The sequence below is a fragment of the Bacteroidota bacterium genome (assembly GCA_016720935.1).
In the GTDB taxonomy this organism is placed as follows: domain Bacteria; phylum Bacteroidota; class Bacteroidia; order AKYH767-A; family 2013-40CM-41-45; genus JADKJP01.
Genome location: JADKJP010000002.1, coordinates 288,358 through 346,028, shown reverse-complemented (window position 1 = coordinate 346,028; position 57,671 = coordinate 288,358). Strand labels below are relative to the sequence as shown.

Genomic DNA, 57,671 nt, shown 5'->3' with positions numbered 1-57,671 from the left:
TCCGATGCCTATGAAGGTCGTGAAGCCGGTAGCAAAGGAGAAACCAAAGCTTCGGATTATATCACTAAACAGTTTAAAAGCCTGGGCCTAAAAAGCAAAGGAACGGACGGCTATCTCCAGCCTTTTCAGTTTACCGATGGCGCGAAAATCGGAAGCAGTACTCAGCTGATTGTAAACAACCATATCTTCAAAGTAGACGAAGATTTTTATCCTCTTCCTTTTACCAGCAACGGTAGCATCACCGGATACATCGCGCGCGTAGGTTACGGCATCAACGATCCTGCGCTGAAACAAGATGACTATTACGGCAAAGCGAATATTGCAAAAAAGATTTTTGTGATGGAAAGCGGAACGCCGGATGGAAATACCCCTCATGGTAAATTCGGTGAATGGACTGATCTCCGTAAAAAACTGGACATCGCCATTCAGCGTGGAGCTACAGCGGTGATTTTTATCAATTCCGACACCGCGCAAAATGATCCGAAAGCGGATTGGAAAATGAGAACATCTCCGGTGAGCATCCCCGTTTTATTTGCAAAAGGTAAAGCCGCGGAAATTCTGAAAGACAGTATCATCACCAATTGTACTGTTGGCGCGGAAGTGGAAAAAATCGAAAAGACCGGACACAACATTCTCGGACTGATTGATAACGGCGCGGCAACAACAGTTGTCATCGGCGCGCACTACGATCACCTGGGTTATGGTGCCGAAGGTTCCTTGTATCGTGGAGAACCCGCGATTCACAATGGTGCCGACGACAATGCCAGCGGCACAGCAGCATTGATCGAGCTCGCGCGTTTTCTGAAAACATCCGATCTCAAAAAGAACAATTACCTCTTCATGGCCTATTCAGGTGAGGAAAAAGGTTTGTTAGGTTCGAATTACTATGTAAAACACCCGACCGTTGATCTGAACACGATCAATTACATGATCAACATGGATATGGTCGGACGATTGAAGCCGGATGAAAAAACTTTGTTGGTGAACGGAACAGGAACTTCTCCGCGCTGGAAAACACTTATGGATTCAATTTCTGTTGATGGAATTAAAATCAAACAAACAGAATCCGGTGTCGGACCGAGTGATCACACTTCTTTTTATTTGCAAAATTTACCGGTGTTGCATTTCTTCAGCGGCACGCATCAGGATTATCACAAACCAAGTGACGATGAAAATCTGATCAATTACGAGGGAGAATTGTCCATCATTCACATGATTGAAAATGTAATCCGTCTCACCAACAATTCCGGTAAACTCGCATTCACAAAAACAAAAGACGATCAAAACGAAGACGCGCCGAAATTCAAGGTGACCCTTGGTGTTGTTCCTGATTACGCTTTCGACGGAGAAGGCATGCGCATCGATGGTGTAACGGAAGGAAGACCGGCTGCCGCTGCAGGTCTCGAGCCGGGTGATGTGGTAATACAAATTGGCGAACACAAGGTTCTGGACATGATGAGCTACATGAAGGCGCTCAGCAAATTCAGCAAAGGCGAAACCACCAAAGTCAAAGTCCTCCGCCACAACCAGGAAATCATCAAAGACATCACCTTTTAAAAGATTGCTTTTTTGAGATTGCGGTTTTCTTTGCTTTAGCATTAGTTTGTTTCGCCCCATCGGGGTAAAGAACGCAAAGCAAAAAAAAGATGAATAAAATAACAAAGAAAAATTAGGATTACTGGTTAAATCAATGTAAGTCTCATGAAAGACGGGATCGTGCGTCTTGTAAATAATCTTTAAATCTTTGCGTCCTTTGCCCCGATGGGGCGAAATATTTCATTTCCTAATCAGAAAATAATGACATCCAAACCTACCATATCAGTAATCGGCGGCGGGAGCTGGGCGACGGCGATTGTGAAGATCTTGTCAAACAACGTCAACACCATTCACTGGTGGGTTCGCAGCAACGAGACAGCCGATTTCATCAACAAATACCAGCACAACCCACACTACCTCAGCGACGTCACCGTCGATCTCGAAAAAGTAAAAGTCAGCAGCAGCCTCCACCACGTTATTGCCTCTTCCGATATTATTATCCTTGCAGTTCCTTCGGCCTTTCTTAAACCATCCCTCGAAAAAATCAAACCGGAAGATTTCAAAAACAAAATGGTCTTCTCCGCCATCAAAGGAATCATTCCTGATGATTTGCTGATTGTCGGAGATTTTTTACACCATCATTATAAAATTTCAATCGACAAAATCGGTGTCATCACCGGACCATGCCATGCCGAAGAAGTCGCGATGGAACGACTCTCCTATCTCACCATCGCCTCACAGGATACCGCCAATGCCCAGGTTCTCGCGACACTGATGAACTGCCGCTACATCAAAACAACCGTCAGCGACGATATCTACGGAACAGAATATTCCGCGGTTTTAAAAAATGTCATCGCGATTGCCAGCGGTATTTGTCATGGTGTCGGATACGGCGACAATTTTCAGGCTGTACTCATCTCCAATGCCATCCAGGAAATCAAACGCTTTGTAGATACCGTTCATCCTGTCAACCGCGACATCAACGGCTCCGCTTACCTGGGCGATTTGCTGGTGACAGCTTATTCATCCTTCAGTCGCAACCGTATGTTCGGAACCATGATCGGCAAAGGCTACTCGGTAAAATTCGCGCAACTCGAAATGAACATGATCGCGGAAGGATATTACGCGACACGTTGTATTTATGAGATCAATAAAAAATACAATGTACACATGCCCATCATGAGCGCGGTGTATCATGTCCTCTACGAAAAAATCTCGCCACGTATCGAGATGAAACTCCTCTCCGACCAGTTAAATTAATTCTCTGCACCCTTTTCCCTACCAATTTGTATATTTTCCTAAAAGAAAAAATAATTATTGAGTTGCCATTATTGAAAACAAAATCATTCGTGCATTCGTGGCAATAAAAATAATTCTTCTGAATGAAAGATCATATCCATCCAAATCAAAAGGAACAAAAGTTTCGTTCCAAAAATCTTTGCGCGAAATATTTTTCCCCATTGGGACAAAGAGCGCAAAGCTATGAATTGTCTTTTCTAAAATGCACGAGTACTTTTTCAGCTCTTGATTTTCCGACAACCGCTTCCAGCTCCTCCGCTGTCGCCTCTTTAATTTTCTTCACGGATTTGAAATGAATCAGCAGCGCCTGCGCCGTTGCTTCACCGATACCTTTGATTTCAGAAAGCTCCGTTTTCACCGTTCCTTTTTCTCTTCTCTTCCGGTGATGCGTAATTCCAAAACGATGCACTTCATCACGCAGCTGCTGAATCACACGAAGTGTCTCGCTTTTTTTATCGATATACAAAGGAGCCGTATCACCGGGATAAAAGATTTCTTCGAGACGTTTGGCAATGCCAATTACGGCGACCTTTCCACGCAAACCAAGTTTGTCCAGACTCGTCATCGCCGAGCTGAGCTGTCCTTTACCACCGTCGATCACAATCAGCTGTGGCAATTCCTGTGCTTCATCAAGCATTCGTTTGTAACGCCGGAAAATCACTTCTTCCATCGATGCGAAATCATCAGGACCTTCAACAGTTTTGATATTGTAGTGACGGTATTCTTTCTTCGCCGGTTTACCATTTAGAAAAACACTCATCGCCGCGACAGGATAAGAGCCCTGGATATTTGAATTGTCAAAACATTCGATCCGTCTTGGCAATTCCGTTAATCGTAAATCTTTTTTCATCTGCTCAAGCAAACGCAAAACCTTGTTCTCCGGATTTTGTTTCTCCAGCTGCAGATTCTTTTCCCGTATATAATTTCTGACATTCGTTTCAGACAGCGTAAGCAAATGTTTCTTATCCCCAATCTTCGGAACCGTTATCGTTACTCCATCCATTTCGAGATTCAATGGAAAAGGAACCAGAATTTCTGATGCATCACTCAAAAATCGTGTGCGTAAATCCACGATGGCGATTTCGAGCAACTCTTCATCGCTTTCTTCCAGTTTCTTTTTAATCTCTATCGTATGACCCTGAATGATGGATCCGTTCATGATCCGCAGAAAATTCACATAAGCTGATTCTTCATCGGTCACCATGGAATACACATCCGTATTGTGGATCGCAGGATTCACCACCACCGATTTGGATTTGTAACGCTCCAGCAATTCAATTTTTTCCTTGATGCCCTGCGCTTCTTCAAATTCAAATTTCTCCGAAAACTGATTCATCAGATTTTTCAAATGCTGAATCACCGTATTGATGTTTCCTTTCAGGATCTGACGAATGTCTTTGATACTTTGATCATACTCCTCCTGCAATTGCAAAGCTTCACAGGGCCCTTTGCAATTTCCAAGATGATATTCCAGGCATACTTTGAATTTCTTCTTCGCGATATTTTCTTCTGAAAGAACAAGATTGCAATTGCGCAATTTGTAGAGCTGTGAAGTAAGATCCAGTAAAGTATGAATGATTTTCACCGGTGTGAACGGACCGAAATATTCCGAACCGTCCTTGATCATTTTTCGTGTGATGAAAACTCGCGGGAAACGTTCGTTCTTGATACAAATCCAAGGATAGGTTTTGTCGTCTTTCAGACTGACATTGTAACGCGGCTGGTGTTTTTTGATCAGACTGTTTTCCAGCAGCAAGGCATCCAGCTCGGTATCCACGACCAGGGTTTTGATATCCGCGATCTTTCTAACCAGGATGGTTGTCTTCCCGCTGTCGTGATGTTCTTTCTGAAAATAAGAACTGACCCTTTTTTTAAGCGATTTTGCCTTACCCACATAGAGCAATAACCCGTCCTTGTCATAGAACTGGTACACTCCGGGACGGTCTTCCAGTCCGGATAAGATATCCTGAATATGCTCTTTCAAATGAGAATTTCGCTTGCTGGTTAAAGCCCTGTAAAGTTCGTAAAGAAATCTTATTTTCGTCCACTCATCACCATTTCATGAAAAAAATACTTCTTTCCCTGGCTTGCCTGATGACCTTTCAGGTTTTTGCGCAAAAGAAAATTCTCTTTCTCGGTAACAGCTATACCGCTGTAAATAATCTCCCTGATCTGATCTACCGACTCGCCCTTGCCGATGGCGATACAATAGTTTTTGATTCCTCCACTCCCGGCGGTTACACATTTGAACAACACAGCACCGATCCCGTTGCCCTTGGAAAGATCAATGCGCAAGCCTGGGATTATGTGGTCTTGCAGGAACAAAGTCAGCGCCCTTCTTTTGATCCTCAGCAAGTAGCGGTGGAAGTTCTTCCTTTCGCGCGTAAACTCGACAGTCTGATCCATGTAAATAATCCCTGTACCCAAACTGTTTTCTACATGACCTGGGGACGGAAATACGGAGATGCGAGTAATTGCGCTTTCTATCCGCCGGTTTGTACCTATGCGGGAATGCAGCAACGTCTTCGCGAAAGTTATCTCCTGATGGGCGACGAAAATCACGCACGTGTGGCGCCGGTTGGAATTGCATTTCAAAATTCTATTGCAATAGACAGCGTATTTGAATTGTACAATGCCGATCAGAGTCATCCCAGTCTGGCCGGATCTTATCTTGCTGCCTGCACTTTTTACGCGACGATGTTCAAAAGAAATCCGGTTGGAAATACTTTCATCTCCGGACTCAGCGCCAACGTCGCCGCTTATCTGCAGGATGTAGCTGCTCATACGGTGCTGGACAGTCTGGCTACATGGAACATCGGAGAATACGAGCCGAATGCAACGTTCAGCTTTACGACCAATGGAACCACTGCATCATTTCTTTCCGAAAATATTTATTCAACGCAACATAGTTGGAGTTTTGGTGGAAACACTTTCAATCCAACACACGACTTCGGAACGGGTGGCGATTTCAACGTCACTCATATCGCCTGTGATTCCTGTCGCTGCGATACTTCTACGCAAACAGTTCACATTTCATCCATTGGTATTGAAGAAAATGTCTTGAATCAGTTTCTGAAAATTTATCCGAATCCTTCGAAAGATCGGGTGACGCTTTCTTTACAGGCAAATAATTTCTCTGATAAGCTGAACATAAAACTGATGACGATCCAGGGAAAATTAATTCAGGAATTTTCATTAACAGAAAATACAGTTCTTGATTTTGATACCAGAAAATTAGAAAGTGGAATTTATCTGCTTTCATTTACTGATAATTCCGGAAATACTTTTTCGAAAAAACTGATTCTGGAATAAAATGCTAAGGACCCCTTTGCCCTTAGTGAAAATATCCAGCGGAGTTTTTATTGCCACGAATGCACGAATGGTTTCTATTCAACAACCTTGAGAATTAATTTCCTTTTCTTTCAAAGGATTTGATCATTGAATATTTTTGACTTTTGATTTTTGACTTTCTAATTAAGCCTTGATGGGACATGTCTTTAAGGAAAGCACGTGCGCTAGCGGACTTGGACCAACGGAGTTTTTATTGCCACGAATGCACGAATATTAGTAAGGCAAATTATTAACGCGATGGGACGAAAATTTTAAAGTCCGTAAGTACTCAGCAAGTACGCCATCGAAGCCATCGCAGCGGCTCCCAGCAACAGTTCGCGTTTGTTCACTTTGTCAAATGTATCCGAAGCGGCGTGATGATAATCGAAATATCGCTGTGAATCCACCACCAGGCCGATCAGTGGCACTTTCAATTCGCGCTTCAATGGACCGATGTCGGAGCCACCATGCGTTTCATCAAAATTCCAGAGCAGATAGGGTCGGAATAAAGGAGTCCATTTTTTTACGATCGCGCGTTTTTCATCGCTCATATCAAAACCAAAACCATAAGGTGTAAAACCACCGGCATCACTTTCCATCGCCGCGATATGCTTTTCAGTATTCTTTCCGGCAAGCTCCGCATATTTTTTTCCTCCACGCAATCCATTTTCTTCATTCATAAAAGCAACAGCGCGGATGGTACGTTTTGGTTTTATTCCAAGTGCTTTCATCGCACGGATAATTTCTATCGCCTGCACCACTCCTGCTCCGTCATCGTGCGCGCCTTTTCCGGTGTCCCAGGAATCCAGATGTCCGCCGATTACAATAATTTCTTCAGGATGTTCGCTGCCGCGAATTTCACCAACAACATTGTGTGATAAAACGCTGTCGAGCATCTGGCTGTTGAGTTTCAGAAAAAATTTTGTCTCCGCGTTCGAACGCAAAATCCTGCTGAGCAGATCCGCGGCATTGGTACTGATCGCGGCGCAGGGAATTTTTGGTAATGAATCATTGTAACCCATCGCTCCGGTATGCGGAAAATCATCGCTTGCGTTTGTCATCGAACGACACACAGAAGCGATCGCTCCATAACGTGCCGCTTCACTCGGCCCCGACCAACGATACTCCGCCGCTTCACCATAAGCTTCGAATGTATTGATCAGTGTTTCATCAAAAGGATGATTGTAGAAAACTATTTTCCCCTGAATTTTTTCACGACCCAGTTTCTCCAGCTCATCAAATGTTTTTACTTCTATAATGTTTGCCGTAATTCCTTCCGCGGGAGTGGAAACAGAACCACCCAGTGCTGTAACCGGAACTTCCTGTTCGTGTTTGTTTGCTTCAATGATCTTCGCGCTTTCTTTCGCGCCTCTCACCCAATGCGGAACCATCACCGGCTGCAACCACACCGAATCCGCACCGGCATTTTTCATCATGATCTCCGTAACCTGCACAGCTTTTTCCGCTTCCTGTGAACCCGTAAGTCGGGCTCCGACATTCACCGATAAATCTCTTAGCCAGGAATGCGCCATTCCATTCAATAAAATTTCAGAATAGATTTTCCGGATCATGAGGCTGTCCGTGTTTTGTGCATGAACGAATGCGGAACAAAACAGGATACAGAATGCAAGCAGCAGTTTTTTCATAGAGATGTGTATGGAAATTTATCCCCTGCAAACGTAAAGGCTACGAAATGTTTTCTGCAGAATCCGTCACAACCGGAGCGGCTTCTGTCACCTGTTCATCGTCTTTCTTTTTCAGGGTATGCGAAAATTTATTCTGAAAAATAATAAAAAGAACAACGCCAATCGATATCGATGAATCAGCGATGTTAAATACCGGCCGGAAAAACAAAAACGTGTCTCCGCCCCAGATCGGCAGCCAGTCGGGAAAACGTCCGGAGACGAGCGGGAAATAAATCATGTCGACAACACGACCGTGCAGAAAGCCCGCGTAACCTCCTTCCGGAGGAAGAAAGGTAGAAACACCATTCATACTGTCGGAGAAAATCAATCCGTACACCGCGCTGTCGATGATGTTGCCGACAGCTCCCGCGAAAATAAAAGCGAAACAGGTGATGATGAGCGGATGCGATTTCTGACGAACCAGATGAATCAGGTACCAGCCGATTCCAAGCGATGCAAAAATCCGGAACAGACTGAGAAATATTTTTCCGGCCTTGCCACCGAATTCCATTCCGAAAGCCATCCCGTTGTTCTCCGTGAAATGAATCACAAACCATTTCGTGACTTCATATTCCTCACCCAGATACATGTGTGTCTTGATCCAGATCTTCACCACCTGATCCATAAGCAACACGAGAAACACGATGAGTGCCGCGCGCTTGAAGAGAGGGTTGGAAGTGAGGGAAGACATGTGTGAGTGTGAGTGTGGGAGTGAGTGTGAGTGTGAGTGTGAGTGTGAGTGTGAGTGTGAGTGTGGGTGTGGCTTATTAAATAGTGAAGGGTGAAGAGTGAAGAGTGCTTTTGCAAACTCTTTACTCTTCACCCTTCAATATTCACTCTCTCAGTCTCTGTATTGTTTCAATTTTGCTTCGATAGACTGTGTCGTGTGCGGAACAGCGCGCAGTCTTTCTTTTGGAATGAGTTTACCGGTTACGCGGCAGATGCCGTAGGTTTTATTTTCGATACGCACCAATGCGTTTTCCAATTGCTCGATAAATTTCTTCTGACGGCTTGCAAGTTGTCCGGCTTCTTCTTTCGCGAGTGAATCGGAACCATCTTCCAGCATTTTGAAAGTGCTGGCAGTATCATCGGTACCGTGCTCGTTGGCAGCGGTAAGTTGTGCCTGAAGGGTGATCAGCTCACGACGTGCATCTTCAAGTTTTTTCATGATGATGTCGCGAAACTCTTCCAGCTCATTGTCGGAATAACGGTTCTTTCCACTCTCTTCCGGCGTGCGTACAATCTCACGCGCGGGCTCGTGCTTTTTGTGAAATGGCATATGTTTAGAAATCGCAGGTTTAGATTCTGTTGGTTTAGGTGGCGGACTAGCCACAGGTTTCTTTGGTTCAGCAGCCTTGCTAACAACTTTCGCCGGAGCTTTTGCTACCGGTTTTACAGGAGCTTTCGCTGCAGGTTTACTCACAACTTTACTCACTGCTTTTGCTACCGGTTTAGCAGCCGGTTTTTTAGCAACCACTTTCGCTGGAGCTTTTGCCTTTGCTTTGGCAACAGGTTTTGCTTTCGCTTTCACAGCAGGTTTCGCTTTCGCAGCTTTCTTTGCTGGAGCCGGTTTTGCTTTGGCCTTAGGCTTTGCTTTGGCTTTCGGTGCGGGTTTCGCTTTTTTAGTAGACTTTTTGCTCATGTGAAAACGAATTACTGTGTGATTAAGGCGAGGGCTCCGGTAGGGGTCAGTTAACGAGAGACGCTACGTGTTTTGTTATGCTGATTCGTGTTAAAATATCATCGTCGACCTCTACTTCTACCGCGTCTTCGCCATCCAGACGCTCAACCAATTCCAGTGAGGCTGCTAAAATTTCCGCGCAAATATAATCTTTATTATTGATCAGGGAAGGCAGAATTGACGCGTGGTTCAGCACTTTCAGGTCGATCCTGTCGGTCACCTCAAAGCCCTTGTCTTTTCTCAAATTCTGCACCCGGTTGATGAATTCCCTGGCAATGCCTTCCTCCTTCAGTTGCTCCGTGATCGTGATGTCCAAAGCCACCGTTAAGCGGCCTTCGCTCGTCACCTGCCAGCCCGGAATATCTTCCGAACTGATCTCCACATCCTCGGGCACCAGGAGTACATTTTGTCCACCTACCTCGAGCGAAAATTGCTTTTCCTGCTCAAAACGGGAAATATCCTCCTGTGAAAAACCGGAAATAGCAGTGGCAACATCTTTCATCAAACCACCTACTTTCTTTCCCAATACTTTGAAATTCGCCTTGATCTTCTTGGTCAGAATGCCCTTGGTATCGTGGATGTATTCGATGTCTTTCACATTCACCTCCGCAAGGATCAGATCCCTCACCAGCTCCACTTTCTCGCGGAAACCCTCTTCCAGCACGGGCAAGAGGATCTTGTTCAGAGGGCTGACGCACACGGATATTCACCTTTTTGCGCAGCGACAATACCATCGAAGAAATCTGCTGACCAAGTTCCATCCGCTCTTCGAGACCTTTGTTGATGTGCTCTTCCGCGCTCACAGGATAATCCGCCAGGTGAACAGAATTCACCTTCCATTTTCCGGAAACTGCATTCAGATCACAAAACAAACTGTCACTGTAGAACGGAGCAACAGGCGACATGAGAATCGCGACAGTCTCCAGACAAGTATACAAGGTCTGGTAAGCAGCGATCTTGTCTTTGGTGTAATCGCCTTTCCAGAAGCGACGACGACTCAGACGCACGTACCAGTTACTCAAATGCTCACTCACAAAATCTGAGATCGCACGACAGGCTTTTGTCGGTTCGTAATCCGCATAAGCAAGATCCACGACTTTTATCAGCGAATTCAATTCGGATAAAATCCAGCGATCAAGCTCTGTTCTTTCGCTGTATGGAACCTCCGGTTCAGCATAGCGGAAGCCGTCGATATTTGCATACAACGCGAAGAAAGAATAGGTATTGTACAAGGTACCAAAGAACTTTCTTTGAACTTCAGTGATGCCTTCGATGTTGAATTTAAGATTGTCCCATGGCGAAGCATTGCTGATCATGTACCAGCGCGTCGCATCCGGACCGTATTTACTCAATGTCTCAAACGGATCCACGGCATTGCCCAGACGTTTGGACATTTTATTTCCATTCTTGTCAAGCACCAATCCATTGCTCACAACATTTTTGAAAGCAATCGAATCAAATGCAAGCACAGCGATTGCATGCAAAGTGAAAAACCATCCGCGTGTCTGGTCCACACCTTCCGCGATGAAATCCGCGGGATATGCGGAAGCAAATTCTCCTTTGTTCTCAAAAGGATAATGCCACTGCGCGTAAGGCATGGCGCCGCTGTCAAACCAAACATCGATCAGATCCAGTTCGCGCTTCATTGGTTTGCCGGAAGCGGAAACAAGAATTACATCATCAACATAGGGACGATGGAGATCAAATGATGATTGATGAATGTTGAATGTAGATTGTTCAATTTCTTTGTACGGATTCGATTTCATCAATCCGGCTTTGATTGCCTTTTCAATTTCATCGTGCAATTCCTGAACGGAGCCCACACAAATTTCTTCGCTGCCATCTTCCGTTCTCCAGATCGGCAATGGAATTCCCCAATAGCGCGAACGGCTCAGGTTCCAGTCGACCAGATTTTCCAGCCAGTTGCCGAATCTTCCCGTACCTGTACTCTCCGGTTTCCAGTTGATCGTTTTGTTCAGTTCAACCAGGCGATCTTTTTCGCTGTGGTGCGGATGAACCAGGAATCAAGCGGATAATACAAAACCGGTTTATCAGTTCTCCAGCAATGCGGATACGTGTGTTCGTATTTCTCCGCTTTGAATGCTTTTCCTTCTTTCTTCAGTTTGATAACAAGACGTTCATCAACCGATAAATATTTTTCACCGCCCTGTTTTTTGCGTTCTGTTTCTTTTTCTTCGTCGGTGAGGTATTGTTCTTTTACATACTCCCCCGCGAATTCACCAAGTTCGGAAGTAAATTTTCCCTGCTTGTCGACCAGTGTCAGGGAACCGATTCCATTCTGTTTCGCGACACGAAAGTCATCCGCACCAAAACTCGGCGCGATGTGAACGATACCTGTTCCGTCTTCTGTAGTTACAAAATCACCCAGCACCACACGGAAAGCATCGCCATCCGCAGGCTGCGCGTAGGGAAGCAGTTGTTCGTAGCGAACACCTTCAAAATCTTTTCCGGTAAATTCTTTCAGCACACGAAACGGAATCGCTTTGTCGCCTGCTTTGTAATCTTCCATTTTCAATTCCGCATTTTTCTCCGGGAAATAACGACCCAGGAGATCCTTTGCCAGAATCACATTCACAAGTTGATGCGAATACGGATTATACGTTTGCACCATGACATACGTAATCTTCGCTCCCACTGCCAAAGCAGTATTAGAAGGAAGCGTCCACGGTGTCGTCGTCCAGGCAAGAAAATAAAGCGGACCTTCAATTCCTAATTCAGAATTCAGAATTCTAAATTGAACAACCGCTGTGGTGTCCTTCACCATCTTATACGTCCCCGGCTGATTCAACTCATGCGAACTCAATCCCGTTCCCGCTGCAGGAGAATAAGGCTGAATGGTGTATCCTTTATAGAGAAGATCTTTTTTGTAAAGTTCTTTCAGGAGATACCAGCATGTTTCGATGTAATCATTGGTGAAAGTGATGTAAGGATGATCAAGATCCACCCAATAACCCATCTTGCGTGTGAGATCGTCCCACACATCTTTGTATTTCATCACCTCCTTGCGGCAGGCTTTGTTGTAATCTTCGATGGAAATTGTTTTGCCGATATCGTCTTTGCGGATGCCCAGTGTTTTTTCAACGCTGAGTTCGATTGGCAAACCATGCGTATCCCAGCCACCTTTGCGTTTCACCTGGAAACCCTTGAGTGTTTTGTAGCGACAAAAAATATCCTTGATCGCCCGGGCCATGACATGGTGAATGCCGGGAAGTCCGTTCGCCGACGGGGGCCCCTCGTAAAAAGTAAAGGACTGACGGCCCTCCCGGCTGTTCACGCTGGCTTCAAAAGTCTTCTCCGCTTCCCATTTCGCCAGGATTTCCCTGGAAACAGAAGGCAGGTCAAGCTGCTTAAATTCCCTGTATTTCAATGACATACAGTCTTTTCATTTATTTCTTAAACCTCAAAATCCCCAAAAACCACCAATCCCACCCCACCCATTTTAAGGCCCGCAAAAATAAGGAAAATAAAAGCTATTGGAAAGCAACTTGGTGTGTCAAAATTGACTGTTTTTCAGCTTTTTAGTTGCAAGGGGACAAGGGACTGGGGACGGGGGACGGACGGGGTATCAATTAGCTGAATTATTAAGTCTGAAAATGGGAAGAGGGACGATGGACGGGGGACAACCGGCGTATGATATATGCTGAATTAGAACGTCTGAAATTGGTAAGAAGGGACGGGGGACGAATTATTTACGGTATAAATTCCAAAATCCACCGCATCCATGCCCATCCGTGATCTTCAGTGACCATTATCACTCCGTAAACGACTGGTTTTCTAACATTTAAAAAAGAAAAGGAAGATCGTGATGCTAGGAAATCTCAAAAGAATAATAATTTAATGGACCACGAATTAGAAGCTTCCACTCACAACTCATAATTCATAATTCTTAACTCATAACTAAATCTCAGATAGTAGCCACCACCTTGAGCTCAATGTCGATAGGCGTCGGCAAACAATTGATTTCCAATAATTTTATAGAAGGAATTAAGGACAACCATGCTCCTAAAAAACAATAATAAAAGCCCGAAAACAAGAAATTAAAACATCCCCTTCCAAGCACTAAGCACCAACCACCAAGCACCAAAATCTCTGTGCGAAATCTTCACTCAGATAATCGCAATCACCTTAAGTTCAATGCCTATCGGCGTCGGCAAACAATTGATTTCCAACGTCGTTCTACACGGCGGATTCTCCTTAAAATACTCCGCCCAAAGCCGATTATAAACCGGAAAATCATCCTTCATATTCGTCAGATACACCGTCACATCCACAATCTTATCCCATCCCGATCCGGCATCTTCCAGGATATACTTCACATTCTGAAACACCGACCGGCACTGCTTTTCGATATCGTAGAACACGATATTCCCTTTTTCATCCAGCTCCACACCCGGAATTTTCTTCGTCCCTCTTTCCCTCGGCCCCACGCCGCTCAAAAACAAAAGATTGCCGACACGTCTCGCGTGCGGATACAAACCCACCGGCTCCGGCGCCTTACTCGAATTGATCTGATCACTCATATGTAGAAGATTGATGGGGCGAATATCTGGAATTTTTGATTGCGTGATTTAAAATTTTGGAACGATACTCAGCCGCTATTTATTTCCGCCTTGCCCGTGCTCCGCTTGTGACTGAGCTGTGCCTGGGGTTATTTTAATGAGCTAGCAAGTAAATAAAAACAATTAGAGAGGCCGCCAATCCTTTTAACTGGATTAAAATAAAAAATAGAACCATCTATGTATGACAAAACTTGCTTAACTTGAAATCGGAAGTGCGTTTTAACTAGCTAAATTTTAACACTATTATTGCTTTTTTAGTAACTGAAATTATGATTCAACAAGGGCTCTATGAACAACTAATAAATAAATTGGTTTCATCTAAGTTAAAGAACCTAGAAAGAAATACTTATTATATAAAAGAAAATGAAATTGATAAGAATGAAGCGGCAAGAGTGCTTTCCCAATATCTGATTGAGGTAATTCGATTTGCACTTAATCTGATTTCTGGCGAAGACAGTATAGAAAAACAAATAGAGCTTTCAAACAAAATCATTCTTCTTTTGCGCACTGAATTAAAGGATGAAGAATTTGATGAGGATTTGATTGCGACCGAAGCAAAAATACTGTCAGCAATTTTTAAAAAGTTAGACGCAAACTTTTCTGATTTTGAAAAACACCTTAAAGAAATTACGCCCTATACAAGATTATCACAAAGCGAGTTATTTACTGGTAATAATGCAGGAATTTCTCTCGAAAGCGAACTTAAAAAGGAAATTCTCTCATCTGATAAAATAAATTTTCTAGTATCGTTCATCAAATGGACAGGGATAAGAATCTTTGAAAAGGAGTTATTTGAATTTACTGAAAGAGGTGGACAATTAAAGGTTATTACCACTTCGTACATGGGGGCAACCGATTTGAAAGCCGTAGAATTTCTGTCCGATTTGAAGAACACGGAAATTAAAGTATCATATAATACAGACAATGAAAGATTGCATGCAAAAGCATATTTATTTTTCAGGAACACAGGATTTCACACAGGATACATTGGGTCTTCTAACATCTCTCGATCAGCATTAACAAATGGTTTAGAATGGAATATCAAAGTAACAACGAAAGAAGTTGGGCACATCATTGATAAGTTCCAAAAAACATTCGAAACTTATTGGCAAGACAAAGAATTCGAATTATTTGACAAAAGAATTCACACAGAGAAGTTGAGAATTGCCTTGAAAAAAGAAAGAGTATATGAACGCAATAACCCGGCTGTTTATTTTGATATTAAACCTTTTCCATTTCAGGAGGAAATTTTAGAAAAGTTAGAGACGGAAAGAACTGTCCACCATCGATTCAAAAATTTAATTGTTGCTGCAACGGGAACTGGCAAAACAGTAATATCAGCATTTGATTTCAAAAACTTTAAGAAGAATAATTCAAACGCAAAACTCTTATTTGTTGCACACCGAAAAGAAATATTGCAACAAGCTCAGGCGACATTTCAGGGAATTTTTAGAGACAATAATTTTGGGGAGTTATGGGTTGATGGAATTGAACCCGAAAAATATGACTGTGTTTTCGCTTCAGTACAAACTCTCAATAACAAAATTGAATCGCTGAAACTTTCAGAATCATATTATGATTTCATCATTGTAGACGAAGTTCATCACATTGCCGCTTCAAGTTATCGTCCGATTTTAAATCGGTTTAAGCCAAAAATTCTTTTGGGTTTAACTGCCACACCTGAAAGGATGGATGGAGAAGATATTCTGAAAGATTTCTGTGATACGATTGCTGCTGAAATCAGATTACCAGAAGCATTAAACAGAAAATTGCTGTGTCCATTTCAGTATTTCGGTATTACAGACAGTGTTGATTTGTCACATGCTACTTGGCAAAACGGTAGATACCTACCAAGTGAATTGACAAGAATTTATACTCAAAATGATAAACGTGTTGGAGAAATTATCTCTACCCTTCACAAATATCTTAGAGATCTAAATGAGGTAAGGGCACTTTGTTTTTGCGTTAGCCAGGAACATGCTCAGTTTATGGCAGAGAAATTTTCACTTGCTGGTTTGAAAGCTGATTATTTAGTTAGCTCCAAAAGTGAATTAAGAGAAGAACTTAGACGAAAGTTTTTAGGCAAAGAAATAAATTACCTTTTTGTCGTTGACATTTTTAATGAAGGAATTGATATTCCAGATATAGATACCGTTTTATTTCTTAGACCAACAGAAAGCTTAACGGTTTTTCTTCAACAACTAGGCAGAGGTCTAAGGTTGGCTGAAGGAAAAGAGTGTTTAACTGTTTTGGATTTTGTTGGTAATTCACGACCTGAGTATGATTTGGAAGGAAAATTCAGAGCTTTAGTTGGCAAAACAAACACTTCCATTCAAAAGGAAATTGAAGACGACTTCCCACATTTGCCTTTAGGATGCACGATTGTTTTAGAGAAAAAAGCAAAAGAATTTATTTTACAAAATGTCCGTAGTGCAACCTTGTTAAATATTAATCAACTACTGAATAAAATTCGCAATTACAAACACCAAACCACCCTGCCGCTTTCTTTAAAAAACTTTTCAAGATTTTATCACATCCCTCTTCAATTAATTTACAAAAAATATAATTGGAAAAGGTTGTGTGCAAAGGCTGAACAAATAGAAGATTATCCACCAACCAATGAAAAAGAAATATTCAGGGCTATTAGCAAGAAATGGCTTTCGTGCAATTCAATTTCCTACTTCCAATTTATTTTAGAACTAGCTAAGCAAGATTTCAAAATCAATTTCAACAAACTAAGTGAGGAAGAAAATTTAATGTGCCTAATGCTTCATTATGATGTTTGGCAGGAGGCAGGAGGCTTCAATTCGCTTGAAGAAAGTATTACAGCCATTGGAAAAAATAAATTATTGACATTGGAAATAATTGAAGTCCTTGAAATACTAATTGATAAAATTGATTTTCTTGAAGGTGAAATTTCTCTTCCTTATTCTCAACCATTAAAATTGCATAGTCGATACACAAGAGAGCAGATTCTTACAGCATTTGGATTTCATAAATTTGAAGCTAAAAGCAATAAAATTGAAGGCGTTGCATTCTCATCCGAAAAGAACACTGAATTGCTTTTTATTACTCTAAATAAATCTGAAAAAGATTTTTCACCGACAACCCTATATGAAGATTATGCAATCAGTGAAAATATTTTTCATTGGCAAACACAAAACTCCGTGAGTCCAGAAAAAGGTAAAGGGCTAACATACATCAATCACATTCAGGAAAAAAAACGAATTCTACTTTTTGTGCGTGAAAAAAACAATGACGAATATGGAAATACCATGGCTTCCGTTTTCTTAGGAGAAGGAAGGCTAATCGAACATTACGGCTCTAAGCCAATGAGCATTAAATGGGAGCTATATGAACCTATGCCGCCTTACCTATGGAAGGATTCAGCAAAGATGGCGATCGGTTAATTCGATTATTAGTTCGAAATTTCGTAGACCCGCTCCGCAGAATATGCCCCTAGCTAAAAGCTCATTGCTGCACAGGATTTCCAAAATCCTGTGCCCTTAAACTGTGTGATATTCATCCACAGTTCAAGGCTTTCCAGATAAGAATTAAGGATGACGAATGAACAAAGGGAGGATTAGAGATTGAACATTCTTCGTTGGTTGGAAGCCGGTACACCAGTTTTAAAACGTCAGTCTATCCTCCAAACATTTCCCTTCTATTCTTTCTACAATGCTTGAACTCCTCCGGAGTTTTTTCGGGCGAATTGGTTTAGGGGATAAAGGCGATCAATTTTCACTAAGAAGATATTCTGGGGTAAGAATGTGTGAAGATCATTACGCTTCCGTAGAAGTTGCTTTACTTTAAAAATGACCGGTGCGGAACAGGAGTTCTAACCTGATGTTCATTGGACATTCACCAGGCTTCGGTAGGTTTAAAGTCTATTAAGTTCCTGTTTCGTACATTTACTGAATGTGCTCATGCTAAAGGCATGTTTAACACGCGAGTGCTGAATTAAACTTCCAGATAAATCAAGTACTATAATGAAACGGGGAACCTTTATACTATCGGCACTTGCACTCTTTCCATTGAGTCTTTTTGCTAAAATTAAAACCAATATTTTTATGAGAACAGATAAGGCATTTAAAGTAAAAGCCGGTGAAGCCCGATTTGGAGAACATTACAAAATGAAAGGCGTTACCCTGAATAACCTGGATATTAAAATCTCAGGAACAGACACTGAAAATGATCTGGCAGTTTTTGAACAAACCGGACTTACTCCAAACGGCGGACCTCCATTGCACATTCACCCTTTCCAGGACGAATGGTTTTATGTTATTGAAGGTGAGTATTTGTTTCAAGTTGGTGAGGACAAATATCAAATGAAATCAGGAGACACAATTTTTCTTCCCAGAAATGTGCAACATGCTTTTCTGCAACTGACGGAAAAAGGCAAGATGATCGTTTCCTATTTACCCGCCGGAAAAATGGAAGCATTTTTTAAGGTGACCGACAAATGGACATCTCCACCCACAAAGGAGGAAATTGCAAAAGTCTTTGCTGACCATGATATGAAGGTTGTTGGGCCGCCATTGAAAGTGGAATGAGGTTTTGATAAAGGAAACGCCTGACGATAACAACACATAGACGCAATAAGCCATCCCACATACTACCCCACAACATTCATCCCGACAACCGGATTTGTTGTGATATGATTTATATCTGAGGTGTATCCTCCGGGTATTTTCCTTTTACTTTTTCTACAATGCTTGAACTCCTCCGGAGTTTTGTTTCAAGTAAATCAATCCAGGAAATGCAGATTATTATAATTCTGTAAAACAATAGTCACAGAATTCGGGTTGGATGCAGTTTTGAAAAAATCTTCATCCATTTCGCAGCACATCTGCTCTCCGCTTCAACGGATATGCTAAAGCTGTTATAATTTTATCGATCGTATTTATTAAGAAAAGCCGGAATAAACAATCGAAGTTGTTTTTTTCTTTCCGACAGTAAGTGTCAGATATTGTGTTATCAATACTAAAAAGAAATTAATTTCAAATTTCGGTTTAGAAATTGATCTTAAAACAGATTATCACTGCACAAACAAGTACACTGTAGATTTTTTATCTGATGATGAAATAAGGTCTTTTTTGAATAAAGATCTGGTAATACTTAGATAGAAAATTCCGCTATCTCAAATATGCAAACATGGATGAGTTTAAAAATACGTGACCCTTTTATATGATGAATGACAATTATTTATTTCTGTCCGGATCAATCGTTCCCGGATCTTTGGCTCTTAACAATGAAGGATCGCCGACGGATTGATAAGGAGCCCGGCCATCTCCTCCTCGCCGATCATCTCCGACAAGAAGGCCAAAAACTTTATCCGGTATCACAAGTCCTTTCGTTCGTGTAAACTGAACCGCATCACCTCTTTCCGGATCCGTTGCCCCTCCGGCTTTTGCCTGCCGAACATACAATTGCATTGCCATTAATTCTGCAGCAACCCCGGAAATAAGTCCTGCTATTTTAGGATCTCTGTAACTGTCCGGATCAGCAGGATCTCCACTCATTTTAGCATCTGCTCCTGAATTGTCCTCTTCATTTTCAGGTGGTATGTATGTAATTGTTGCATCCTCTCCTGAGTCATCTAAAGTAGAATTTCCACCAGCCACTTCAGTTCGAGATACCTGATTGCCTTTACTATCGTAAACTCCTTCAATATAACTTCCATCAGAAAAATAACTCACTACTGTCGTAGTTCCATCCGAGTTCTTTTCAGAATCTGTACCCATATATCGTCGTCCTCCATGATTGGTTTGATCCGTACTTCCTGATGAATTAGAGGAAGATCCGGAATTTGTGCTACTACCGGATTGACTTCCCGAGGATGAGCCGCCTGTACTTCCGGTTGAAGAACCTCCGGTATTGGTCGTCTCATTGCCCGTTGTATTACCGGTAGAAGTCCCTGAACCAGTTCCTCCACTTGAACCACTTGATGAACTTCCTCCTGATCCCGAACCACTCGTTGTACTACCAGTACCAGAGGATTCAGTCGACCCGCTACCCGATCCGGATGAACCTGAAGAATTATTCCCTGTTTCGCCTGTTCCAGCATCTGCCCAAACATTCGGATCGTACGTGGTTGAATTATTTGAACCCTTATTCCCTGATGAGCCGGAACCCTTTTGAGAAGATGTAGAAGTAGATCCTGTCTGTTTAGAACTGCTTGTTCCACTTGTAGCCTTTCCCCCAATTGTAGCACGGCCTGTTCTTTGGAATTTTCCATTATTATTTTGCCATACAGCATTTGCACCTGCAAACAACGGGCTCCCTGGATCATCAGCATATAGCACTGATAATACTGCCTGTTGTGTACCTTGTGCTTTCACTTTATTGAAAAATGCAGGGTCGGTTAATGCACTGACGGTAGCTTTATCAGACAGTCCGGTCAATTGAAAATCTGCTAACACACTTAAAAGGGTACGCGGATTGGGAAAGGCGTTAAAAGCATTGTCCGGAAGCCCAATTCCAAATTGCGATTTAAAAGTCTCACCAATCAATACTTTTTCAGCAGCAGCCCGGCCCGCTGCACCACCACGTGCTGTATATGCATCAGTAGCTTTTTTAATTTCGGAATCGTCAAGTCCAAGAAGCTGACCGTTCGCAGAAATTCTTAAAAGATCTTTGAGAAACTGAGGTTCTTTCCTGGCCTTTGCAACTTGATCTTTACGTAGTATACCGTTAGCAAGTGAGGCTTCAATAACCAATTCAAGTTCATGCCTCCTCCACGCTCCCTGAATAAGAGTTTTCAATGCGGCGGCTTTCCCGCCAGTTTTTAATACTTCAGCTTCAGTTACGATACCGGCATCCAGAAGATCTTGCAATGCTAATCTTTGCTTTGGAGTTAGGCGGGCCAGAAATTTTAAGAGCGCGGGTGAATAAACTGAGGTAGATTTCGTTTCAACTATTTTTGCACTTCGAGAAAGTGTCAAATTCATTGCAAGAAGACGGTCGTCCAATATTTTTGGCAATGAATGATTCTTTTGTTCTAAAATATCTGATTGCTTACTTTTTGCAACAGCAACTTCTGCTGAAACGGGCACCTGAGCTTCGGCAGGAATAGACGGTGCGACAAATAAAAATAAGAAGTTAAAAAGACGGAATTTCTTTAGTGATTTCATTGTATTTGATTTTAGAAAATCTTTAATTCAAAATTTCGGTTAAGGTATTCTAAATACCTGATCAATTTTATTTAGATTATAAATTTGAGAAAAATTTCAATGCAAAATTCGTTTTCGGGCAATTACTGCAAATGTTCTATTTATTTCTGAATCGTACAATACATTTTCTGATGTGAGGAATGTACCCGGCTGCGAAAGATACATATTTGTTTGAACAGACATTCCGCCCCTCTGTGCAGGATTTCCAAAATCCTGTGTCCATCTGGGCAGAATATTGTGTGAAAGCCCGTGCGCAAACTAATTCCGCCCACGGAGGCCGGTAGCTTTACTTTCACCACACGTATCTATAAATTCAAAACACAATAAACCATTTCAAATACCACCCCAAGAGCATTCCTCCGAAAATGTTTTTATTGTAATACATTTTAAAGCGTCGTTGTATCCTCCAAAACTTTTTCCATTTTTTGCTTCTACAATGCTTGAACTCCTCCGGAGTTTTTTCGGGTGGGTAGATTTATGAGAGGCAGGCAATCAGTATTCGCTTAGTCATTGTTGCGTGAAAGTCTTTGTGTCTGGCCATTTCAGAGTCAGACATTTCAAGTGAAAAAAAAGCTTATGAAATATTTTCATCTTCTGAATTCTTTCTTCATCTGTATGAAACAGTTTTACAGCAATAAAGAAAATAAAGCAATTCAACATTCATGATCTGTTGTGCTGTTAGAAATGAATATTGGGTCACTAATTTGCCCAACCTCCTGTAGCGGTATCCAGATCGTCGACAAATTGTAATCCTGCCGGCAAGACCAAACTGTTATTATAAAATGCCAAAAGCGTAGAACGCAAATAAAAACTGCCAATAGTAGTAGGAGCACCGGAACCACAAACAAAAATAACCGTGCTTGTTTGCCCGGATGGAATAGATAAGGTAACACTTGCACTTCCTGAAGCACCGGAAGACCATGAGTTGGCTCCATTTAAAGTAACACTTGCTTTTTCTCCCCAAACAGTATAAGCAGAATATTGAAAAAAAGGAGTCCAATTAATAGCAGCACCTGTAGAATTGCTAATCCTGAATAAAAGTGCAACCATCTGTCCGTCAACTGAAGTGTTCGTAATGAATTGATCGCTATATATCAAGGCATTCTCTTTTGCATAGCCCTTTTTCTGAAAGAATGTGCGTTGAATATCTTTATTGGGAGAAATTTGTGAAGCCAACGCATTTCCATCTGTCCAATTTGCCGGCGTTACCCTCCAAACATATTTAAATCATTGCCAAAGTAAAATCCAAAGTTCGGATCATAACTGTGAAACGAAACCCAACGATACGTTGCACCGCCTGAAGCGGCCTGCCATGAAGCAACTCCCGAGGCATTAGACGTCAATACTTTCCCCGCCCCCTGTGTGCCGTCGGCAATTTTTACAGTACCGGCAACATCCAACTTCGCTGCGGGTGAAGGTGTTCCTATACCGACATTAACTCCATTATTAAAAACAGCATTATCTGAAATCCACGTTGTACCATTCCAACGCAAAGTATTGCCATTAGCGGATCCGGCAGGAATGTCGCCACTTCGCGCAGCATACAAGGCATAGGGAACGCTCATCAATTGTGTTGTACCCATGTCAATATAAGTTGAACCTCCGCTAGCGTCCATTTCAACCTGAACAAACTTTGCATTGACGCCCCAATTGATTCCCGAAAAAGTTCCTGTAATAACCATTCCCTGCCCAATCGTTGTTGTAAATAATCCCAGCGAATTGGTCATTGCCATTTGTGTTTCCTGATACAAAACCGTTCCACCTGCTGTTGCATCATGGATGCTAAAACGCAAGGAGATGCTCTGATTCGCAATTAAATTGCCCGCATTGTCACGGGCTACAGCCTGATAAGGGATTGCAGAAGGTGACTGAGCAAAAGAGTTTGATGCAACAATAATCAATAATAGTAAAAGTAATTGACACAGATTTTTCATATCAGCAGATCGATTTTTATAGTTTTTGAAATTTTGTCTGTACTCATTACATAAAGACTCAAGCCTATCAGAAATTAACCCTGATTGAAAGTCTATATTAATTCAGGCAATACAGTTGAAGGCCTGTTGAACAGACAGAAGGAGAACCGACTAAATTTTAATGGAATACGTACTTTTTGATAAAAATATGAATATTTTATGCTTTCGCTCCAATAAATTTTGTCCGAAATACGTGCTTAATGGTTAGAAGGCACAATTTAGAAATAAATGATATACCAGTCAAATCCTTCACCATAAATTTCAAGCAGGAGCAATAAAAAAACAACAAAGCATCCAAAAAGCTCACCAATAGCCGGGTTTGGAAGGTGTTCAACATTTATATATATTGCACTTTCATTAAGTTTTTCAATATTCATTTATCAGATATCAATCAGTTGAAACATTTCAGTTGATTATTTCTAAAGAATTCACAGATTAATTTATTAAAACGTTATTGGTTAACTATAAATATTCTACAAAATCAAAATAAAAAACAACAGCTTTTTTATCAATAATATTCAATTTTAAACCTTTCTTATGAAACCTTTGATCCAGATATTGATATTGATTTTTCTTGCTGCCGGAGCACATTCTCAAACGCTCAGCCCCAAGGTCATGCCTTCCTGTGGAGGATTTGCTACCGGTATCAACGGAAAAACACTTTCCTGGACGATGGGAGAACCTTTCAATACAACACTTTCATCTGCAAACAACAAATTAACACAAGGTTTCCAGCAGCCGGAAATTAGTGTTTACATTGTAAATATTAAAGCGCTCATTGAGGGCTTCTACATCGGAAGCGGGATGATGACTGCCGTTATTGATCCATTCCTATTCCCTTTGCAATCTGATACCCTTACCCTCCAGCTGGCCCGGAATGTCGCTCCATACGATATTCAATATTCAGCGACCACTATTCTAAGTACAGACGGAAATGCAAAATTTAATTTCCCAATTGAAACTAGCGGCAATACTTTTTATCTCGTTCTGAAACACCGAAATGCTCTTCAAACCTGGAGTGTTTCCCCTGTGACCATAAATTATAACATGCAGTATGACTTCACTATTTCTGCATCACAGGCATACGGCAGCAATCTCACGGATTTAGGCGATGGTAGATTTGCTTTGTTCAGCGGCGATGTCAATCAGGATGAATCTATAGGGTCCTCAGACTATAGCGCTGTTGAAAATGCATCCCAAAATTTTTTGTCCGGTTACTTACATGAAGACCTTACTGGCGACAACATTGTTGAGTCAGCCGATTATAGCCTGATCGAAAACAACAACCAGCTAATTATAATCGCGAGTCATCCCTAAGGTAACAAATCATTCATCCATTTACCTTCAGAGTCCGGATGTGCCCTGTCAAAACCAGTGCAAAATATTTTTTCAATACCCGTAGCCGGGTAGCATTAATTGCACGATATCACGTTTCTAAACGCCATGGCTCGACAAGCCATAACACACCCTGTCCCACAACACTCCTCCCTGCAGCCGCAATTATTAGGTTAAATTTTTAAAACGTTGGACTATCTTCCAAACGTTTTCATTTAATGCTTTCTACAATGCTTAAACTCCTCCGGAGTTGTTTCGAGAGTATTGATTTAGGACTTGGGGATGAGAAAGTGTTTTGAAAGTCAAACTGCTTGAGATTCCATTATAAAGGATGACTTAGCCATTCTCACTGCGAATTACTTTGGGATTCTTCTTAATTTATTTCAATGAATTATGAATCCGGAATAATTCAGCAGACCAGGAATATGAAAATTAAGAAATTTGAACCAATTCATTAGATCTGTATGAAATCTCCATTTGCTGTACTCTTATGATCAATGGAAAAAGATCAAGCTAAAATCTGCAATCAAACGTCAGAAATCGTTGAAATAAAAAAAAGTGGTGTCAGTGATTCTTCACCGACACCACAAAAATATTACTTCACAAATTACTCAGCAAAGCTGAATTCAGGAGCGCTCACAACGCCGGCATTTTGCATGGCGGTTTTGAGACTTGCTGATCCGTCGAATTTAGCAGCCTGCTCTTTATTTTCCCATTCCGTAACGACTAAAACTTCATTCGGATTCTGTGCATTTCTGAACACTTCTGATTTTTTACAACCGAATTCCTTGCGTGTTGAATCATGCTGATCATAAACTGCTTTCCATTTGTCGAAATCGGCAACTTTGTGCCTTACATAACCTTTTACCATTTGATTTGTTTTTTTGAGATGGGGTCCTACTCGTGTGGCTTTTCGGATACGCCTCCGGTTTTTTTGTGTGTACCGGAACACACATATTCATTAATAAAATTTTATTATGCTTTGGTTACTTCCAGGATACTCAGCGTGGGTGAATTTGTATGGATGACTCTTGCCAACTTCAATCCCGATTGTTCAAATATAGATGCATATTCTGCCTCCGTACGTTCCTTTCCTCCCGTCATGGCCATCATATTTATGTCCATAAACTTTCCGGGATGCCGGGTGTTTCCTGTAGGAATCACTGCTTCAATGACCAGCATTTTACTTCCTGAATGCATGGCCTCAGAACAATTTCTTAAAATTTGAACCGACTGCTCATCATTCCAATCATGAAGCACATGTTTCATCAGATAAATGTCGGCGCCTTCTGTAACGGCTTCAAAGAAATTCCCTGCTGAAACACTACATTTTTTACTGAATCCTCGTTCCTCAATTGTCTTTATTGTTTCGTCCACAACATACTCTTCATCAAAAACAATTCCTGTCGCCTGCGGAGCCTTGTCGAGAATTGCCATCAGAAACACTCCGTTTCCACCACCGATGTCCACAATAGTTTTCGCCGAAGAAAAGTCATACATGGGAATTACATTCTGAATAGCCGCATTGGTGGAGCCGGTCATCGCTTTCATAAAATTCAAACCTTCTTCCGGATGCGTTTCATAATATTTCCAGACATTCATCCCTTCTACTTTTTCAAAAGCGGTATTTCCGGTTTTCAAACTATACAACAAGTTCCCCCATGCAGGATAGTGGTCACCGAGTTGTGCTATTGCCATCGCTTTCATAGAACCAGGCAAATCACTTCTCAGTGTTTCACTCAGCGTGGTATTGGCGAATTCTCCTTTTTCGTTTTCACTGAAAATACCGACACTTGCCAAAGCCCTCATCATTCTGTAAAGTGAAGAAGCATTGGTACGTGTTGATTCCGCAAGCTGCTCGCAAGACATTGCATCCTTGTGAAGTAAATCCGCTACATTCAACTTCGCAGCATTGTAGATACAACAGGATGTCCAGAAACCTGTGATCATCTGCATCATTTGAGTGGAGGGGGAAATTGTTGGAGCTGTTGTCATGGTTGATGATTTACACGACAAAGAGACTGGAAAGCACACGAGTTTCCAATAACCCCGGTTAAAAGGCGACTTAACTCGGGTTAAGAAATGCTATTTGGTTAAAAGACGTTTACGCATCCTGCTCAGGGATGGTGGCTCAATGTCCAGAAACGAAGCGATGTATTGCAAAGGTACCCGCTGAAAAATCTGAGGATGCTTTTGCACAAGTTGCAGATACCGCTCCTCCGGAGTGAGTGATTTCACTTCCGATAGTCTGTTGATGGAGGCTTGATGCGCTTTACGTTGCTTGGCAAGATGCCACTCTTTTAATTTCGGCATTTGATCTTCCATTTTTGCAAGATCCTCACTGGAAATGCAAAGCAGTTCGCAATCTTCCATTGCCTGGATATAAATACTGCAAGGATTGCCAGTATACATACTTTCCAAATCTCCAACAATCCAGTCTTCAAAGGCGAAATACAATATATGTTCACCGCCCTTGGTGTCAATCGTATAATTCCGGAAGCAGCCTTTACTTACATAAGCGAAATGCTTGCAAACCTGACCGGCTTTCAGATAAAAATATTTCCTGGGAATGTATTCTCTCTTGAAAAAACTCAGCACCAATTCAAATTCCGTTTCCGTCAATCCGATTTTATTCAGAAATAAATCAACAAACAAAGGAGAAAGTTCTGAGCGATAGAGTTGCATTTTTTTTGAAAAATTAAATAATGACATGAATCCTCAATCGAAATAAAGGTTTAGAAGATTGATGATAAGAATCACAGAGCAGGCTAACGAATACAGTATATGCTTTTTAGTTTGTCAGCCTTTAGCAAATATAGGGAATTGAAATTATTAATATGTGAATTCACTTAATTAAATGAGCAAAGAATAAGGCGGGAATCAGCCAACTTGTCCATTCAACTTCCGAATGGAACAACAGTTTCCTGAAATACCTTATGACAATTTTCAAATTCTCAGTTCAGGACAATCTTTTTTGTATACAAATTTCCACTCTCCTTTTCTGAATACAAAAGCGTATAAATCCCGGATACCTGCTTTGTAAGATCGAGTTCCAATTGTTTTCCTGCGAAGTTTCCATTCATGACAGAACGTCCCTGGATATCGAATAACTGATATGTTCCGGAAGAAAATAGTTTTCCGGAGACACTCACCAGTACTTTTCCATGAGCAGGGTTTGGTGTTACAATTAATTCAGGCATTGTGCTGAGCAATTGTCCGGAATTTAGAATCAATGAATCCAAATCGCAAACCTGTTGGTTCAAATCATATTTGTAAAAATGATTTCCCAAACGAGGACTTCCTGTATCAAGATTGAGCAGACTGATGTACACCTGGTGATTAATAGAGAATGCTGCGCTGAATTCAACAGAAGTGTCTCCCGGAATATCCAACGACTGGAGTGGAATTACTTTCATTCTGTCCAGATCTATTTTTGAAACATAATTATTGAAAATAAATGCTTCATTGCCCAATACTTTTGCAAAACGTTCACCATTGAGTTCCCCCACTTTTAAAACCGGACCTGACCAGGCGCCTGTGGACTGATCGTATTCATACAAACCCGGATTAGCTCCTCCACCAAACAATGTATTGTATCCGGCATATACTTTGTTTCCATAAGAGAATGCAATAGGAGCAGATGACATACTCGCGCCATAAGGCCATCCGCTGCTAGTCCATGTATCACTTGGAATGTGGTATTTATCAATTTGTCCGCCACCTGAAAACGAATAGTATCCCAATCCAACATACGCTGTATCGCCTATCACAGCCGAAACCGGAGTGTAGCGACCTACGCCGGGAAGATTGGATCTTTGTGTCCATGTATCCAATACAGGATCATATTGCCAGGTGTCGGAGAGAAAACAGGAAGCGCTTCCAAAACAGCCTTTCGTTCCACCGGAAATATATGCATTCGTGCCATCTGAAAATCCTGCTGAACCTGTATGATTTTCTGCTGATACTGGTAACGATGCTTTCACTGTCCATGAATCAGTTGCAGGATCATAAGCATACCAGTCTTTATAGGCTTCCGTAAGAATGTCAACATATTTATTTCCCATTCCCATATAACCGGTATTGCCGATACTGGTCGCATTGAGTGTATGACGAATTTTCAAATTGCCCAATGGCATTTCAGCTCGTCGCTCAAGACGATAAATCGGATGAGATGTTTGCCAATAGGTGGTAGTATCCGAACATCCTGCCCTGCTGATGACCCATTGCAATTTGTGTTCTCCACATTGTTCGAAAACCTGACCTGCGGTATAACTGGTCACGTTGATCTGGGTGGCTACTCCGTCGACAAACAAGGTTGCTCCTATTGTATCTACGGGCAGGTAAAATTTACTTGCATTCTGGTAATTGTGCTGAATGCCAATTCCCGCTTCGTCTATACCGACTGGAAAGAAATACGGAATATTTTCGCAGGCATTGGGTTCAAAACATCCAATTGTTTTGTCTTTATAGCCACCATAAGATTCGCCAAAACACCGGTAATATTTTCCGTTCACAACAAACCCGGTTGAAAAAACAGATTCCTGGTAAATACCTGAGAAAATATAACTGGCAGGACCTGGAGAAATATCTCCATTGCTCAGATTATAAAAATAACTTGTATTGATATAGCTTGTAGAACTCGTTCCACTGAACTTTCCATTCACGATCCACAATTTATCATTCGTTAAATATATTGTAGAACCAAATCGTGAGTCCGAAGTGAAGTTGGTAGTCATTACTCCCCATGTATCCGCGACAACATCGTATTGCCATATTGATGAACCACTTCCAAGAACAATAGAAATAATATTTCACCCGTATTCCAAAACGGCATCTACATACGTCATGGAAGGATGTGATGTCAACTGTGTCCATGTTGCACTTACCGTATTGTATTTGTACACTTCAGTAGTACCACCGAAAAAAAGATAGATCTCTGAATTAAGCACTACAGCCCTTGCACTCGATCGTGCAGGTCCCGGAAAATCCGGCAATGCGGTCCAGAGATCTGTCGCGGGATCATATTCATAAAATTTATTTGTCGTATTTGGAAACACACCCGGATCACCACCTATCAGATAGAATTTTGAATTCGCCTGAACAAAAGCCGGATATTTCAAACGCGGAAATGGAAAATCTCCTAATCGTGTCAGCCGTTGTGTGACAGAATTGTATTTCCACATATCACGTAGTACAAGACCGTTTGCGTCTACACCCATGCCAATGTATGCTTCATTCCCAAGGACAGCGGCAATTGCAAAGCTACGTTCCTCTCCTTCTGCAGGTAAAACAGTTTTTCCGCTCCACATTCCTCTGTTTACAAAAACAGAATCTGATGTTGAATCGATGCAATAACCATTGGTTGCGAGTAAGCTGACATAATAAGTTCCATAATGATCGGGCCTGAGTACTGTATCTCCGCCAAACCATCCTGAAATTGTTGTATCAACCTGCCATTGCCATGCATAATTATTTCCTGCGGGAGAAATAATACTTGTATTCAACAAATTGGTCACTCCGCCAAAATAACTGGTATCAGCAACTGAAAGTTGTGCATCAATTGTACTTGTACAGCCCGGATAATAAGTCCAGACATCACTGGTAAATGCGGAGCTGCCATCACTTCCTCCAATAATTTTCACAGTATCTGCAAAAGCCATGAAAGCCATGTCCTGATGCCAGTTCATGTTGAACAAAGTATCTCCACGGAACCAGTTTTGACTGGGCAGGTGCAGAAACTTCGGATAATTCTGATTAAAGATATGAGGTACACCGTTGATACTACACCCAAACAATGGGACAGAAGTTGCAGGTCCGGCTGCATTGGGCCATGAGGTATCCCAGGTTGATGTAGAAAAATCATAAACGTATACCGCGGTACTTGTCTCGTTCAGGAAAAAAACCTTGTCATTAACAACTGCTGCTCTGCTCCATGATACTACACCCGGAGCAGATGTAAGCTGTGTCCATGCATCAGCAATCGGATCATATTCCCAGAATTGATCAGTGCCGGAATTATTGCTACAAGAGATCCGTCCAAAAGCAATGTACCCCTTTCCATTGTAAGTGAAATTAGCATACTGGTTTGAGTTGGTTCCCGGAAAATCTGCAACCTGCACCCAACTATCTGTTGTGGGCGTATATTTCCAGACATCTGTAAAACATGTGCCAAAATTCCCTCCACCCAGATAAATATTTCCATTTAATGAAAATGTAAACGCATCGTATCTCGATGTACCAGGAAAATCATTTTTTGAGTCCACAAAGCTGTGAGTTCATCATATTCCCAAACTTCGTTTATTCGAATTCCGCCGCCAACAACGCCCAGCATAAGATATCCTTTATGGCCAACGGTTTCAGCTTTGCAAAGTTTTCGTGGAGAGCCCGGAAAATCTGCCGAACGAAAACAGGTTCCCTGAGCTGTGGCGAATAACGTAATCAAATTAAATAAAAAGACAAAGAGAAGCTTACGCATTGATTTGCTGTTTAAATATAATAGCCAATGAAATCGTATTGAGATCATGATTCGATAAATCGATAGCTTGTCAATATATAAAAGATTTTCTTACAGGAGAAATCGGCTCATAAGAACCTCGCCTAAGCAGTTTATTACAAAAACTCTGCATGAAGTAATTTCTACCGAGAGCCAATTGGCAATTCATTTATGATTTCAATTTACACTACATCGTTTCGGCATAATCTTTTGAACACGTCAAAATTCAATATTTCAGCCGGCAACGCTTCTTTAAGAAAATATTCCCATTTCAAATACGATTTATTCCTGCTCAGCATGAAATATTTAAATGTTATGTAGTTTGACATAGATTTGTATGCTTGAAAAATATAGCTGCCATATTCCTTCTTTCCATCTACCTGTTTTCAACTACCGGTTTTAACGAGCTGATGAAAATTGAAGTGATGATTGAGCATTTACATGAACATCAACAAACTGATAATTCAGTTTCGCTTTATAAATTTCTTGTGATGCATTATATAACTGATGACAGTACAGATCAGGACAACGAGCGCGACAAGGAACTTCCCTATAAATCGCCCAACACTTTTAATTCGATCATTTTCTTTGACGCCAATATCCGTCAATTCTCATCAACAATTTTTAAAGCCTTCATAAATGGCTCAAACACTTTTTTGTCAGTGAATGACTCCATCAACATCATAAATTTTCATACCATTGTTTGGCAACCTCCGAAATTAACCGGATCAGGTTTTAATATTGAAAATCACTCGATTTTTAATTGATCTAAATTTCCAGTTTGTGACATTTAATTAAAAGTCACCTGTAATGAATATTTAAATTTATTGAATTCACCGGAATATGAATTTAACAAAACCGCATCTCTTAGTTTTGACATGCGTGGTCGATTAACATACTCCTTAGTACACTTAAAATTTAAAAATATTATAATTTATGAAAATAAAAATACATTTAATCCTGCTCTTCGTTGCGCTCTCAACCACTTTGCCGGTTACAAGTTTATTCGCACAATACGCACTGGACTGGCAGCAAAATGCCAATTGGGATCAAAAACAATCTGTTATGTGTGCTGTTGATTCACTTGACAATGTTGTTGTAACCGGATATTTGCAAAGCTATCGCATGTTTACCAGGAAATATGACATTTCAGGAACGTTCTTATGGGAAATTGAAGATTCATCCGGAATACATAGCATCTATGAAAAGCCAAATTGGGTGAATTGCGATGCTTACAACAACATTCTTGTGGTTGGTAATCAATATTCTATTGGAAGTTCGTATGATTATCCCAATGCAATTGTAGCAATAAAATACAGTCCTGCAGGAACATTGCTATGGAGAACTGTAATTCCAATTTCCATTCTAATCAATAGCACTACATCTTTTGATTGCAGAAGTGTAGTTGATGCCATCGGAAATTTATATATCGGTACCGCAATCACCAATGGCGCTACATTAATTAAAATAGATACAAATGGCAATGTAATCTTCACAAATTCAAGCACAGTAAATGCACCTAAAAATTTTAATGCTATGCGTATCAGAAATAACAAGATCGTAATAGCAACGAGTAGCGGAACGCCCAATGTTTCACCTGTTTTTGTTTGGGATACATCAGGCACATTACTTTGGACAGCGGATGCGATTGGCACCCTTTCCGCAGATGTAGAATTTGATGAAAATGACAACGTATATGTTTTAGGAAGTCTTTATCATCAAATCAATGCAATTACCTGGGATTATGATGTAAAACTTACGAAGTATAATCCGACCGGTAATTTATTGTGGGCAAACTTTTATGATTTTGGAGGATATAATTTTGCAACTCGTATGACTTATGTAAATAATCGAATTAGTGCGATAGGTTATGGAAATGCAAGTGGTATTAAATGGGAAACATTCCAAACAGATACAGGTGGAACATTGCTTTGGGCTTCACCATATTCTGTTCCAATCAATCCTACTGCGAGCGATGAGTACCCACATTTTATTTTAGCAAAACCGACTGGCGAAGTAATTGTTACAGGCGTAGGAGGGACCTACTCCTGACCCATTTAATCCTTCTTTCAATCAAATGCCGATAGTTCAGTACAGCAATACGGGTGTTCAAAGTTGGGTTAGTACTCCAAATATATATGCAGGCACCGGTTTGGCCGCCTCATTTGCCAATGATGGAAGTTTGTATGCTATTGGTTCAAGAAACATGTATGTTTTTCACTACAATATGTTACCTGTGGCAATTGATAATCATTTGCAGATTGAAAATCAGGTAAAAATATTTCCAAACCCGGTTTCGTCATCCGCATCATTAGAATTCAATTTATCAGAAATAAAAAATGCGACAATTACAATCTTTGATGTCATCGGGAAAAATGTAAAGAACATTCCGCTAAATAATTCACAACAAGGAAAAAATACTATCACTATTGATCTGTCAGAACTCAAAACAGGAACATATTTCTGCAAATTAAAATCGAATGATGGTTTACAAATAGTAAAACTCATTAAAAACTAAAAGGCACTTCCAATGTGTAACAAAGTACAGTCGGAAGTATTCAGCTCATTTCCGATTGCGTGAATCCAATATCACAATCCGGGAATTCAAAAAATAATGAGATTTAAAATAGGATCCTGTTCATCAGTCTTTGTTCTCCATCATAAATCCAAGTACCTGCTAATAATAATTCAAGACACCTGGATTCATAAATTCCGGTGTCTTGAATTTAATGCCGGTAAACTGAATCTCATTCAGAATTAAAAAACCCAATTCAAATCCCGAAAAAATCACCCTGCCCTCTTACACATCAAATTGTTAAAGCTGTCAAAAGTCGCCAAATCCCTCTAAAATCAAGGCTTTCGTTCACGGAATTTATTTGTAAGCCAATTTTCCTTTTTGTAAATTGGTATATTCTATAATCCCCCCTACGCCATAGGGTTAGTTTTAAGAAATCAAATAATATAAACAAGTTATGACAAAACTTAGTACTCTACTCATTTGTGCCTTCTTGTTATTTACATCACAACTGTTTTCTCAAATTGATGTAAAGACAATTGATATGGCCAAAGTCAATCAAGCCAAGCTTGAAGGACGATTAAACGGTCACGAGAAGTATGTCAACTATGATGCACTTGGAAAAAATCCGACTCGTATCGCTCCGAATGTTCATCCCGGAAATTCGGTGAACACTGCCAGTGGCTGCGCATGCTGGATTCCGCGTGATCCGAATTGGCAGGTTGCTCAGTTCGATGGCTCGGGTGGCAGTGGTGGTCCGGGTCTGCCTCCTGATTACAGAAATGATGACTGGTCTACAATCTCTATTCCTATCCCATTTCCATTTTGTTTTTATGGGCAACAAATAAATGACGTGTACATCAATAACAATGGAAACGTTTCTATCACCAATCCTTACGCGACTTTCACAGCCACTTCATTTCCTGATCCAAACTATACCATGATCGCTCCGTTCTGGGCTGACGTGGATACACGTGGACCATTGAGTGGAATCGTTTATTACCAGGTAACCAGTACTCACCTGATTGTTCAGTGGGAGAATGTCGGCTACTTTAGTTCGCATGATGATATGGGAAATACATTTCAGCTGATTCTTACTGATGGTTTTGATCCATTGCTTCCTCCGGGATCCAATGTTTCTTTCTGCTACCAGGATATGCAATGGACAACCGGTGATGCATCCGGTGGTTCCGGCGGATTCGGCGGAACTCCTGCTACAGTTGGTGTCAACCAGGGAAATGGAATTGACTACATTCAAATTGGAATGTTTGATCAGACCGGTTCAGCATACGACGGTCCTTATGGAAATAACGATGGTATCGACGCTCTCGACAATCAATCCTTTATCCTGAACGTTTGTCAAAGCGGTAGCAACGTACCTCCTATCCTGAATTCATCACAAGCTTGTGATACATTGAGTGTGTGTGAAGGCGATACACTCTTGATTCAAGGTTCATTCCTCTCTCCGGAACTGGGACAGATCACTACTGTTACAACAACTTCTACCATGAGTGGTGTAACGGTGACCTCACTTCCCGGAAATACTTCCACCTTCACCGTGCAGGTTGTTGGACAGGCTTCAAACGTAGGTTTGAATTCGCTGATGATCATTGCCACAGATGACGGTACTCCTGTAAGATCGTCGCAGTTGCCGGTTGTCATCAACGTAAAGGCTGCTCCAGTTACACAAGTCGCCACTACCAATGTAAGTTGTTTCGGTGGTCACAATGGTACAGCAAATCTCAATCTGAGTGGTACCGGACCGTTTGAAATCATGTGGTGGCCCGGTGAAATGCAAACTACCCAGGTCACACATCTTTATGCAGGAGTATATACTGTGGATATTTCAAGCCCATCCGGATGTTCCACTACACAATATGTAAACATCACTCAACCTCCTGCATTGACAATTGCCATGACATCTCAGGATGCGGACTGCTCCGGACAAACAGGCAATGCATCTTGTACAATTGGTGGCGGAACTGTCCCCTACACTTATTCCTGGAATACGAATCCTCCTCAGACGAGTAGTTCGATCACAAATTTGACTGCCGGTATCTATACTGTCAGAGTAAGCGACAATAACAATTGCCGGATAGCGGGTTCTGTTGAGATTCACGGTGCTGCCGGATTCAGTGCTACTATGACTACCACTCCTGCTACTTGTCAGGCTGCTGATGGTAGTGCAAGTGTTCAGACTACCGGTGGTAGTGGTAATTTCTCGTATACATGGAATCCTGCAGTAAGTACCGGTGCTACTGCTACCGGATTAACTTCCGGTGTTTATACGGTTACTGTTGTTGATAATGCAGACGGCTGTCAACAAACACTTTCAGCATTGGTTGGAAATACATCGGGAATAGTTGCAAGTATCGTTTCTTCAACTGACGCAACTTGTCAGAACAGCGAAGACGGAACAGCTACTGCGAGTGGATCCGGTGGAACAGCACCGTATTCTTACTTGTGGAGTGCAGGTAGCGCGACGACTGCAAGTGTAAGCAACCTTGCACCGGGCACTTATACCGTTCAGGTTTCTGACTATAACGGCTGTCCGGATTACGCGACAGTAACAATAGGTTATCAATTCCCTTCACCGGTTGTTGAGTTGGGTGCCGATACAACCATTTGCATTGGCGCAACACTTACTCTGGATGCAGGCGCAGGCTATCAATATCTCTGGTCTGATAATTCAACCGGACAAACGCTGAACGTTTCTTCACCCGGAACATATTCAGTATTGATCACTGATGGAAATTCATGCGAAGCATTTGATATGATTACGGTGAGCACAATTGCCTGCAACCGTCCTCATACTACTGCTGCCCGTCCTACACGTTCTGTCGGTGTGTATCCGAATCCAAGTACCGGAGTTATTGATATCAATTTCAATAACGAAGCATCAGGAGCTGTTGAAGTCAGCGTTGTGGATGTGTATGGAAAAGTTCTCTTTGTTTCACAGGAGAATCTGAAAGCACACGATAACCGCACATTTGATCTGAACAATCTCTCTGCCGGAATTTATTTTGTGAGAATCACTATCGGTGAAGAGACACAGGCGGTACGATTGATAAAAATGTAAAATGAACTTCCCTCAGTAATCAAGGGAATTCGAATAGCAAAAGAGCCCGGGTCGAACGAATCGATCCGGGCCTTTTTTTAATATTGAGCAAGTTTGCATTGTTACAGGTAGTTGCCCTAATTACTTACTTTCTACATTTGCAATCGGCAGCTTGCATGAACATTAAGCAAAGTTTATCTCTTCCTTTCTCAAAATCGAAAACTAGGTATCAGGTTCAGCCCTTCATTATTCCCGTCCGGCGACATTTAATTGAGGAGCCTGTTAAGTATGTGTAATTTCGGGTCACGAAGAAAGCTTTACAGCACAACAAAATTTGACACACAGCTCCCTGGCTATAAATAAAGCAACCCAAAAACCAGTCAAGAGACTGCTTGTCCAAAACCGGGATCATCACTACTTTCTATTTATTCTCTCTATTAATATCCTTAAAAATCATCTTTCATGAAAAAAATATTTAGCACTTTATTCTTTGGGATATTCCTGTTACTTGTAAATCCAAAATTTCTCACAGCACAATCCATTCAATGGATTCACGATGCCGGTTCACCTTCTTTCAGTGCCATTGAAAATGGTACCGCTGTGGATGCTGATGAAAGTGAGAACGCCTATGTAATTGGACATCTTTCAATTGACAGCTACTTCTCCGGTTTGTTTGTTCCCGCTAATCAGGATGGTTTTCTTGCTAAATATAATGGAGCCGGAATTGTTCAATGGGTGCGAACATTTGGAGGAACCGGCTCAATTGACATTCAGGAATCGGCCGTGAAAGTATCTGTTGCAGATAATGCTGTTTACGTGTGTGGTGCTTTCCGTACGCAAAATTTTAATCCTACTGTCACTTTCGATACAATTTCTTATACCTATGCCGGAAATAGCAGGCATGGTTTTTTGGCAAAGTATGATTTGAATGGAAATATTCAATGGATGAAACATGGTGGAGGCATTGGAGTTGGCGCAAGTTTCAATGATATTGATATTGATGACCAGGGACGAGTGGTTGTTGTTGGAACTGTTGACGGAACCAATCTTTTCGACACGCTCTCCTTAAATTACAATGGCGGAATTTTACTTCGCTACCTTCCAGATGGTACACGCACAGACCTCATACAACTGAATGACGTAAGTGCAATTCATCAGGAGGCAAGAGAAATTGAAGTAGCATCGGGGTCAGGAAACATTTATGTAGGCGGTGCATTTTTCGACAACATCACCCTGAATGGATTTACTGCTAACGCTTCGGTCTTCAATGTTTTTGAGTTAAAGCTTGATAGTAATCTCACATGCCAATGGCTGAGCAGTGGTGGTGGGACAAATGGAACCTGGATAAACGGCCTTGCAATTGACAGCAATGAGAACACTTACATTACAGGTCATGCAAGTGGAGATACGGTGCAATTTGGTTCGCAATATTTTAATGGGTACACCATGTTCGACAATGAAATAATTACATTAAAAGTAAATGCATCAGGTACACCATTGTGGCTGAGGCATGGTGGAAGTAGTGTAAACGATGAAGCTTTGGATATCATCGCAGATAAAAACGGAAATACTATAATAACAGGATTTCTTGGCGGGAATGTTCTGACTGCAAATTTCGACACCGTTCAGGTAGCAATCTTCACACAAAGCACGCATTGCTTTCTTGCGCGTTATGATCCTAACGGAACTATTGTCTATGCGCGGGTTATGGGAGGTGGCTCAGATGATGCCGGCTCGGGACTTACATTGGCGAATGACAGCACCTTCTATTTTACGGGTACCGCAAAAAGCTCTGCTCCCTGGGACGCAATACTATATACTCCCTGCTGTCTTGACCCTAATTTTATAGTAGCGAAGTTCCATGACACATTCAATAACATAAGCACTGGCATCAACGAATTTTCAACATTGAATATTTCCTCGTTTCCGAATCCATTTCAATCAACGATAACTTTAGAGTTCAACATATCTGCTGCAAAAAATATTTCTCTTTCCGTTTATGATGTAACAGGAAGAAGTTTAAAAAATATTCCAACTCAAATACTCCAAAAAGGGAAGAATAGAATCACCGTTGATTTATCTGACTTGAACAATGGAATTTATTTTTGTCAGTTAACATCTAATAATGAAATACAAACAGTCAAACTTGTGAAACAATAGAATTTGGTGAGCTATACGGTAATTGATAATAAAAGGCATTCTTGTAGCTGTTCAAATTAAGTCCCGTGGTCATCTTTGTATGGCAATTTAACCAGGAAGGAAACATCCGGTTCAACCCAATTTTCTTCCCGTTCGGCGACTTTAAATTGAGGGTATTCCGAATGGTTTGTTATTTCGGGTCAGGATGAACACTACTCTACACACCAATCAACCCTCAAAAGTTACCGATTCTTTGGCCCAAAAAGGCAATCCGCAATTGGTACGGAATAACACCAAACTTGAAAAATATTTCAAAAAGGGGATTTTCCTTCTTCCCGGATTGATTTTGATTCTCTTGAACTTCGGAACTGCAATCGCCGATCCAAACTCCACCACCCATGATGCACATGATTTCAGCGCTGAAATCTGGAATACCTATAATTACACCACCACCCTCGGACAACAGCTTTGTCAACCCTGTCACACGCCGCACAACGCTAACCTGTCCGTTACGGAAGCTCCGCTTTGGAATCACGAGTTGTCAACGGCCAACTATACCTTTTTTGAAAGTATAAAAGATCAGTCTAATCTGGGCGTTACAGCTATCGACGGAACATCCAAACTTTGTCTGGCTTGTCATGATGGTACGGTTGCTTTGGGTTCTTTTGGCGGACAAGTAGGCACACAGTACATTACCGGCGGATATAATTTCAGCGCTGATTTGCGCAACGATCATCCTGTTTCCGTCGATTACCTTCAGGCACTTTCCGGAGGATATGGCGATCTTCACCAGACCACACATCTATTTTCTACTTACGATACGCTAAACCTTACTTACGTGGCAGGTTCGCAGCCGGTCTCAGCAATGCTCGATGCATCGGGAAAAGTTCAGTGCACATCCTGTCACAGCGCGCATTCCAACTCCACTCCTTACCTTATGAAAATGGACAACCGTGGCTCTGCACTTTGCCTGGCTTGTCATAATAAGTAAATAATAATTCAACTTTTAAAGAGGACGTATCGCTGCGTCCTCTTATTTTTGCCAAACGAACATCGTGTTCGACGGATGATAGCGGTTTGTTTCTTTTTCGATCAAAATAAAAGAAGTAGGCTCCCGGTTTTGCATGTCCGAAATAAGGATGATGTAGATGCTTAACTCAAGCATAGAATTTTCCAGAATAGTATTTATTTGATTCAGAAAATCTGCTTTGAAATAATTCCATTTATCGCCGAATAAAGACAGATTCTCTACTTTGGTGATGACAAAAACGCCGTCCAGTCATTTTCGAAAACTTCAACTCAAAACATTTTCCGGAGATCAAATTTTAAAACAATACCTTTACATAGCAATTGACAAATTCAATGTCTGCTTGAGTTGAACGTTTCTAAATATTTCAAAAGCTAAAATTTATTTCATGAAAATTTATGTAAAAAATATGGCTTGCGAAAGCTGCAAGATTGTAGTTAAAAAAGCGCTGAATGAACTAGACATTTCTCCGGTTAAAGTAGAATTGGGAGAAATAGAAACAAAACAGGATCTCACAATTGAGGAAAAGAAAGAATTGAATAACAAGATCAAATCCGCCGGACTTGAACTCCTGGAAAAAAAACAAGGAGTGTTGATTGAGAAAATCCGAAAAGTCATTTATAACTATGTCTACAAGTCAGACGAAAAACCTAATATCAAATTTTCTGTATTGCTTAGTGAGGAATTAAATCACAATTATAATTATCTGGCAAATTTCTTTTCAGAAGTAGAAGCCACTACAATTGAACAATTTATTCTTTCTTTAAAAATTGAACGTATAAAAGAGTTAATCATTTTTGGAGAAGATACGCTATCAGAAATCGCACACAAATTGCATTACAGCAGTGTGGCTCACTTATCTGCACAATTTAAAAAAATCACCGGCTTAACTCCGTCACACTTCAGGGCTCTGAAAGAAAAAAGAAGAATCACGATTCAAAATATTTAGTGCTTCAGCAATTTATATTTTATCTTATCAAACATAGAAAATCAGGTGCATGGTAAGTCTATGTTAATATCGATGATGTATGAGTCGGAATACATTACCTTTGCATCATGAAAGCACAGATTACTGACCGAAATCACATTGAGCTTCTGGTCAATACTTTTTATGATCGTGTGAAATTGCATCCCGTCCTTGGTCCGATTTTTAACGACATGGCCAAAGTTGACTGGAGTTTACATTTGCCAAAAATGTACAATTTCTGGGCAAGCATTCTTTTGGGTGACCAGAGTTATGAAGGCAATCCGATGACACGACATATTCAACTCAGTCGTAGCATTCCGATGGCAGAAAATGAATTCAACGAATGGATTACTCTTTTTACTAAAACGGTAGACGATTTATTTGAAGGAGAAAAAGCCGAAGAAGCAAAAACCAGAGCCGCGAATATCGCAAGGTTGATGTTGCACAAAATCCAAAGCGCCTGAAGGAATTTCCATTTAAGAAAAATGAAAGCCAGGGATGCTCAGAAGATTTTACCATAGGACGCCCCATGCCGTGTCGCCTGTCCTGGAGGAGTCTTTAACAAGGTAATTAAGCCCAGTGCCAGGATAAAAGAAATAAAAGTCAAAGCGATAATTTTAATTGTCGTTTTCATGTTCCGGGAGAATTCGAATGAAAGCCGCTCCCGAAAGAGCGGCTTTGAGATTTCAGAATTGTGATTTAATTATTGCTTTGCGCAGGAAGCACAAGTACAAGTTTCACATGTACAGATTTCACATGTGCAATTTGCTTTACCACAATTCTTCAGATTGGAACTTTGAGCGCTGAGGCTCATTTTTACATTTTTCATAGTGTTGTTTTTTAAAATTTACACTACAAATGTACAGCCCCCTGCAGGCACAGGCATTACACTACTTTGGGAAGGTGTTATAGAATTTTGGGGTTCGGTTTAAACCCGGTCCAGAGACTTTCGCTTCGAGGAACCCAGCTGTTTAAAATAGGTTGGCGTCAATCCGGTGATTTTCTTGAACTGACTGCTCAGGTGCGCGACACTGCTGTATTCCAGTTGAAAAGCAATTTCAGATAAAGTAAGCTGTCCGTATACAATCAACTCTTTGGCTTTTTCAATACGTTGCTCAATAAAATAATTCTCAATGGTGCGGCCTTCTATGGAAGAAAACAAACCGCTCAGATAAGTGTACTCGTGATTTAAATAAGAAGAAAGGTAAGTTGACAATTTACTTTTTTGATCTTTCTCATCTACTTCATTTCTCGCTTTTCTGATGACAAATTTTTTTATCTTTTCAATCAGGCCGCTTACATGTGAATCAATCAGTTCAAAACCTATTTCCTCCAGACTTGTTTTGAGAAGATCCTTCTGCTTCTGTGAAATAGTTCCATCAAGATGTATTTCCCCAATGAGTACTTTATGATATGGAATATGATTCTTTTTTAATATTGATTCCACTGCCATCATACAGCGATGGCAAACCATGTTTTTTACGAGTAAGAGAGAGGATGACATATGGGGCGTTTTTGTCAATTGTAAAAGTACGAAAACATAAGAGATTTGTTAAAATTGATTTTAACACTCCGGTGAAAAAGCCTATGAATCTTCATGTTGCCAATGTTCAGTTTTTTTTGAAAAATTTTCAGCCTCTGTAAAATTCCATTCAGTAATGGATTTTTCCCGTCCGACATATTTAATGATTACATTCTTCAATGTGAATATAGATTTGTTGCGAATTAATTCTTCAGAAATCCATCATTAAACAAACCCCTTCATTAAACAATGCACACAGCTATGAAAAAAAAGTTACTCTTCCTTTTTGGACTAATGTTGACCGGCACCCTTTGTTATGCATCCTTTTCGATCGACTGGATCCGTAAACCGGATCTTCTGGCGAATATTGGTGCAGCTATCACCAGGGATGCTGCTGACAATGTATACACCCTTACAAATAATGAGGGCTCCATCTATCTTGAAAAAAGAAATCGTTTTGGTGTCTTTCAATGGCAACAGATTTCCAGCACTACTGTCGCGCTGAATTATGAAAGACCGGTACAGGTGCATGTGGATCCACAGGGAAATCCTGTCGTCATCGGCTACCGCCACACCATGTCAAGTGATGGTGATAACGCCAATGCGCTGATTGTATTAAAATACGATCCTGCCGGTTCATTAATTTACAAAAGAATTTTCCCCGGAAGTTATAGCTATTTCAACAATAGCCAGTACTGGACACATGTCAGCAGTCAGATGGACAATAATGGCAATGTATATATTGGAACAGCCGGACTTGTTGGTTCATCCGCGAATTCAGGATACAATGTTGTAAAAGTTTCGCCGGCCGGAAACATCGTTCGGGTGAGCACAAAAAATTTTCCCTCTGTGACAAATTTTCATTTCGTCAGACAGATCCGTTTGTACGGTGATAAACTCGGGCTCGCGGGAGTTACCGATTATTCAACGGCCAATGCTTCAACCTGGGTTGTGGATACAGCGGGTAATGATATCTGGAGCGATGTATCCACTGGAGTGCAAGGCGATGATATCGCTTTCGACGCGAATGGAAATGCATACATGGTAACCTGGATTTCTACAGCTCAAATGGGTGATATAGCAGTATACAAATATGATCCGCTTGGAAATTCACTTTGGGTTCGCACTTTTGATTTTGGCGGGAGTGAGGTTGGTGGAAAAATTTTAGCCACACCGGATGGAAATTTTGCAATCATGGCTTCGGGAAACCAGGCACCCTCCACAAGTTATTATCTCGACTGGATTACTTTTAAAATAGATACATCCGGAACTCAGCTATGGTCAGATCGCTACGATGAAACTACACACAACGATGAATATCCGGGAGCATTCGCTGTTGATGCCGGGGGTAATATATACGTTACCGGAACAGGCGGACCTTTTCCCGGTGGTACTTCTATCATCAGTACAATACAAATGGTCACTGTTAAATACACTCCTTCGGGAACACGTGAATGGACTGCTCCCACCGATACATTCGCTACCGATAATCGTGGGAATGGAATCGCGATCGCAAGCGACAGCAGTGTATTTATCATCTCGTATTCTAATTCCGTGATCATTCATTATCTTGATCACAGCGGTACAGCTCCATGTACAGTTCCAACAAATATTTCGTCAACTGTTCTTGCGAATGATTCCGTACAGATTAACTGGAGCCCGGTTTCAAATGCTTATCTCTATCATGTACGTTTTAAAACATCAACTGCACTTGTCTGGGATGTTGTTTCTACAAACAATACTTCCTGCATACTTTCACCATTGTACGCCGGAACAGATTATGATTACGCTGTCGAAGCAATTTGCAGTAGTGGTCCGACAGGATATTCCGCAGTTCAGCAATTCACAACGAGTGGTACAGGCTATTGCACATCCATGGGACTCGACGCGACACACGAATGGATCGATCTTGTCTTTCTTGGTAGTCTGCTCAACAGCACACCATTGAGTGATGGTGGATATGGTGATTACACATTTCTCAGCGCTGATCTTTTACCGGGAAGTATTTACAATATCACCCTGAGCGCTGAGATGGATGTTCCTATGTATACCGAGAACTGGAAAGTGTGGATCGATTTCAACCGCAACGGACTCTTTAGCGATCCGGGAGAAGAAGTTGTTTCCTACTCTTCCAATCAGATAGGATGGGAAACCAGTACATTCCAGGTTCCGGCGAATGCTGTTCCGGGAGTGACACGCATGAGAGTATCAATGAAGGACGGAAGTCCGGTTCAAACACCCTGCGAAATTTTCAGCCTTGGCGAAGTAGAAGATTACAGCATCAATATCAATTCGATTACCGGTATTTCGCCGGAAGCAAATAAGCAACAAAACAGTTTATCTGTTTATCCAAATCCCGCCACCAATTTACTCATTGTAAATTCCGGAACATCAACAGGAACTGTTTCTTACGAAATTATGGATCTGACCGGAAGAACTGTTTTTGCCGATCCGTTTGCTCCGGCAGGAAAAATTTCAATTGATATTCAAAATTTAAATTCAGGAATTTATTTTGTAAAAATGAAAAATGAAAGCGGAACATCATCCGTAGTAAAATGGATGAAGCAATAGCAATTGTCTCCCCTGAAAAAAAATTAAAGAGGCCCGGTTAATCACCAGGCCTCTTTTGTTATATTTATTTTAATTCAAGCGCCACTTTGTTTGTGGCGCATGCCCGTGCGGCAGCAAACTACGACCTATGAATCCATGGCTAAAACATAAAGCAGTAATGGTCAACCAAAAATTTACCGTCTTTAAATTTCGGTATTTGTAGATCTGGGAGAGTAGCTAACGAGTAAAAGGCCTAAAATCACCAAAATTTCAACAATTTTCTTTCGTCTCTTAACACAATTTAATAAACTGCCTGCCTGCGATTTGTTAATTTCGGACCACAAAACCAAAACACAACGATTACCAGAACCAAACAATCATGAGAAAATCTACATTTTTTTATTGCCTCCTGGTTTCAGCTGCCGGTATCATTCATTCCGCATCAGGGATGGATCCGGTGGTAAAGGGAAACGAAGAAGCGAGTGCAGCAACATCTGAAATGGCACTCGAAGCAAATCCATTAACTGCAAAATGGACCGGACCTTTTGGCGGAATTCCACCATTCGACAAAATCAAAGTCGCCGACTTCAAACCTGCTCTTGAGATGGCGATGAATGAAAATCTTGCAGAGATTGAAGCCATTGCCAGCACTCCCGGTTCGCCGACATTCGAAAATACAATTGCCCCATTGGAACGCAGTGGTAAAATGCTCGACCGAGTTCAAACCATTTACGGAATCTGGAGTTCCAACATGAACAACGATGAATTCTCCGCTGTGGAAAATGAAATGGAACCAAAGCTTGCCGCTTTCTCGGATAAAATTTCTCAAAATGAAAAATTGTTCAAGCGTATCGAACTTGTTTACAACAGTCCTGAAAAAGGCAAACTGACAGCTGAACAACAACGACTTGTCTGGATCTATTATTCCAATTTCATTCGTGCGGGTGCACGATTGGATGACGCTTCCAAAAAGCGTTTGTCAGAAATCAACCAGGAGCTTGCAGGACTCTTCACCAAATTCAGTCAAAATCTTTTGGCAGATGAATCCGGTAAATTCCTTGAATTAAAAAGCGAAGCGGATCTTTCAGGTTTGCCTCAATCATTACGTGATGCTGCTGCCGGTAACGCGGAGAGAAAAAAACTTTCCGGATCGTGGGTTATTACCAATACACGTTCTTCTATCGATCCTTTCCTCACGTATTCCGATCGTCGTGACCTGAGAGAAAAAGCATGGAACATGTTTGTAAATCGCGGTGATGGCGGTGATGAACACGACAACAACAAAACCATTTCACAAATTCTGAAACTTCGCCAGGAACGCGCGAAATTACTCGGCTTCAAAACCCATGCACACTGGAGACTCGAGAATTCAATGGCCAAAACTCCCGAGAGAGCAATGGAATTAATGGAGTCTGTCTGGAAACCTGCCGTTAATCGCGTGCACGAAGAAGTTGCGGATATGCAGGCCCTCGCTGATAAAGAAGGAGCGAAAATCAAAATTGAACCATGGGATTATCGCTATTATGCAGAGAAAGTCAGAAAAGCGAAATACGATCTCGATCAGAATGAAGTAAAACAATATCTGCAACTCGAAAATTTACGTGAAGGAATGTTCTGGGTTGCCGGAGAACTTTTCAATTTCTCTTTCAAACCACTCAACAATGTTTCGGTTTATCAACCCGACATGCGTGTTTGGGAAGTCGTTGATAAAACTACAGGCAAACACATCGGACTGTGGTATTTCGACGCTTATGCTCGTCAGGGCAAACGCTCCGGCGCATGGATGAACGCTTATCGCAGTCAGCAGCGAATGGATAGTGAAATCACCACCATCGTTTCCAACAACGCGAATTTTGTGAGTGGAAAACCCGGCGAACCTGTTCTCATTTCCTGGGATGACGCGACTACATTGTTCCATGAATTCGGACATGCTCTACATGGACTTTCTTCGAATGTAACGTATCCATCAGTCTCCGGAACAAACGTTGTTCGCGACTATGTAGAATTCCCTTCACAACTTCTCGAGCATTGGCTCAGTACAAAAGAAGTGCTTTCCCGTTTTGCATTGCATTACAAAACAGGCAAACCGATTCCACAGGAACTTGTTGATCGCATTCACAATGCATCCACATTCAACAAAGGATTCACTACTGTAGAATATCTTGCCAGCGCGCTGGTAGACATGAAACTTCACCTTGCGGATGCAACAGACATTGACCCGGATGCATTTGAGAAGAAAACTCTCGAAGAGCTGGGTATGCCTCATGAAATTGTTATGCGTCACCGTACTCCACAGTTCGGACACGTATTCTCTTCCGATGGTTACTCCGCGGGATACTACAGTTATCTCTGGTCCGATGTGCTCACAGCTGATGCCTACAGTGCATTCACCGAAGCCGGTGGACCTTATGACAAAGAAGTCGCAAAACGTTTACGTGACAATATTTTCACTGTCGGTAACACCATTGACCCGCAGGAAGGCTTTAAAAAATTCCGTGGCAGAGATGCGTCGACAGATGCGTTGATGAAAAAACGTGGATTTCCAATAAAATAATAGAAGTTTTTCAACTCATTAGAACAAAGGACGCAAAGAATTTTCTCTGCGTCCTTTGCTTTAATGGGTAAAATAATTTATATCTTTCATAGACCTTATTCTTAAAAATAAAGGCTATGAAAAACTTTACTACTATTCTATTCGTTTCTTTATTGACTGTTCTTTCATCTTTAAAACTTTTTGCCCAGAATTACAGCACCGTCAATTTCGGAAACCCTGCAACATTCAGAAGTGAATTGAATAATAACCAGATTAGTCTTCATCAAAGCAATGATTATTACACATGGTCGCCTCTGAAAATTACAAGAATTCAATCTATCATCACTTTCCCTTCTGAAATTCATTACTACACATTTTATACATGGAGAGATACCGCTTCAGTGGATACGAATTGTGGATTTTGGGATGGCCCTTCATGGATGGGAAATGAAATCGTTGAATCCAACAATGGATTTACTTATTTGTTCAATGAAGCTGGCGATACAATCTTCGTGGATCAAAATGCTTCCTCCGGGCAATCCTGGGTTTTCTATCGCTTTCCAAACGGAGCTGAAATAAGAGCATCAGTAAACGGCTTTTCCTTTATGACTGTGGCTTCCCTGACAGATTCCGTGAAAAATATTTTGTTAGAAGTGTTCGATAGTCTTGGCCAACCAAATCCTTCACACCCCGCTAATAACCTATTTCTCCAGCTGAGTCAAAACAATGGCTGGTTCCGTACCATTTCCGTCAGGGAATTTCCGTCTATTGTACTTCCCTTGGTTCGCATTGATCCCATTCAGCTTCCTGAAAGCAAAGACATCTATGATTTTGAAATTGGTGATGAATTTGAATATACAGGACAATGTGTAAATTTTGGAGGGTCCTCTCCTTCCGGTTATTCTTATATCCGTATCGATGACAAATGGATGAATCCAACATTAGACACCGTTTCTTACAAACGATTTGTCATCACGTTGGGTTTGCAATTCAATCCGTTTCCTACACCTCATCTCGACAGCACTTTCACGTATATGGAAGATACTGTCTCTTACTTTTATTCCCATGCTCCCTTGTACACCACAGTTCCGGAAGAAAACAATACACCTTTACATCAATCATATCAGAATCCGGTGAATTGTTATCTGATGGATCAGGATACTGCTCTTTACAACAACAGATTATACTTTCGTGAAACAGATGGATATTTCGACCTCGATAATTCTCAAATACCATGCATCCGGTTCAATCACTTCGAACCATTATATTATGAATGGTATTATTCACCAGGACTAGGATTGGTGATATCAAGATTCAATGCAATGAGTCAAGCCGGCGACGATTGCATGCAGCATTTATTCTGGTTTCATAAAGGAGCAGAGACCTGGGGAAATTATGTGCCATTAACTTCGGGTATAAACGAAACGACATCTTCAATTTCATTTGATATACTTCCGAATCCGGCCGGGGCTTTGGTACGGGTGAACTTTCCAAATCAGTTACCTGAGAAGTTAAGCCTCTATTCCGGTGAAGGCAAACTGATTAATACATGGAATGTAAAAAGCAAAACAGTTTCACTGGATTTGTCTGATCTGTCTGCTGGAATTTACATTCTGAGTGTTGAAGGAAAAAATAATGTGGAGCGAAAAAGACTGATTCATTTTACGGAAAACAAATAAGAAGTATTCTTCTCCATCATGTGTTGATGTCAGAGATTCACTTGTTGAAATCGAACTATGTTCTTTTCATAAGTAAAAATAAATCCGTCCCGTTTTTTTTGACACGATCGTTTTGCCATTCAGCAATCGCGCGCCGCACCAGCCAGTTTCTTACCGGAAGTACCAACCAAAAAAAAGAAAGGAATGAAATGGCCTGTAAAATTCTTTTTATTACATAATATTTTCCACGATCAGCCGGACGAAATGCAGTCGCAGCAAAAGAACAAAACCAGAAAAATATTAGTTTTAATCTAAGCAAGAGCAGGAAATTTCTTGCGGAAGAATTCAATGCTCTTGAAAGGTTTGTGAAATTCAGGACCAAAGCGAGATCACTTTCTGCAAGCCATTTCAGCGCTCCGTAATATTGATTTGCATAGTAATCTTTAAACACCGCGAAACCTTCGTGAAGAAACAAAGCGGAAGTCTGGTCGACCGACAAACGTCTCAGATGAGCCGGATCTTCAAAGAAAAATGTTCCCTTTTCTTCGTTGTAGCCATCCTTCATTTTCATCGACACCTTGTATTCCAGACTGCCGGGATGATTACAGGGCAAACTGTGCAGCATCGAGCAAACAGGTTTTGCCAGATCAGTAATTTCTTTTGCTGTTACTTTTAAATCATAAGTATGTTCCAGCATGTGATGTGTATGAATAAAATCAAAACGCATCGAGCTCAAGGCAGAATCTCCAAGAACAAAAAATTTAATCCCCTGATTGTTTTTTGCAGCAGCGGCTATCGCCTCTGAACTGATATCGCAACCGTAAATCTCCCAACCCGGGAGCGCTTCTTGTATCACTGCGGTAAAAATTCCTCGACCACAGCCAAAATCAAGTGCCTTTCCGGTGGATGGCAACTGCAACTCTTTTACAAGATCAAATATTCTCCGCTTTTCAAAGGCAGACCAATGACCCATATACCCATGAGCATAGCGTGCATCATAAAAAGCTTTTGAATCCTGCCGGTCTGAAAATTCCATAGTGCCTGAGCAAGACGCTAAATAAAGGAAATTTCAGTTTAAATCAGGAATAATTCCAAAACAATTTACCACTGATTATTATGTCACTCAGCGATAAGCAACCGCACAGACTTTTTTAAACCTGTCTCTTGATCCCTCCGCATTGAAAAAATCCCCATAGACAATATACATCCCGGCATCTACCCGTTCATTCATATCACTCGTGCCATCCCAAACCAGGATGGATTGCGTTCCGAACAAATAATGATTAGCCAGAGTTCGTATCAATTTGCCTTCGGTATTATAGATCAGCACCTCGCCCGACAAAGACTCGTCCCTTTCTTCCAAATGAATAAACAACAAATCATCTACACCGTCATTGTCCGGAGAAAATACGTTTGGCTCCAGTTTCGTAGTCTGGTTCATGCCCGTTTCCGAAATAAAATTCGAATTCTTATAGCCCGGAGTAGCGTATGCGTTCAATGAAGATGTAGAATGCCAGTTTTCCTCCGCTTCGCTTGGCAAAAATGGACTCAGTCGCTCCAGCGATACTCCGGCTGTATTAGTTAGTAATGGATAATGCAGGTCCTCCGTGTAGATAAATTCATCAAGTCTGTTTCCATCAGGTCCCTGCAGCACCACTTCTCCTTCAGTTGAATTAAAATCCGGAAGGTCCGGAACATTAATAATAGTGTACTTGTTCTCCCCGGGATATGTTCTGTAAATTACATCAGGATCTTCACTCATCGCCAGATAATCCCCCGGAAAAAGTAAAAACGTTTCATCGGTAATTTGTTCATTCGACAATAAATTTTCAGGCGCTTCATAATCACCTTCCGCGATTCTCCAGTCTTTCATATCCAGAATTTTTCGGGAACAATTGTAGATCTCCACAAAATCACTTCCGTATTCCATGGGATGAAAAAGCAATTCGTTGATCACAACATCACCTTTCACAACAGGTTCCGGGAAGGCGAAGCGTACGACACGGTTGCTGTCTGCCAGATTCCCCGGGCAATCCCGGAAAATCCCGGAAACACTCAAACTATACACACTTTTTCCTGCAGTAAACGGGAGTTCCAGACGAATCTTCCGGGAGTCCTCAAGAGTTTCGACATTTAAGGGGTGGCCCAAAAACACATTATCAGAATTAAATGAATAATTATTCATTTCAAATAATGAAGATGCATCCGGAACCTTGTTACAGACAGCTATCACATGCAGACTGTCTTCCAGATAAGCTCTGAGTAGTACAATTGGTGTTTGATCGCGATAAGTGCCGGCAACGCTATTCCTGTTTCCCGGAGTGCCTCCGGAAGGATCGATTGATGCTTTCCAGTTGAAATCATCTTCACACAAAAAGCTTGTATCAATACGCTCAAGGCTCCAGCCACCGTCATCCTTAAAAGTAGAATGATAGGAATCATTGTTGAACAGAAAATTATCCAGCAGTTCTCCCTGTTCATTTTTCAATTCAATCTTATCTCCGACATCATTGTTGAGACCCGGAAAAGAATTAAGTCCAATCGTAGTTCCATACCCGGAAAAAAGCGGAACATTTTCTGAAGCGCAAAGAATAGTGTAGGTCTTAGGCATAAGAATACATTCGGGAAAAACAGCAGTGCTGCTACCGTCACTTAAGGTCCAGTCTTTCAGATGAACTGCTTCATTTCTTGCATTGTATATTTCGATGTATTCTTCATTGGGTAAAATTGAAGCGGACGAAGGCTCAAACATCACCTCGGTAAAAATCACATCATGCACTGAGACCTGAACCGGTGGGTAATAAATAAAAGTATCAATCTGATTTGAAGCGACAGGATTGCCGGCAAGATCCAGTACTCCGCTGGTGTGCAAGGTCAAAGGAATTGAAGGTGAAAAGGATTGACCAAATTGAAGATGAACCAGTGCCAAATCACCAGGATCTCGTTGTGCGGATACAGGAAGGATACTTTGACCACCAATGGTGTAATGAGAAACATCGCTGCTCGTGAGCGGATCAATGATTTCATTGAAGCGAATATCCAGAGAGACGCTGTCAAGCACAGAAACCGATACAATCTCCGGCGCCAGTGTATCGCCAATCAATGGACCGATAAAGAAATCATCGAAATAAAAATTCTGCCTGTTGCCGGAAGTGTATACACAGGCAATTCCAAAATACCCGGCCGGACTATACATCCCTTCCGCGCCGTTAGCTGCGAGTACATAATTCGTACCTCCTGTCGGGTCGAGCCAAAGGGTCCACAAACCGATATCATCGCGGGTAACCTTCACTCCCATTGAAAAAGAGGATGCGATCTGTCCGTCCGAAGCCCTGCAAACCGACACTGAAGTATTGCCGTCCTGCCTGAACAATTCAACGGCATCATTGGCAAGTGACTCCCCGAAACGGAGATAGTACCCATTGACATTCCCTTCAGGGTTAGAGGAATCCGAGACGAGATAAACCCGGCAATAGTTCGATGAACTGGGGGAAAAATTCTCCCGGATAAAGAACCTCCATTCCATAGCCCCGCCGGCTACCTGGGGCAACGGAACGGAAAGGTAAGATTCCCCTGCGGTGGCGGCGTTCAGTTGCAGCTGGCCGGAAACGCTGACTGCGAAGTCCCCTGCATCACCCGACCAGACAGGGTTTGTGGTGAAATCCCCGTCACTGAAATTGTCCTGCAACTGCGCGACCGCCAAATTGCTTATGCTGAAAAAAATTAGCCCGAACAGAAACTTCGGCATGTCTTTAACGTTAATTTGCGGACAAATCTATTTCCCTTAAAGTGTGGATACAACCGCAAAAAAGAGGGAACTTATATTAAGCGAAATATGAAAGTTGCTGTAGTCGGCGCCACCGGACTGGTGGGCGGTATGATGTTAAAAGTTTTAGAAGAAAGAAATTTCCCTGTTACCGAACTGATCCCTGTCGCTTCCGAGAAATCGGTGGGCAAACAAATCAGCTTCCGCGGGAAAAACTACAGTGTTGTAGGAATGGAGGAAGGTGTGCGATTGCGTCCACAAATCGCTTTGTTTTCAGCAGGCGGAAATACATCCCTCGAATGGGCTCCAAAATTTGCCGCTGCCGGAAGTGTGGTGATTGATAACTCCTCCGCATGGCGAATGCATCCCGACAAAGCATTGATTGTTCCTGAAATCAACGCGGATATTTTATCCGTCAATGATAAGATCATCGCCAATCCGAATTGCTCCACGATACAAATGGTGATGGCATTAAGTCCGTTGCACAAAGCATATAAAATCAAACGCATTGTAGTCAGCACTTATCAGAGTGTTTCGGGTACCGGAAAAAAAGCTGTGGACCAGCTGATGAATGAGCGAAAAGGTATTTCCGGTGAGATGGCCTATAAGTATAACATCGATCTGAATGTTTTACCTCAAATTGATGTGTTCATAGAGAATGGTTATACCAAGGAAGAAATGAAGATGGTGAATGAAACGCGGAAAATTCTTCGCGACGATTCAATCCGTGTTACTTCCACAACGGTTCGTGTTCCTGTAAAAGGCGGACACAGCGAATCCGTGAATGTAGAATTTGAAAAAGACTATTCTCTCGACGATGTCCGGAATTTATTGTCAAATACTCCGGGTGTCACTGTAGTTGACGATCCTGCCAACGCGAAATATCCTATGCCAATCGATGCCGAAGGAAAAGATGATGTGTTTGTAGGCAGAATTCGTCGGGATGAATCACAGGACAACACACTCAATCTCTGGATTGTTTCCGACAACCTCCGCAAAGGGGCCGCGACCAATGCTGTTCAGATTGCAGAATACCTTGTGAGTAAAAAATCGTTTCATAGATTATTCTACTCACAAGGTATTCCACTGCTCTGTCAATTATTTTTGTACAAGAAGATCCGGAATTTTTTTAGCATCCTCGGGAACTTCTCCTTTGAGTGTTTTCAGGAAAGCTGAGATTGAACTTACCTGATCGGCGGTCAGGTCCTTGTTCAGTTGCACTTTTGCCATGATCTGAATTGCTTTATCGAGTTCCGCAACGCTACCATCATGGAAATAAGGATATGTTTCCGTAATATTCCTTAAGCCGGGAACTTTGAACATATCTTTATCGCTTTCTTGTTTTGTTACATTTTTCCTTCCTTCATCTTTTGTATTACTTCCGGTGAGTGAATGATAATCCGCTACAAGGCCAAATTTTTGAAACATCGTTCCTCCAAGAACAGCACCGTTATGACAGGTTGTACAACCTGCATCCATAAAAGATTGCAGACCATTTTTTTCTTCTGCTGTTAAAGAGGCAAGGTCTCCACCAAGATATTTATCAAACTTGGATGGTGTAATTAATGTACGTTCAAAAGCAGCAATCGATTTCTGCAGATTTTCGAATGTCACCGGATTTTTATCTTCAGGAAAGGCTTTGCTGAATTCTTCCTTGTAAACCGGAAGTGAAGCCAGTCGATTTACCAGAAAATCTTTGTGCGGAATAGCCATTTCAACCGGGTTCATGATTGGCATACCGGCTTGCTCTTCCACATCCTTCGCACGACCATCCCAGAATTGGGAAGTATGCAATGCCGCGTTCAGCACTGTTGGAGAGTTTCGTTCTCCATTTTTTCCTGCATCACCGGTCGATGTCGCCTTATTATCGACTCCATACGTTGCCAGGTTGTGACATGAATTGCAACTGTTTTTACCCGCTTTGGAAAGATGAGTATCGTAATACAACAATTTACCAAGGTTCACTTTTTCAGGGGTGATTGGATTTTCAGCATTCTCCGCAACAAGTGGCAAGGGTTGAAAAAAATTGCGGGCAGCATTCAGAAGATTTTGATCCTTTTGTTGATCAGCATTTGCAGTACTTGCGGTTTCTTGTTGCTTTGGAGCCGGTCCCTGGCAGGCAATAAAAGTGATTGCGATAAAAAGGGAGATGAGTAGCGTCTTCATAACACGTTATTTTTTGCAAAATTACGTGCAGACTCCGTTTTTATAAATGATTAGAATCAGAGAATCTTACTGCATAAAAACAGAAATTCTTCAGAATCTATTTAGAAAAATGACTGGATTTTTGAAAACAAATTCCCGGGAAATTCTTTGGAAAAATATTAATGATGAAAAATTACTGCTTCATCACTTTTTGCAGGACAACTTTATTGTCTTTGCTGACAAAACACAAATAGTAAGTTCCGGGTAGTAAATTATCGAGGTGATTCAATTTAAATTTATTTTCACCAGTTTCCATTTTTTCCATACGCACAACTTGTCCGGCTGAATTCACGAGACATACTTTTCCGGTTGGCGGTTTTTCCGAAAAGACAAAAGAAAGTTCCTCTTCAAACGGATTTGGGTAAATGCTTTTTATCCTTAAGCTTTCGGGAGTATCGCCCTGCATTCTGACAATTACCGGTTCGAAAAATTCAGTCTTACCATCATAATCCGTTTGGCTGAGTCTGTAATAGCTGATTCCGGTAGATGGATGTTCATCCATACATTCATAATACAATTCGGATGTGCTGTTTCCGGCTCCATTCACCAAACACAAGCGTGTATAAAGAATACCATCCTGACTTTTTTCAACAATGAAGTAGTTATTGTTCACTTCGCTTGCGGTGAGCCATTCAATATGCACCATTCCGTTTTCGGGCCTTGCTTCAAATGATTTCAATTCGATGGGAAGGGTGGTACTAGTGGAATACGGATTCGCGGGATTATTGACAATACTTCCTGCACCTCCGCTGGTAGCACCGTTTGCAGTAAAATTCACCATTGGCGGGGCATTGGTAACTCCAAAAGTACCTCCTGCAACACTTGTTGCTAAGCCAAGAACCGGATTGGAAACTGAAATATAACCACCGCCGCCACCGCCGCCATTTCCTTCCACTTCAGCTCCATTATTCAAAAATTGTGATCCTCCAACTCCTCCCCGTGCGGTGAGAGTAATTCCACTAACTGTACCTGTATATGAAAATATAAATATCGCTCCGCCGCCACCGCCGCCACCACCCGCGTCACCGGGTGTTCCGGAAGATGTTGGTACATCTTCACCATTGGCTACAATGGATCCGGCACCGCTGACATTTTTTCCACTCAGGAGATAAACGATTCCGCCACCATCTCCACCGCCTGTAGCTACATTATTATTGGCATCACCGGCACCTCCACCTCCACCCATAAAAATTTTGGATGATGTAAATGTATTCGGCCGTCCACCATAACCACCTACATTGTAACGATTATCACCTGTCCACCCCGCATTACCGGGAGCTGTAGTGATTGGATTCAAACTTGCATTGGACCATGTATAACCACCCCGGCCACCACCACTTGATGTATTCAGGGCGAAACCTGCTGCTTCAAGATTCCATGCAGTAGTCCAGTTACCATTCAAGTTGAATGGATTTCCTTTGCCATTCCAGGATGCTACATTGCCTCCATTGGCTCCACCGCCGCCGCCGGCATTGTGCGAATTACCGCCGCCGCCACCGTTCGCAGGTGCACCACGACCATATCTTCCATTGGGTAATGAAGAAGGGATCCCGGCAATGCTTTCTCCTTTTTCACCACCATCCGTATCGGCAGTGGATCTCCAGATCGTGTGATTTCCGGGTGTTGCGGTATTCCATTCCACTGCTCCACCTTGAAAACCCTTAGCAGTTGCATCAATAGTTCCATTGATAACAGAGGTTCCATTGTTCTCGATGGCAACAATACCTCCGGTACTACCATTCCAGGCTGAGCAAGTAATGCTGGCGCCTTCGTTTACTGTGAGTGATGAATATCTTGGAACACGGATCACCTGAACTTTACCACTGGTAGAATAAGAACGGGCAAGTCCATTGGCTAATCGTATGGATGTCGCGCTGAGGATAGACTGTACTTCAATAAATTCAAAATTTCCGCAATTGTTATAGCTAGTTACGGCACCATAAGTGGAGGCATCCGTATTGTTGATGGATGCTCCCTGCATCTGAATGATCATCAGTAATTCCCCAGCTGCAAGGTTACCGGAAAAGCGACCATTCGCGTTCAAACTTGAACTGCTTACGTTAATACTGGTCGAACCGGAACTCGCATTGGATGTTAATGAAGTGTATTCATTTACTATAACACCGGTGGATGAAACAGTCTTTGCACCATGCATTCCCAGCGCGGCCATTGCTCTTTTATGATTTCCGAAATTTGCTATCAGGAAAAAAATACCAAAGGCAATTAATAATCCAATGGAGCTGAACAGAATAATTCTGTTGCTCATGGACATCCTTTGTCGGTTTCGTAATTCAGGCCTTGGCATAAAAAATTTTAATTGGGGCTTGCTTCAAAACGACGTTAAATGACCTTAGTTACCAAAGTGTAAGGTTCTGTAAGGTTTTCGTACAGATTGTCTGAAAATTCAAGTGTTAACAGTCTGATCCTGATCTGTCTCTCTGTTTGAGCTGAAAAAAGATACTTACAAAATGCGGTTCGCTATTGACCCGAATACAAAATCACTACACGGATTTCTCCGATAGAATAAAAAAATGGAAGCTAAAATCAGGAAAAGCGGAAATTAATACGCCCGAGCGTTGATTCCTTCGATGTAATTGATGAAGGCCCTGCTAACAACTTTGTTACCGCCCGGAGTAGGATAATTCCC

The 57,671-nt window shown here is 41.6% G+C and carries 39 protein-coding genes and 1 pseudogene (1 of these 40 running past the window's edge); 18 read left to right on the top strand and 22 right to left on the bottom strand.

The genetic code is table 11. From position 1 onward, the window contains the following. Positions 1-498: 498 nt before the first annotated feature. Both IPP86_01600 and IPP86_01595 read left to right on the top strand, forming a co-directional pair. Positions 499-1,557, top strand: coding sequence for a M28 family peptidase (locus tag IPP86_01600; GenBank protein MBL0137207.1), 1,059 nt, complete (start codon positions 499-501; stop codon positions 1,555-1,557). A 240-nt stretch (positions 1,558-1,797) separates the two neighbouring features. Next, on the top strand, positions 1,798-2,796 hold the full coding sequence (locus tag IPP86_01595; GenBank protein MBL0137206.1) for an NAD(P)H-dependent glycerol-3-phosphate dehydrogenase: 999 nt from the start codon (positions 1,798-1,800) through the stop codon (positions 2,794-2,796). Here the strand turns inward: IPP86_01595 and IPP86_01590 are convergent. Together IPP86_01590 and uvrC are read right to left on the bottom strand one after the other, a co-directional pair. Then, entirely contained in the window at positions 2,714-2,920 is a 207-nt protein-coding gene (locus IPP86_01590) for a DUF3797 domain-containing protein (GenBank protein MBL0137205.1), read from the bottom strand. The two genes, IPP86_01595 and IPP86_01590, sit on opposite strands and share 83 nt — an antisense overlap. A gap of 96 nt (positions 2,921-3,016) precedes the next feature. Beyond that, positions 3,017-4,819, bottom strand: a complete 1,803-nt coding sequence (gene uvrC / locus IPP86_01585; GenBank protein ID MBL0137204.1) for an excinuclease ABC subunit UvrC — start codon at positions 4,817-4,819, stop codon at positions 3,017-3,019. Between the two features lie 77 nt (positions 4,820-4,896). On the opposite strand from uvrC, the gene IPP86_01580 reads away from it, so the two are divergent. Then, positions 4,897-6,147: a T9SS type A sorting domain-containing protein gene (locus IPP86_01580; protein ID MBL0137203.1), complete on the top strand. Its 1,251-nt coding sequence runs from the start codon at positions 4,897-4,899 to the stop codon at positions 6,145-6,147. 290 nt (positions 6,148-6,437) lie between these two features. Here the strand turns inward: IPP86_01580 and IPP86_01575 are convergent, their stop codons facing one another. From IPP86_01575 to IPP86_01555, 5 genes and pseudogenes are all read right to left on the bottom strand, one after another. After that, on the bottom strand, positions 6,438-7,811 hold the full coding sequence (locus tag IPP86_01575) for a M20/M25/M40 family metallo-hydrolase (GenBank protein MBL0137202.1): 1,374 nt from the start codon (positions 7,809-7,811) through the stop codon (positions 6,438-6,440). 40 nt (positions 7,812-7,851) lie between these two features. After that, positions 7,852-8,541: a lipoprotein signal peptidase gene (locus tag IPP86_01570; GenBank protein ID MBL0137201.1), complete on the bottom strand. Its 690-nt coding sequence runs from the start codon at positions 8,539-8,541 to the stop codon at positions 7,852-7,854. A gap of 150 nt (positions 8,542-8,691) precedes the next feature. Next, positions 8,692-9,129 (bottom strand): TraR/DksA family transcriptional regulator, encoded by a 438-nt coding sequence (locus IPP86_01565; protein ID MBL0137200.1) that lies wholly within the window; start codon positions 9,127-9,129, stop codon positions 8,692-8,694. 409 nt (positions 9,130-9,538) lie between these two features. Next, a pseudogene (locus tag IPP86_01560) lies at positions 9,539-12,925 on the bottom strand (isoleucine--tRNA ligase). Between the two features lie 733 nt (positions 12,926-13,658). Next, positions 13,659-14,072 (bottom strand): RidA family protein, encoded by a 414-nt coding sequence (locus IPP86_01555; GenBank protein MBL0137199.1) that lies wholly within the window; start codon positions 14,070-14,072, stop codon positions 13,659-13,661. A gap of 308 nt (positions 14,073-14,380) precedes the next feature. Here IPP86_01555 and IPP86_01550 point away from each other — a divergent pair, with 308 nt between their 5' ends. Together IPP86_01550 and IPP86_01545 are read left to right on the top strand one after the other, a co-directional pair. Beyond that, the gene (locus IPP86_01550; protein MBL0137198.1) at positions 14,381-17,521 is read left to right on the top strand and encodes a DUF3427 domain-containing protein; all 3,141 of its coding nucleotides are present in this window, start codon (positions 14,381-14,383) and stop codon (positions 17,519-17,521) included. A 660-nt stretch (positions 17,522-18,181) separates the two neighbouring features. After that, positions 18,182-18,664 carry a cupin domain-containing protein gene (locus IPP86_01545; protein ID MBL0137197.1) on the top strand — a complete coding sequence of 161 codons (483 nt, stop codon included), beginning with the start codon at positions 18,182-18,184 and terminating at the stop codon, positions 18,662-18,664. A gap of 648 nt (positions 18,665-19,312) precedes the next feature. On the opposite strand, the gene IPP86_01540 is transcribed toward IPP86_01545, so the two are convergent. From IPP86_01540 to IPP86_01530, 3 genes are all read right to left on the bottom strand, one after another. Next, positions 19,313-21,244, bottom strand: a complete 1,932-nt coding sequence (locus tag IPP86_01540; protein ID MBL0137196.1) for a hypothetical protein — start codon at positions 21,242-21,244, stop codon at positions 19,313-19,315. A gap of 738 nt (positions 21,245-21,982) precedes the next feature. Further along, positions 21,983-22,459, bottom strand: a complete 477-nt coding sequence (locus IPP86_01535; protein ID MBL0137195.1) for a hypothetical protein — start codon at positions 22,457-22,459, stop codon at positions 21,983-21,985. 29 nt (positions 22,460-22,488) lie between these two features. Continuing rightward, positions 22,489-23,217 (bottom strand): hypothetical protein, encoded by a 729-nt coding sequence (locus IPP86_01530; GenBank protein ID MBL0137194.1) that lies wholly within the window; start codon positions 23,215-23,217, stop codon positions 22,489-22,491. Positions 23,218-23,793: 576 nt separating this feature from the next. Between IPP86_01530 and IPP86_01525 the strand changes: the two genes are divergently transcribed. Further along, positions 23,794-24,573, top strand: a complete 780-nt coding sequence (locus tag IPP86_01525) for a hypothetical protein (protein ID MBL0137193.1) — start codon at positions 23,794-23,796, stop codon at positions 24,571-24,573. 625 nt (positions 24,574-25,198) lie between these two features. Here IPP86_01525 and IPP86_01520 read toward each other — a convergent pair. The 6 genes from IPP86_01520 to IPP86_01495 form a co-directional block, all read right to left on the bottom strand. Further along, entirely contained in the window at positions 25,199-25,462 is a 264-nt protein-coding gene (locus IPP86_01520; GenBank protein MBL0137192.1) for an antibiotic biosynthesis monooxygenase, read from the bottom strand. A gap of 104 nt (positions 25,463-25,566) precedes the next feature. Then, entirely contained in the window at positions 25,567-26,586 is a 1,020-nt protein-coding gene (locus IPP86_01515; GenBank protein MBL0137191.1) for a methyltransferase, read from the bottom strand. Between the two features lie 90 nt (positions 26,587-26,676). After that, complete coding sequence (locus IPP86_01510; protein ID MBL0137190.1) at positions 26,677-27,276, bottom strand: Crp/Fnr family transcriptional regulator; 600 nt, start codon at positions 27,274-27,276, stop codon at positions 26,677-26,679. A 269-nt stretch (positions 27,277-27,545) separates the two neighbouring features. Then, a complete protein-coding gene (locus tag IPP86_01505) occupies positions 27,546-29,327 on the bottom strand; it encodes a T9SS type A sorting domain-containing protein (GenBank protein MBL0137189.1) in 1,782 nt (593 codons plus the stop codon). 75 nt (positions 29,328-29,402) lie between these two features. Beyond that, positions 29,403-30,854, bottom strand: a complete 1,452-nt coding sequence (locus tag IPP86_01500) for a hypothetical protein (GenBank protein MBL0137188.1) — start codon at positions 30,852-30,854, stop codon at positions 29,403-29,405. Then, positions 30,794-31,066: a hypothetical protein gene (locus IPP86_01495; GenBank protein MBL0137187.1), complete on the bottom strand. Its 273-nt coding sequence runs from the start codon at positions 31,064-31,066 to the stop codon at positions 30,794-30,796. The genes IPP86_01500 and IPP86_01495 overlap by 61 nt, the downstream gene beginning before the upstream one ends. A 359-nt stretch (positions 31,067-31,425) precedes the next feature. Between IPP86_01495 and IPP86_01490 the strand changes: the two genes are divergently transcribed. The 8 genes from IPP86_01490 to IPP86_01455 all read left to right on the top strand — a co-directional run bounded on the left by IPP86_01490 (position 31,426) and on the right by IPP86_01455 (position 41,254). Beyond that, positions 31,426-31,851 (top strand): hypothetical protein, encoded by a 426-nt coding sequence (locus IPP86_01490; protein MBL0137186.1) that lies wholly within the window; start codon positions 31,426-31,428, stop codon positions 31,849-31,851. Positions 31,852-32,020: 169 nt separating this feature from the next. Beyond that, positions 32,021-33,136: a hypothetical protein gene (locus tag IPP86_01485; protein ID MBL0137185.1), complete on the top strand. Its 1,116-nt coding sequence runs from the start codon at positions 32,021-32,023 to the stop codon at positions 33,134-33,136. 25 nt (positions 33,137-33,161) lie between these two features. Further along, on the top strand, positions 33,162-33,602 hold the full coding sequence (locus tag IPP86_01480) for a T9SS type A sorting domain-containing protein (GenBank protein MBL0137184.1): 441 nt from the start codon (positions 33,162-33,164) through the stop codon (positions 33,600-33,602). A gap of 541 nt (positions 33,603-34,143) precedes the next feature. Next, positions 34,144-36,678: a T9SS type A sorting domain-containing protein gene (locus tag IPP86_01475; protein MBL0137183.1), complete on the top strand. Its 2,535-nt coding sequence runs from the start codon at positions 34,144-34,146 to the stop codon at positions 36,676-36,678. Positions 36,679-37,119: 441 nt separating this feature from the next. Beyond that, positions 37,120-38,817 carry a T9SS type A sorting domain-containing protein gene (locus IPP86_01470; GenBank protein ID MBL0137182.1) on the top strand — a complete coding sequence of 566 codons (1,698 nt, stop codon included), beginning with the start codon at positions 37,120-37,122 and terminating at the stop codon, positions 38,815-38,817. A gap of 184 nt (positions 38,818-39,001) precedes the next feature. After that, on the top strand, positions 39,002-39,787 hold the full coding sequence (locus IPP86_01465) for a hypothetical protein (GenBank protein ID MBL0137181.1): 786 nt from the start codon (positions 39,002-39,004) through the stop codon (positions 39,785-39,787). Positions 39,788-40,211: 424 nt separating this feature from the next. Further along, complete coding sequence (locus tag IPP86_01460) at positions 40,212-40,772, top strand: AraC family transcriptional regulator (GenBank protein MBL0137180.1); 561 nt, start codon at positions 40,212-40,214, stop codon at positions 40,770-40,772. Between the two features lie 107 nt (positions 40,773-40,879). After that, a complete protein-coding gene (locus tag IPP86_01455) occupies positions 40,880-41,254 on the top strand; it encodes a group III truncated hemoglobin (protein ID MBL0137179.1) in 375 nt (124 codons plus the stop codon). A gap of 464 nt (positions 41,255-41,718) precedes the next feature. Here the strand turns inward: IPP86_01455 and IPP86_01450 are convergent, their stop codons facing one another. Beyond that, complete coding sequence (locus IPP86_01450; protein ID MBL0137178.1) at positions 41,719-42,294, bottom strand: helix-turn-helix transcriptional regulator; 576 nt, start codon at positions 42,292-42,294, stop codon at positions 41,719-41,721. A gap of 279 nt (positions 42,295-42,573) precedes the next feature. Between IPP86_01450 and IPP86_01445 the strand changes: the two genes are divergently transcribed. The 3 genes from IPP86_01445 to IPP86_01435 all read left to right on the top strand — a co-directional run bounded on the left by IPP86_01445 (position 42,574) and on the right by IPP86_01435 (position 49,074). After that, entirely contained in the window at positions 42,574-44,883 is a 2,310-nt protein-coding gene (locus tag IPP86_01445) for a T9SS type A sorting domain-containing protein (protein ID MBL0137177.1), read from the top strand. A 358-nt stretch (positions 44,884-45,241) separates the two neighbouring features. After that, the gene (locus tag IPP86_01440) at positions 45,242-47,416 is read left to right on the top strand and encodes a M3 family metallopeptidase (protein ID MBL0137176.1); all 2,175 of its coding nucleotides are present in this window, start codon (positions 45,242-45,244) and stop codon (positions 47,414-47,416) included. 116 nt (positions 47,417-47,532) lie between these two features. Further along, complete coding sequence (locus tag IPP86_01435) at positions 47,533-49,074, top strand: T9SS type A sorting domain-containing protein (GenBank protein ID MBL0137175.1); 1,542 nt, start codon at positions 47,533-47,535, stop codon at positions 49,072-49,074. 55 nt (positions 49,075-49,129) lie between these two features. Here IPP86_01435 and IPP86_01430 read toward each other — a convergent pair whose 3' ends face one another. Beyond that, positions 49,130-50,089 carry a class I SAM-dependent methyltransferase gene (locus tag IPP86_01430; protein MBL0137174.1) on the bottom strand — a complete coding sequence of 320 codons (960 nt, stop codon included), beginning with the start codon at positions 50,087-50,089 and terminating at the stop codon, positions 49,130-49,132. 87 nt (positions 50,090-50,176) lie between these two features. Beyond that, positions 50,177-52,801 carry a lamin tail domain-containing protein gene (locus IPP86_01425; protein ID MBL0137173.1) on the bottom strand — a complete coding sequence of 875 codons (2,625 nt, stop codon included), beginning with the start codon at positions 52,799-52,801 and terminating at the stop codon, positions 50,177-50,179. Positions 52,802-52,888: 87 nt separating this feature from the next. On the opposite strand from IPP86_01425, the gene IPP86_01420 reads away from it, so the two are divergent. Further along, positions 52,889-53,995, top strand: coding sequence for an aspartate-semialdehyde dehydrogenase (locus IPP86_01420; GenBank protein MBL0137172.1), 1,107 nt, complete (start codon positions 52,889-52,891; stop codon positions 53,993-53,995). Here IPP86_01420 and IPP86_01415 read toward each other — a convergent pair. The 3 genes from IPP86_01415 to IPP86_01405 form a co-directional block, all read right to left on the bottom strand. Then, positions 53,918-54,985, bottom strand: coding sequence for a c-type cytochrome (locus IPP86_01415; GenBank protein MBL0137171.1), 1,068 nt, complete (start codon positions 54,983-54,985; stop codon positions 53,918-53,920). The genes IPP86_01420 and IPP86_01415 overlap by 78 nt on opposite strands. 172 nt (positions 54,986-55,157) lie before the next feature. Next, positions 55,158-57,290: a T9SS type A sorting domain-containing protein gene (locus IPP86_01410; protein ID MBL0137170.1), complete on the bottom strand. Its 2,133-nt coding sequence runs from the start codon at positions 57,288-57,290 to the stop codon at positions 55,158-55,160. 294 nt (positions 57,291-57,584) lie between these two features. After that, positions 57,585-57,671: the 3' end of an amidophosphoribosyltransferase gene (locus IPP86_01405; protein MBL0137169.1), read on the bottom strand. 1,815 nt of this gene lie beyond the right edge of the window; the window shows 87 of its 1,902 coding nt (coding positions 1,816-1,902); its start codon lies beyond the right edge, outside the window — the gene reads right to left on this strand; its stop codon occupies positions 57,585-57,587.

Coding starts and splice junctions, on each gene's coding strand:
- IPP86_01600 (MBL0137207.1), top strand. CDS start 499: ATGAGAACATCTCCGGTGAGCATCCCCGTTTTATTTGCAAAAGGTAAA.
- IPP86_01595 (MBL0137206.1), top strand. CDS start 1,798: ATGACATCCAAACCTACCATATCAGTAATCGGCGGCGGGAGCTGGGCG.
- IPP86_01580 (MBL0137203.1), top strand. CDS start 4,897: ATGAAAAAAATACTTCTTTCCCTGGCTTGCCTGATGACCTTTCAGGTT.
- IPP86_01575 (MBL0137202.1), bottom strand. CDS start 7,811: ATGAAAAAACTGCTGCTTGCATTCTGTATCCTGTTTTGTTCCGCATTC.
- IPP86_01570 (MBL0137201.1), bottom strand. CDS start 8,541: ATGTCTTCCCTCACTTCCAACCCTCTCTTCAAGCGCGCGGCACTCATC.
- IPP86_01565 (MBL0137200.1), bottom strand. CDS start 9,129: ATGCCATTTCACAAAAAGCACGAGCCCGCGCGTGAGATTGTACGCACG.
- IPP86_01555 (MBL0137199.1), bottom strand. CDS start 14,072: ATGAGTGATCAGATCAATTCGAGTAAGGCGCCGGAGCCGGTGGGTTTG.
- IPP86_01550 (MBL0137198.1), top strand. CDS start 14,381: ATGATTCAACAAGGGCTCTATGAACAACTAATAAATAAATTGGTTTCA.
- IPP86_01545 (MBL0137197.1), top strand. CDS start 18,182: ATGAGAACAGATAAGGCATTTAAAGTAAAAGCCGGTGAAGCCCGATTT.
- IPP86_01540 (MBL0137196.1), bottom strand. CDS start 21,244: ATGAAATCACTAAAGAAATTCCGTCTTTTTAACTTCTTATTTTTATTT.
- IPP86_01530 (MBL0137194.1), bottom strand. CDS start 23,217: ATGAAAAATCTGTGTCAATTACTTTTACTATTATTGATTATTGTTGCA.
- IPP86_01525 (MBL0137193.1), top strand. CDS start 23,794: ATGAAACCTTTGATCCAGATATTGATATTGATTTTTCTTGCTGCCGGA.
- IPP86_01520 (MBL0137192.1), bottom strand. CDS start 25,462: ATGGTAAAAGGTTATGTAAGGCACAAAGTTGCCGATTTCGACAAATGG.
- IPP86_01515 (MBL0137191.1), bottom strand. CDS start 26,586: ATGACAACAGCTCCAACAATTTCCCCCTCCACTCAAATGATGCAGATG.
- IPP86_01510 (MBL0137190.1), bottom strand. CDS start 27,276: ATGCAACTCTATCGCTCAGAACTTTCTCCTTTGTTTGTTGATTTATTT.
- IPP86_01505 (MBL0137189.1), bottom strand. CDS start 29,327: ATGACTACCAACTTCACTTCGGACTCACGATTTGGTTCTACAATATAT.
- IPP86_01495 (MBL0137187.1), bottom strand. CDS start 31,066: ATGCGTAAGCTTCTCTTTGTCTTTTTATTTAATTTGATTACGTTATTC.
- IPP86_01485 (MBL0137185.1), top strand. CDS start 32,021: ATGAAAATAAAAATACATTTAATCCTGCTCTTCGTTGCGCTCTCAACC.
- IPP86_01480 (MBL0137184.1), top strand. CDS start 33,162: ATGCCGATAGTTCAGTACAGCAATACGGGTGTTCAAAGTTGGGTTAGT.
- IPP86_01475 (MBL0137183.1), top strand. CDS start 34,144: ATGGCCAAAGTCAATCAAGCCAAGCTTGAAGGACGATTAAACGGTCAC.
- IPP86_01470 (MBL0137182.1), top strand. CDS start 37,120: ATGAAAAAAATATTTAGCACTTTATTCTTTGGGATATTCCTGTTACTT.
- IPP86_01465 (MBL0137181.1), top strand. CDS start 39,002: ATGAACACTACTCTACACACCAATCAACCCTCAAAAGTTACCGATTCT.
- IPP86_01460 (MBL0137180.1), top strand. CDS start 40,212: ATGAAAATTTATGTAAAAAATATGGCTTGCGAAAGCTGCAAGATTGTA.
- IPP86_01455 (MBL0137179.1), top strand. CDS start 40,880: ATGAAAGCACAGATTACTGACCGAAATCACATTGAGCTTCTGGTCAAT.
- IPP86_01450 (MBL0137178.1), bottom strand. CDS start 42,294: ATGTCATCCTCTCTCTTACTCGTAAAAAACATGGTTTGCCATCGCTGT.
- IPP86_01445 (MBL0137177.1), top strand. CDS start 42,574: ATGAAAAAAAAGTTACTCTTCCTTTTTGGACTAATGTTGACCGGCACC.
- IPP86_01440 (MBL0137176.1), top strand. CDS start 45,242: ATGAGAAAATCTACATTTTTTTATTGCCTCCTGGTTTCAGCTGCCGGT.
- IPP86_01435 (MBL0137175.1), top strand. CDS start 47,533: ATGAAAAACTTTACTACTATTCTATTCGTTTCTTTATTGACTGTTCTT.
- IPP86_01430 (MBL0137174.1), bottom strand. CDS start 50,089: ATGGAATTTTCAGACCGGCAGGATTCAAAAGCTTTTTATGATGCACGC.
- IPP86_01425 (MBL0137173.1), bottom strand. CDS start 52,801: ATGCCGAAGTTTCTGTTCGGGCTAATTTTTTTCAGCATAAGCAATTTG.
- IPP86_01420 (MBL0137172.1), top strand. CDS start 52,889: ATGAAAGTTGCTGTAGTCGGCGCCACCGGACTGGTGGGCGGTATGATG.
- IPP86_01415 (MBL0137171.1), bottom strand. CDS start 54,985: ATGAAGACGCTACTCATCTCCCTTTTTATCGCAATCACTTTTATTGCC.
- IPP86_01410 (MBL0137170.1), bottom strand. CDS start 57,290: ATGAGCAACAGAATTATTCTGTTCAGCTCCATTGGATTATTAATTGCC.